Annotated in this window: 56 protein-coding genes and 1 pseudogene (1 of these 57 cut by a window edge); 20 read left to right on the top strand and 37 right to left on the bottom strand. The window is 74.1% G+C overall.

The window, feature by feature from the left end:
- Positions 1-1221 carry the 5' portion of a succinic semialdehyde dehydrogenase gene (locus CGE01nite_RS04640; RefSeq protein WP_141369249.1) on the bottom strand. Its footprint begins 435 nt before the window's first position, so the window shows 1221 of its 1656 coding nt (coding positions 1-1221); it begins with the start codon at positions 1219-1221; its stop codon lies off the left edge, out of view.
- A gap of 268 nt (positions 1222-1489) precedes the next feature.
- On the opposite strand from CGE01nite_RS04640, the gene CGE01nite_RS04635 reads away from it, so the two are divergent.
- From CGE01nite_RS04635 to CGE01nite_RS04615, 5 genes are all read left to right on the top strand, one after another.
- Positions 1490-2584, top strand: coding sequence for an iron-siderophore ABC transporter substrate-binding protein (locus CGE01nite_RS04635; RefSeq protein ID WP_141369247.1), 1095 nt, complete (start codon positions 1490-1492; stop codon positions 2582-2584).
- Between the two features lie 93 nt (positions 2585-2677).
- Positions 2678-3637, top strand: a complete 960-nt coding sequence (locus tag CGE01nite_RS04630; protein ID WP_229747367.1) for a FecCD family ABC transporter permease — start codon at positions 2678-2680, stop codon at positions 3635-3637.
- Positions 3634-4692 (top strand): FecCD family ABC transporter permease, encoded by a 1059-nt coding sequence (locus CGE01nite_RS04625; protein WP_048343535.1) that lies wholly within the window; start codon positions 3634-3636, stop codon positions 4690-4692. The genes CGE01nite_RS04630 and CGE01nite_RS04625 overlap by 4 nt, the downstream gene beginning before the upstream one ends.
- Positions 4693-4775: 83 nt before the next feature.
- A complete protein-coding gene (locus tag CGE01nite_RS04620; protein WP_141369288.1) occupies positions 4776-5540 on the top strand; it encodes an ABC transporter ATP-binding protein in 765 nt (254 codons plus the stop codon).
- Between the two features lie 101 nt (positions 5541-5641).
- The gene (locus CGE01nite_RS04615) at positions 5642-6169 is read left to right on the top strand and encodes a PH domain-containing protein (protein ID WP_141369243.1); all 528 of its coding nucleotides are present in this window, start codon (positions 5642-5644) and stop codon (positions 6167-6169) included.
- A gap of 16 nt (positions 6170-6185) precedes the next feature.
- Here CGE01nite_RS04615 and CGE01nite_RS04610 read toward each other — a convergent pair whose 3' ends face one another.
- Positions 6186-7310: a GuaB3 family IMP dehydrogenase-related protein gene (locus CGE01nite_RS04610; RefSeq protein WP_048343533.1), complete on the bottom strand. Its 1125-nt coding sequence runs from the start codon at positions 7308-7310 to the stop codon at positions 6186-6188.
- A 159-nt stretch (positions 7311-7469) separates the two neighbouring features.
- Between CGE01nite_RS04610 and CGE01nite_RS04605 the strand changes: the two genes are divergently transcribed.
- Positions 7470-8219 (top strand): exonuclease domain-containing protein, encoded by a 750-nt coding sequence (locus tag CGE01nite_RS04605; protein ID WP_082156423.1) that lies wholly within the window; start codon positions 7470-7472, stop codon positions 8217-8219.
- 118 nt (positions 8220-8337) lie between these two features.
- Here CGE01nite_RS04605 and CGE01nite_RS04600 read toward each other — a convergent pair whose 3' ends face one another.
- The 4 genes from CGE01nite_RS04600 to CGE01nite_RS04585 form a co-directional block, all read right to left on the bottom strand.
- Entirely contained in the window at positions 8338-9615 is a 1278-nt protein-coding gene (locus tag CGE01nite_RS04600; protein ID WP_141369241.1) for a CE1 family esterase, read from the bottom strand.
- Positions 9616-9860: 245 nt separating this feature from the next.
- Positions 9861-11378 carry an IMP dehydrogenase gene (guaB, locus tag CGE01nite_RS04595; RefSeq protein ID WP_048343531.1) on the bottom strand — a complete coding sequence of 506 codons (1518 nt, stop codon included), beginning with the start codon at positions 11376-11378 and terminating at the stop codon, positions 9861-9863.
- Between the two features lie 131 nt (positions 11379-11509).
- Positions 11510-12127 (bottom strand): LuxR C-terminal-related transcriptional regulator, encoded by a 618-nt coding sequence (locus CGE01nite_RS04590; protein WP_255318476.1) that lies wholly within the window; start codon positions 12125-12127, stop codon positions 11510-11512.
- Positions 12128-12383: 256 nt separating this feature from the next.
- The gene (locus CGE01nite_RS04585; RefSeq protein ID WP_141369239.1) at positions 12384-13385 is read right to left on the bottom strand and encodes a MerR family transcriptional regulator; all 1002 of its coding nucleotides are present in this window, start codon (positions 13383-13385) and stop codon (positions 12384-12386) included.
- Positions 13386-13648: 263 nt separating this feature from the next.
- On the opposite strand from CGE01nite_RS04585, the gene CGE01nite_RS04580 reads away from it, so the two are divergent.
- Positions 13649-13954, top strand: coding sequence for a WhiB family transcriptional regulator (locus CGE01nite_RS04580; protein ID WP_141369237.1), 306 nt, complete (start codon positions 13649-13651; stop codon positions 13952-13954).
- A 132-nt stretch (positions 13955-14086) separates the two neighbouring features.
- Here the strand turns inward: CGE01nite_RS04580 and groES are convergent, their stop codons facing one another.
- Positions 14087-14383, bottom strand: coding sequence for a co-chaperone GroES (gene groES / locus CGE01nite_RS04575; RefSeq protein WP_048341739.1), 297 nt, complete (start codon positions 14381-14383; stop codon positions 14087-14089).
- A 270-nt stretch (positions 14384-14653) separates the two neighbouring features.
- Between groES and CGE01nite_RS04570 the strand changes: the two are divergent.
- Both CGE01nite_RS04570 and CGE01nite_RS04565 read left to right on the top strand, forming a co-directional pair.
- Positions 14654-15869: pseudogene (locus tag CGE01nite_RS04570) on the top strand (class I SAM-dependent methyltransferase).
- The gene (locus CGE01nite_RS04565) at positions 15869-17005 is read left to right on the top strand and encodes a glutamate--cysteine ligase (RefSeq protein ID WP_048341741.1); all 1137 of its coding nucleotides are present in this window, start codon (positions 15869-15871) and stop codon (positions 17003-17005) included. Before CGE01nite_RS04570 ends, CGE01nite_RS04565 begins: the two are co-directional and overlap by 1 nt.
- A gap of 14 nt (positions 17006-17019) precedes the next feature.
- Here CGE01nite_RS04565 and CGE01nite_RS04560 read toward each other — a convergent pair whose 3' ends face one another.
- From CGE01nite_RS04560 to CGE01nite_RS04535, 6 genes are all read right to left on the bottom strand, one after another.
- On the bottom strand, positions 17020-17364 hold the full coding sequence (locus CGE01nite_RS04560) for a hypothetical protein (RefSeq protein WP_141369235.1): 345 nt from the start codon (positions 17362-17364) through the stop codon (positions 17020-17022).
- Positions 17365-17499: 135 nt separating this feature from the next.
- Entirely contained in the window at positions 17500-18090 is a 591-nt protein-coding gene (locus CGE01nite_RS04555) for a hypothetical protein (protein ID WP_048341743.1), read from the bottom strand.
- Between the two features lie 46 nt (positions 18091-18136).
- Positions 18137-18367: a DUF4287 domain-containing protein gene (locus tag CGE01nite_RS04550; protein ID WP_048341744.1), complete on the bottom strand. Its 231-nt coding sequence runs from the start codon at positions 18365-18367 to the stop codon at positions 18137-18139.
- Positions 18360-18848: an SRPBCC family protein gene (locus CGE01nite_RS04545; RefSeq protein ID WP_141369233.1), complete on the bottom strand. Its 489-nt coding sequence runs from the start codon at positions 18846-18848 to the stop codon at positions 18360-18362. The genes CGE01nite_RS04550 and CGE01nite_RS04545 overlap by 8 nt, the downstream gene beginning before the upstream one ends.
- Positions 18845-19231 (bottom strand): ArsR/SmtB family transcription factor, encoded by a 387-nt coding sequence (locus tag CGE01nite_RS04540; protein ID WP_048341746.1) that lies wholly within the window; start codon positions 19229-19231, stop codon positions 18845-18847. The genes CGE01nite_RS04545 and CGE01nite_RS04540 overlap by 4 nt, the downstream gene beginning before the upstream one ends.
- Positions 19232-19291: 60 nt before the next feature.
- The gene (locus tag CGE01nite_RS04535) at positions 19292-19912 is read right to left on the bottom strand and encodes an FMN-binding negative transcriptional regulator (protein ID WP_141369231.1); all 621 of its coding nucleotides are present in this window, start codon (positions 19910-19912) and stop codon (positions 19292-19294) included.
- A gap of 39 nt (positions 19913-19951) precedes the next feature.
- Here CGE01nite_RS04535 and CGE01nite_RS04530 point away from each other — a divergent pair, with 39 nt between their 5' ends.
- Entirely contained in the window at positions 19952-20632 is a 681-nt protein-coding gene (locus CGE01nite_RS04530; RefSeq protein ID WP_141369229.1) for an HAD family hydrolase, read from the top strand.
- A gap of 76 nt (positions 20633-20708) precedes the next feature.
- Here the strand turns inward: CGE01nite_RS04530 and CGE01nite_RS04525 are convergent, their stop codons facing one another.
- The 7 genes from CGE01nite_RS04525 to tsaD form a co-directional block, all read right to left on the bottom strand.
- Complete coding sequence (locus CGE01nite_RS04525; protein WP_141369227.1) at positions 20709-21530, bottom strand: hypothetical protein; 822 nt, start codon at positions 21528-21530, stop codon at positions 20709-20711.
- A gap of 5 nt (positions 21531-21535) precedes the next feature.
- Positions 21536-21931 (bottom strand): hypothetical protein, encoded by a 396-nt coding sequence (locus CGE01nite_RS04520; RefSeq protein WP_141369224.1) that lies wholly within the window; start codon positions 21929-21931, stop codon positions 21536-21538.
- A 137-nt stretch (positions 21932-22068) separates the two neighbouring features.
- Positions 22069-22728, bottom strand: a complete 660-nt coding sequence (locus CGE01nite_RS04515; RefSeq protein WP_218022596.1) for an ATP-binding cassette domain-containing protein — start codon at positions 22726-22728, stop codon at positions 22069-22071.
- Entirely contained in the window at positions 22725-23546 is an 822-nt protein-coding gene (locus CGE01nite_RS04510) for an ABC transporter permease (RefSeq protein ID WP_141369222.1), read from the bottom strand. The genes CGE01nite_RS04515 and CGE01nite_RS04510 overlap by 4 nt, the downstream gene beginning before the upstream one ends.
- A gap of 19 nt (positions 23547-23565) precedes the next feature.
- The gene (locus CGE01nite_RS04505; protein WP_141369220.1) at positions 23566-24630 is read right to left on the bottom strand and encodes an ABC transporter substrate-binding protein; all 1065 of its coding nucleotides are present in this window, start codon (positions 24628-24630) and stop codon (positions 23566-23568) included.
- 20 nt (positions 24631-24650) lie between these two features.
- A complete protein-coding gene (locus CGE01nite_RS04500) occupies positions 24651-27890 on the bottom strand; it encodes a [FeFe] hydrogenase, group A (RefSeq protein ID WP_229747365.1) in 3240 nt (1079 codons plus the stop codon).
- A gap of 164 nt (positions 27891-28054) precedes the next feature.
- The gene (tsaD, locus tag CGE01nite_RS04495) at positions 28055-29101 is read right to left on the bottom strand and encodes a tRNA (adenosine(37)-N6)-threonylcarbamoyltransferase complex transferase subunit TsaD (protein ID WP_048341757.1); all 1047 of its coding nucleotides are present in this window, start codon (positions 29099-29101) and stop codon (positions 28055-28057) included.
- Between the two features lie 115 nt (positions 29102-29216).
- Here tsaD and CGE01nite_RS04490 point away from each other — a divergent pair, with 115 nt between their 5' ends.
- Positions 29217-29858 carry a malonic semialdehyde reductase gene (locus CGE01nite_RS04490; protein ID WP_141369218.1) on the top strand — a complete coding sequence of 214 codons (642 nt, stop codon included), beginning with the start codon at positions 29217-29219 and terminating at the stop codon, positions 29856-29858.
- A 65-nt stretch (positions 29859-29923) separates the two neighbouring features.
- Here CGE01nite_RS04490 and CGE01nite_RS04485 read toward each other — a convergent pair whose 3' ends face one another.
- The 7 genes from CGE01nite_RS04485 to CGE01nite_RS04455 form a co-directional block, all read right to left on the bottom strand.
- The gene (locus tag CGE01nite_RS04485; RefSeq protein WP_141369216.1) at positions 29924-30802 is read right to left on the bottom strand and encodes a sulfurtransferase; all 879 of its coding nucleotides are present in this window, start codon (positions 30800-30802) and stop codon (positions 29924-29926) included.
- Positions 30799-31302 (bottom strand): ribosomal protein S18-alanine N-acetyltransferase, encoded by a 504-nt coding sequence (rimI, locus tag CGE01nite_RS04480; protein WP_141369214.1) that lies wholly within the window; start codon positions 31300-31302, stop codon positions 30799-30801. Before rimI ends, CGE01nite_RS04485 begins: the two co-directional genes overlap by 4 nt.
- Positions 31299-31985, bottom strand: a complete 687-nt coding sequence (tsaB, locus tag CGE01nite_RS04475) for a tRNA (adenosine(37)-N6)-threonylcarbamoyltransferase complex dimerization subunit type 1 TsaB (RefSeq protein WP_141369212.1) — start codon at positions 31983-31985, stop codon at positions 31299-31301. Before tsaB ends, rimI begins: the two co-directional genes overlap by 4 nt.
- 5 nt (positions 31986-31990) lie before the next feature.
- The gene (tsaE, locus tag CGE01nite_RS04470) at positions 31991-32566 is read right to left on the bottom strand and encodes a tRNA (adenosine(37)-N6)-threonylcarbamoyltransferase complex ATPase subunit type 1 TsaE (protein ID WP_141369210.1); all 576 of its coding nucleotides are present in this window, start codon (positions 32564-32566) and stop codon (positions 31991-31993) included.
- On the bottom strand, positions 32563-33753 hold the full coding sequence (gene alr / locus CGE01nite_RS04465) for an alanine racemase (protein ID WP_141369208.1): 1191 nt from the start codon (positions 33751-33753) through the stop codon (positions 32563-32565). The genes tsaE and alr overlap by 4 nt, the downstream gene beginning before the upstream one ends.
- Before the next feature lie 74 nt (positions 33754-33827).
- The gene (locus CGE01nite_RS04460) at positions 33828-34517 is read right to left on the bottom strand and encodes a nucleoside/nucleotide kinase family protein (protein ID WP_218022595.1); all 690 of its coding nucleotides are present in this window, start codon (positions 34515-34517) and stop codon (positions 33828-33830) included.
- Complete coding sequence (locus CGE01nite_RS04455; protein WP_229747364.1) at positions 34514-36016, bottom strand: NAD(P)H-hydrate epimerase; 1503 nt, start codon at positions 36014-36016, stop codon at positions 34514-34516. Before CGE01nite_RS04455 ends, CGE01nite_RS04460 begins: the two co-directional genes overlap by 4 nt.
- A gap of 120 nt (positions 36017-36136) precedes the next feature.
- Between CGE01nite_RS04455 and CGE01nite_RS04450 the strand changes: the two genes are divergently transcribed.
- The 6 genes from CGE01nite_RS04450 to CGE01nite_RS16900 all read left to right on the top strand — a co-directional run bounded on the left by CGE01nite_RS04450 (position 36137) and on the right by CGE01nite_RS16900 (position 43602).
- On the top strand, positions 36137-36568 hold the full coding sequence (locus tag CGE01nite_RS04450; protein WP_141369204.1) for a hypothetical protein: 432 nt from the start codon (positions 36137-36139) through the stop codon (positions 36566-36568).
- Positions 36569-36627: 59 nt separating this feature from the next.
- Complete coding sequence (locus CGE01nite_RS04445) at positions 36628-37614, top strand: LLM class F420-dependent oxidoreductase (RefSeq protein WP_048343743.1); 987 nt, start codon at positions 36628-36630, stop codon at positions 37612-37614.
- A gap of 44 nt (positions 37615-37658) precedes the next feature.
- Positions 37659-38072, top strand: coding sequence for an HNH endonuclease (locus CGE01nite_RS04440; protein WP_307722628.1), 414 nt, complete (start codon positions 37659-37661; stop codon positions 38070-38072).
- Between the two features lie 9 nt (positions 38073-38081).
- Positions 38082-40280, top strand: a complete 2199-nt coding sequence (locus CGE01nite_RS04435) for a DEAD/DEAH box helicase (protein WP_218022594.1) — start codon at positions 38082-38084, stop codon at positions 40278-40280.
- A 240-nt stretch (positions 40281-40520) separates the two neighbouring features.
- Positions 40521-41885, top strand: coding sequence for a hypothetical protein (locus CGE01nite_RS04430; protein WP_141369202.1), 1365 nt, complete (start codon positions 40521-40523; stop codon positions 41883-41885).
- Between the two features lie 262 nt (positions 41886-42147).
- Positions 42148-43602: a hypothetical protein gene (locus CGE01nite_RS16900; RefSeq protein WP_170210893.1), complete on the top strand. Its 1455-nt coding sequence runs from the start codon at positions 42148-42150 to the stop codon at positions 43600-43602.
- A gap of 55 nt (positions 43603-43657) precedes the next feature.
- On the opposite strand, the gene CGE01nite_RS04425 is transcribed toward CGE01nite_RS16900, so the two are convergent.
- From CGE01nite_RS04425 to glmS, 3 genes are read right to left on the bottom strand one after another with little or no spacing between them, the layout of a single operon-like run.
- Positions 43658-44011, bottom strand: coding sequence for a holo-ACP synthase (locus CGE01nite_RS04425; protein WP_048343745.1), 354 nt, complete (start codon positions 44009-44011; stop codon positions 43658-43660).
- A complete protein-coding gene (locus CGE01nite_RS04420; RefSeq protein WP_229747363.1) occupies positions 44008-44400 on the bottom strand; it encodes a nucleoside triphosphate pyrophosphohydrolase family protein in 393 nt (130 codons plus the stop codon). The genes CGE01nite_RS04425 and CGE01nite_RS04420 overlap by 4 nt, the downstream gene beginning before the upstream one ends.
- Positions 44401-44403: 3 nt before the next feature.
- Positions 44404-46260 carry a glutamine--fructose-6-phosphate transaminase (isomerizing) gene (gene glmS / locus CGE01nite_RS04415; RefSeq protein ID WP_048343747.1) on the bottom strand — a complete coding sequence of 619 codons (1857 nt, stop codon included), beginning with the start codon at positions 46258-46260 and terminating at the stop codon, positions 44404-44406.
- Positions 46261-46366: 106 nt separating this feature from the next.
- On the opposite strand from glmS, the gene coaA reads away from it, so the two are divergent.
- Complete coding sequence (coaA, locus tag CGE01nite_RS04410; protein ID WP_229747362.1) at positions 46367-47332, top strand: type I pantothenate kinase; 966 nt, start codon at positions 46367-46369, stop codon at positions 47330-47332.
- Between the two features lie 11 nt (positions 47333-47343).
- Here coaA and CGE01nite_RS04405 read toward each other — a convergent pair whose 3' ends face one another.
- From CGE01nite_RS04405 to CGE01nite_RS04380, 6 genes are all read right to left on the bottom strand, one after another.
- On the bottom strand, positions 47344-48075 hold the full coding sequence (locus CGE01nite_RS04405; protein ID WP_082156456.1) for a DedA family protein: 732 nt from the start codon (positions 48073-48075) through the stop codon (positions 47344-47346).
- A gap of 211 nt (positions 48076-48286) precedes the next feature.
- Positions 48287-48937 carry a peptide deformylase gene (locus CGE01nite_RS04400; RefSeq protein WP_053071729.1) on the bottom strand — a complete coding sequence of 217 codons (651 nt, stop codon included), beginning with the start codon at positions 48935-48937 and terminating at the stop codon, positions 48287-48289.
- Entirely contained in the window at positions 48934-50280 is a 1347-nt protein-coding gene (glmM, locus tag CGE01nite_RS04395) for a phosphoglucosamine mutase (RefSeq protein ID WP_048343748.1), read from the bottom strand. The genes CGE01nite_RS04400 and glmM overlap by 4 nt, the downstream gene beginning before the upstream one ends.
- 166 nt (positions 50281-50446) lie before the next feature.
- Positions 50447-50932, bottom strand: a complete 486-nt coding sequence (gene rpsI, locus CGE01nite_RS04390; protein ID WP_048343749.1) for a 30S ribosomal protein S9 — start codon at positions 50930-50932, stop codon at positions 50447-50449.
- Between the two features lie 33 nt (positions 50933-50965).
- Entirely contained in the window at positions 50966-51415 is a 450-nt protein-coding gene (rplM, locus tag CGE01nite_RS04385; protein WP_048343750.1) for a 50S ribosomal protein L13, read from the bottom strand.
- A 224-nt stretch (positions 51416-51639) separates the two neighbouring features.
- Complete coding sequence (locus CGE01nite_RS04380; RefSeq protein WP_307722627.1) at positions 51640-52602, bottom strand: LysR family transcriptional regulator ArgP; 963 nt, start codon at positions 52600-52602, stop codon at positions 51640-51642.
- Positions 52603-52673: 71 nt separating this feature from the next.
- On the opposite strand from CGE01nite_RS04380, the gene CGE01nite_RS04375 reads away from it, so the two are divergent.
- Positions 52674-53270 (top strand): LysE/ArgO family amino acid transporter, encoded by a 597-nt coding sequence (locus tag CGE01nite_RS04375; protein ID WP_048342768.1) that lies wholly within the window; start codon positions 52674-52676, stop codon positions 53268-53270.
- Between the two features lie 15 nt (positions 53271-53285).
- Here CGE01nite_RS04375 and CGE01nite_RS04370 read toward each other — a convergent pair whose 3' ends face one another.
- On the bottom strand, positions 53286-54968 hold the full coding sequence (locus tag CGE01nite_RS04370) for an ABC-F family ATP-binding cassette domain-containing protein (RefSeq protein ID WP_141369198.1): 1683 nt from the start codon (positions 54966-54968) through the stop codon (positions 53286-53288).
- A gap of 86 nt (positions 54969-55054) precedes the next feature.
- On the opposite strand from CGE01nite_RS04370, the gene CGE01nite_RS04365 reads away from it, so the two are divergent.
- Positions 55055-55489, top strand: coding sequence for a DUF5709 domain-containing protein (locus CGE01nite_RS04365; protein ID WP_048342766.1), 435 nt, complete (start codon positions 55055-55057; stop codon positions 55487-55489).
- The last annotated feature ends 64 nt before the right edge of the window (positions 55490-55553 follow it).

The raw sequence follows: 55553 nt of genomic DNA, 5'->3' as shown, positions 1-55553 counted from the left end.
CAGGCGCGCGTGCGGCGAGACGTCGACGAGCACCGTGGGCTCGTAGAACCACGGCCCGAGGTCGCTGCGGTGCACGCCACCGGCGAGCACGCGCGCGCCGAGCCCGAGCGCGTCCTCGACGTGCTCGACGACCGTCGCGAGCTGCGCGGCCGACGTGAGCGAGCCGACGTCGCTGCGGTAGTCCAGGCCCGTGCCGAGGCGCAGCTCGCGCGTCCGGCGGGCGAGCTCGTGCGCGAACTCGTCGAACACGTCGCGGTGCACGTAGATCCGCTCGATGCTCACGCACACCTGACCCGCGCCGACGAAGCACGCGCGCACGGCGCCCTCGGCGGCGACGTCGACGTCCACGTCGTCCGCGACGTACATCGCGTTCTTGCCGCCGAGCTCGAGCGTCGCCGGCACGAGCCGTTCGCCCGCACCGGCTGCCACGACCCGACCCGTGCGGGTCGACCCCGTGAAGCTCACGTGGTCGCTGTGCTCGATCACCGCGGCGCCGATGGTGGGCCCGTCGCCGACGACGACCTGCAGCACGCCGGCGGGCAGGCCCGCGTCCTCGAGCAGCTCGGCCGCCCACAGCGCGGTGAGCGCGGTCTGGGGGTCCGGGCGCAGCAGGACCGCGTTGCCCGCGACCAGCGCCGGCAGCACGTCGCCGAGCGTGAGGGTCAGCGGGAAGTTCCAGGGCGCGATGATGCCGACGACCCCGGCGGGGTGCCGCAGCACGCGCGTGCTCGTCAGCCCGGGGACCGTCCCCAGCACGCGCCGGGGCGCCAAGTACCGCCGCGCGCGCGCCGCGTAGTGCCGCGAGACGAGCGCGATGTCCGCGACCTCCTCGAACGCCGAGACGCGCGCCTTGCCGGTCTCGAGCTGGATGAGGTCGAGCACGTCGCTCTGCCGCTCGAGGACGAGGTCGTGCACCGCGGAGAGCACCGCGGCACGCTCGCGCACGCTGCGCGCCGCCCACAGCCGCTGCGCGGCGCGTGCCGAGCGGGCCGCGCGTGCGACGTCGTCGGGCGTCGAGAGCGGCACCGCGGCGATCGGGGCGCCCGTGAACGGGGCGTGCGACGTGTGGGTCGCTGCGCCCGGCGAGGAGACCACGCGGCGCAGGAGCGTCGCGATGTCCTCCGGCTCGAGCACGTAGGTGGCGAGCGGGTCGGTCTCGGGGTCGAACAGCTCGGCCGAACCCGGCTGCCGCTCGTGCTGACCGTCGTGTTCCTGCGACATGCTCGCCAGCGTACGCGCGGGCGCTGGCGACACCTGCGCACGCGCCGCGCCCCGATCGGGCGACATCGCGCCGGCCGGTGCACCCGGGAGCACCGAGCCGCCGCGAGTCCGCCGGATGTGACGTGGACGACGTTGGCGCACCCCCGCGGCAGGACTAAGGTGAGGCTCGCCTAATCGAGACCGCGCGGACGACACACGGATCGCCGGCCCGACAGGCAGGGCCCTGCGAGGCCCATGACACGAGCAGCTTCCCACCGTGAGGATCCTCATGAGCTCCGCTCTCCCGCGCGCCGGCCGGCGCGCCCTGCGTCCCCTGCAGCTCGCCGCCGTCGCGGCCGCCGCCGCGCTGGCGCTCGCCGCGTGCTCGTCGTCGGGCGACGCGACCGGTGACAGCACCGCCGACGCCACCGCGCAGTCGACCGACGCCCCCGCACCGGACCTCTTCCCGGTCACGATCCCGAACACGTTCGGCGCCACGACGATCGACTCGAAGCCCAAGCGGGTCGCCACCGTCAACTGGGGCAACCACGACGTGCCGATCGCGCTCGGCATCGTGCCCGTGGGCATCCAGAAGTCGACGTACGGCGACGACGACAGCGACGGCGTGCTGCCGTGGACGTTCGAGGGGCTCGAGGCGATCGGCGGCACGGGCGACACGCTGCCCGAGCTGTTCGACGAGACCGACGGCATCCCGTTCGAGTCCGTCGCGAACACCGCGCCGGACGTGGTCCTGGCCGCGTACTCGGGTCTCACCGAGGAGGACTGGAACACGCTGCAGGGCATCGCTCCGACCGTGTCCTACCCGGTGGCCGCGTGGGGCACGAACTGGAAGGACATGGCCCTCATCGACGGCCAGGCGCTCGGTCTCGGCGAGCAGGCGCAGGCCCTGGTCGACGACGTCGAGGCGAAGATCGCCGACGGGCTCGCCGCGCGTCCCGACATCGAGGGCAAGACGTTCGCGTACGCGTGGATCGACCCGGCGAACCCGAGCACGATCTCGGTCTACACGCCGCTCGACGCGCGCGTGCAGCTCGTCAACGACCTCGGCATGACCGACGCGCCCTCGATCGTCGAGCTCGCGGGCGACTCCCAGGAGTTCTTCCTCAGCGTGTCCGCCGAGCAGGCCGACACCCTCGCCGACGTCGACGTCCTCGTCGTCTACGGCGACGACACGACGCTCGCCACGCTGCAGGCCGACCCGCTGCTGAACAAGATCCCGGCCGTCGCGCGCGGCTCGGTCGCGGTGGTCCCGGACGCCACGCCGCTCGCCGCGGCCACGTCCGGGCCGACCGTCCTGTCCGTGCCGTGGGCGCTCGACGACTACCTCGACCTGTTCGAGGCGGCGGCGAAGAAGGTCGGATGACCCTCGCGCCGTCCGCAGCGACCCCGACCCTCCCCGCACCGGGGCGGGTCGGGGTCGCTGCACCGTCGGCGCACGATCGGCCTCGTCGTCTGCGTGCTCGCGGTCGCCGTGGCGGTCGTGTGCTCGCTCGCATTCGGCTCGCGCGTCGTCGGCTGGTCCGACGTGGTCGCGGGCGTGCTGCACGCGGACACCGACGACATCGCGCAGGCCGCCGTGCAGTCGCGCGTGCCGCGCACGGTCCTCGGTCTGCTCGTCGGCGCAGCCCTGGGGCTCGCCGGTGCGGTGATGCAAGGCCTGACCCGCAACCCGCTGGCGGATCCCGGGCTGCTCGGCGTGAGCTCCGGCGCGTCGCTGTTCGTGGTGCTCGGCATCGCGTGGTTCGGGATGTCGCAGCTCACGCAGTACGTCTGGGTCGCGTTCCTGGGCGCCGCGCTCGCGTCGCTGCTCGTGTACGGGATCGGCTCGATGGGGCGCGAGGGCGCGACCCCGCTCAAGCTCGCGCTGGCCGGCGCAGCGACGAGCGCCGCGCTCGTCTCGATGGTCTCGATAGTGCTGCTGACGCGCACCGACGTGCTCGACACGTTCCGGTTCTGGCAGGTGGGGTCGATCGGGCGCGCGTCGTTCGGCGAGATCGGGCAGGTCGTGCCGTTCCTCGTCGTCGGCGCCGTGCTCGCGGTCGGGTGCGCGCGCGGCATGGACGCGATCGCACTCGGCGACGACGTCGCCACCGGGCTCGGCCAGCGGCTCGGGCTGGTGCGCGCCGTCGGCGCCGCGTCCGCCGTCCTGCTGTGCGGTGCGGCCGTCGCGATCGCCGGTCCGATCGGCTTCGTCGGCCTGGTCATGCCGCACCTCGCCCGGCGCTACACCGGCCCGAGCCACCGCTGGCTGCTCCCCTACTCGGCCGCGCTGGGTGCCGCGCTCCTGCTCGCCGCGGACGTCGTCGGCCGGGTCGTCGCACGCCCCCAGGAGATCGAGGTCGGCATCGTGACCGCCGTGCTCGGCGCGCCGGTCTTCATCGCGATCATCCGTCGCCAGAAGGTGCGTGACCTGTGACCGCCGTGCTCGACCGTCCCGACGTGCCGCTCGCCGGCGGGGTCGTCGCCGCGGGCCGCCGCGCCCGCGCGCGGCGCCGGCGCACGGTCGTCGCGGTGCTCGTGGGCGCGCTGCTCGCGGTCGCGGTCGTGACGCTGTGCATCGGCGAGCGGTCGTACAGCCCGCTCGAGGTGCTGCGCGTCCTGCTGGGCGAGCAGGTCCCGGGCGCGAGCTTCACCATCGAGTCGCTGCGCCTGCCGCGCCTGCTCACGGGGCTGCTCGTCGGCCTCGGCTTCGGCATGGGCGGGGTCGTGTTCCAGACGATGCTGCGCAACCCGCTCGCGAGCCCCGACATCATCGGCATCAGCGCCGGGTCGAGCGCCGCCGCGGTCCTCGCGATCACGGTGCTCGGGCTCAGCGGGGCGGTGCTGGCGGGTGTCGCCGTCGTCGCGGGCGTCGCCGTGGCCGGAGCGATCTACGCGCTGTCGTGGCGGCGCGGCGTGCAGGGCGCGCGCCTCATCCTCATCGGCATCGCAGTGGGCGCGATGCTCGACTCGGTGATCAGCTACGCCATGACCCGCGCGGGCGTGTACGACGCGAACGAGGCGCTGCGCTGGCTCACGGGCAGCCTCAACTCCGCGTTCTGGCCCGGGGTGGGCCCGCTCGCGCTCGCGATGGCGGTGCTGGTCCCGACGCTGCTCGTCCTGTCGCGTCGCCTGACCGCGCTGCAGCTCGGCGACGACGCCGCGGCAGCGCTCGGCGTCCGCCCCGACCGCGCCCGGCTGGCGCTGCTGGTCGTCGCGGTCGCGATGGTCGCGGTCGCCACGGCCGCCGCCGGGCCGATCGCGTTCGTCGCGTTCCTGTCCGGCCCGATCGCGCACCGCCTCGTGCGCGGCACGGGCTCGTTGCTCGTCCCGGCCGCACTCGTCGGCGCGCTGCTCGTCCTGGTCGGGGACTTCACGGGCCAGCACCTGCTCGTCGCACGGTTCCCCGTGGGCGTCGTGACGGGCGTCCTGGGTGCGCCTTACCTGCTCTGGCTGCTGGCCAGGACCAACCGTTCGGGAGGAAGCCTGTGACCGGCCCGTCGCAGAACACCGTGCACACGCTCGCCGTCGAGGCGGCCACGATCGGGTACGAGGACCGCGTCGTCGTGCACGACATGACGCTCGAGATCCCCTCGGGGAAGATCACGACGATCGTCGGCGCCAACGCGTGCGGCAAGTCCACGCTGCTGCGCGCCATGGCCCGACTCCTCAAGGTCAAGGCGGGCCGCGTGCTGCTCGACGGCCGGCCGATCGACGCGATCGGCTCGCGCGAGGTCGCCACCGTGCTCGGCCTGCTCCCCCAGACGCCCGTGAGCCCCGAGGGCATCGCGGTCGCGGACCTCGTGGGGCGCGGGCGCTACCCGCACCAGGGCTGGTTCCGCCGCTGGACGGAGCAGGACGAGGTCGCGGTGCAGACCGCGCTCGCCGCGACCGACATCCTCGACCTCGCCGACCGGCCCGTCGACGAGCTCTCCGGCGGGCAGCGCCAGCGCGTGTGGATCGCGATGGCCCTCGCGCAGGAGACCGACGTGCTCCTGCTCGACGAGCCGACGACGTTCCTGGACGTCGCGCACCAGGTCGAGGTCCTCGACCTGCTCACCGACCTCAACCGCTCGCGCGGCACGACGATCGTCATGGTGCTGCACGACCTCAACCTCGCCGCGCGGTACACCGACCACCTCGTCGCGCTGCGCGAGGGGCGCCTGGTCGCCCAGGGCCCACCGGCCGACGTGGTGACGCCCGAGCTCGTCGCCGATGTGTTCGGGATGACCGCGCAGGTCATCGCGGACCCGGTCTCCGGCACGCCGCTCGTCGTGCCCGTCGGACGGCACCACGCGACCGACGGCTCGCCGCGTCGGTTGCGCGAGATCACTGTCTGACCTGCTCGTTCACCCGTTCGCGCCCGTCAGGTCGGCACCCGGCCCACGCCCCGCCCGCGGCGTGGGATGCTGCGCACGACGACGACGCGCGAGGAGGACCCGTGGCATACCCGATGGACGTGCTGACCGACGACGAGGTGGTCGTGGTGCACAAGCACCCGCACATCAAGGCGCTCATCGGGCCGGGTCTGGTGCTCCTCGTCGTGACCGCGCTCGCCGCCTGGGGGCTGCTCTGGTCGACCGGCGACACCGTGGCCGACTCGACCGCGACGGTCGTCGGCGTCGCGGCGGGCGTGGTGTGGCTCGCAGCCTTCGCCTGGTTCGTCGTGAAGTTCGTCAGCTGGCGCACGACGCACTTCGTCATCACCGACAAGCGCGTGATGTTCCGCCAGGGCGTGATCACGCGCTCGGGCATCGACATCCCGGTGCTGCGCATCAACAGCGTGCAGTTCCGGCACGGGCTGATCGACCGGATCCTGCGGACGGGGACGCTGATCGTCGAGTCCGCCTCCGACGACCCGCTCGAGTTCGACGACATCCCGCGCGTCGAGCAGGTCCACGCCCTGCTCTACGCGCGGCTCGACGACCGCCTCGACGACGACGACGACCGCGGGCCTGCGCCCCGCTGACCCGTCGCGCGCCGGGTCAGCGCGGCTGGTACGGCGAGAGCACGACCTCGACGCGCTGGAACTCCTTGAGGTCGGAGTAGCCCGTCGTCGCCATCGCGCGGCGCAGCGCGCCGATCACGTTGAGCGTCCCGTCGGCGGTGTGACCCGGGCCGAACAGGATCTGCTCGAGCGTGCCGGAGGTGCCGACCTCGACCCGCTCGCCGCGCGGCAGGTGCGAGTGGTGCGCCTCGGGACCCCAGTGGAACCCGCGGCCCGGCGCCTCGTTCGCACGCGCGAGCGCGGCCCCGAGCATCACCGCGTCCGCGCCGCACGCGATCGCCTTGACGAGGTCGCCCGAGCGGCCGACGCCGCCGTCCGCGATGACGTGCACGTAGCGGCCACCCGACTCGTCGAGGTAGTCGCGGCGTGCGGCCGCGACGTCCGCGACGGCCGTCGCCATCGGCGCGTGGATGCCCAGCGAGACGCGCGTCGTGTGCGCGGCGCCACCGCCGAACCCGACGAGCACGCCCGCCGCACCCGTACGCATGAGGTGCAGCGCCGCGGTGTACGTGGACGCGCCGCCGACGATCACGGGCACGTCGAGCTCGTAGATGAAGCGCTTGAGGTTGAGCGGCTCGGCGTTGCCCGAGACGTGCTCGGCGGACACCGTGGTGCCGCGGATGACGAACAGGTCGACGCCCGCGTCGACCACGGTGCGCCAGTGCTCCTGCGTGCGCTGCGGGGACAGCGCACCCGCGACCGTCACGCCGGCGGCGCGGATCTCCTTGAGCCGGGCCGTGATGAGCTCGGGCTGGATCGGGGCGGAGTAGATCTCCTGCATGCGCGCGGTCGCGCGGGCCGGATCGAGCGCGGCGATCTCGGTGAGGTACGGCGTGGGGTCGTCGTAGCGCGTCCACAGGCCCTCGAGGTCGAGCACGCCCAGTCCGCCGAGGTTCCCGAGCGCGACCGCGGTGGCCGGGCTCATCACCGAGTCCATGGGTGCGGCGACGACCGGGAGGTCGAAGTGGTAGGCGTCGATCTGCCAGCCGACGGACACGTCCTGCGGGTCACGCGTGCGCCGCGAGGGCACCACCGCGATGTCGTCGAAGGAGTAGGCGCGCCTTCCGCGCTTGCCGCGGCCGATCTCGATCTCGTTGCTCACCCGACGAGCCTACCGGCGCGGGCTCACGGGTCGCGTCGCGCGTTCGCGATCCGGGTGGGCCGTGTGGCGTGAGGTCACGGCGTGCGGCACTGCCGATGTCCGGCAGGTCCGGCGGTGTCGGTGCCCGGCCGTGTGGGTGCGCGATGGGATGCTGCGCCGATGGACGGCACCACGAGAGGGTCCCCGCTCGCGAGACTGCACCAGGTCTCCCTGCTGGGGTTCGACACCGAGACCACGGGCATCGACGTCCGGCGGGACCGGGTGGTGAGCGCGGCGCTCGTGCGGCGCGACACCACCGGGAGCCACGTGCGCACGTGGCTGATCGACCCGGGCGTCGAGATCCCCGAGGCGGCGGGCTCCATCCACGGCCTGACGACCGCGCACGTGCGCACGCACGGCACGGCCCCAGGACCCGCGCTCGACGAGATCGCCGGCGAGATCGCCGCCGCGCTCCTGAGCGGCTCGGCGCTCGTGGCCTACAACGCCGACTTCGACCTCGCGGTCCTCGACGCCGAGCTCGAGCGCCACGGTCTGCCCACGCTGCCGGAGCGCCTCGGCGGACCGGTCCGCCCCGTGCTGGACCCGATGGTCCTCGACCGCATGGCGGACCCCGCGCGCGAGGGCGGGCGCCGGCTCGTGGACCTGTGCGAGCACCACGACGTGGTCACCGGGCTGCTGCACACCGCCGACGCCGACGCGCTCGCGACGCTCGACGTCCTCGAGCGCGTGATCGCCTCGTCGCCCGCGTTGGCCGCCGCCGACCCGCAGGACCTGCACGACCGGCAGCACGTCGCCGTCGCGGCCTGGCGCGCCGCCTACCACGCCCGGAAGGCCGCGGAGGCTGCGCAGTCCGTGCTCGACGCACTCATGGTGGTCCCCGCTCCGGCGGCGGCACTCACCGCACCCTGACGGGGCGCCACACTGCCTGACTCGTCCGGGTCGTCGTCCGGGTCGGCACGGGCCGTCGTCCGCGCCGACCCGGACGCGGACGACGACCCCGTGCGGTGCCGACGTCAGCCTGCGCCGGTCACCGTCCCGCGCACGCCACTGCCGGCGTGCTCGGGGAGCCCGTGCCGATGAACCCGAGGGTCGTCGCACCTGCCGGTGCGAGCGAGCCGTTCCACGCTGCGTTCGCCGCCGTCACGCGTGACCCGCTCACGCTCGAGGTGCCACCCCACAGCTGGGACAGGCCCTGCCCGGCGGCCAGGTCCCACGTGACCGTCCAGCCGCTCAGCGCGGCGGACCCCGCCGTGACCGTGACCTCCCCCTGGAAACCTCCGGGCCAGGAGTTGATCGTGCGGTACGTCGCCGTGCACCCGGCGCCCGCGGGTGGCGGCGTCGTGGCCGTGGCCGACGGGCTCGGCGTCGGGGTCGGGGTGGGAGTCGGAGTGGGGGTCGGCGTGGGCGTCGGGGTCGGCGTGGGCGTCGGTGTCGTCGTCGTCGACCTCAGCGCCGTGAAGAAGCTCCACACCTCGCCCGGGACCCAGGACTGTCCCTGGTTGCGGTCCCGCGCGGCCCACGCGTGCCCGCCGTCGAACGCGAGCCAGACGACGGGGAAGCCGTCGCGGCACGAGTACGCGGTGCGCGTGTGCGTGCCGCTGCCGGGTGACGGCTCGGGCGCGGACTGTGCCTGGCAGCCGTTGTTGCGCAGCGCGCGGTCACGCAGCGACCGGCCCATCGAGATGTTGAGCACGTCGTCGCTCACCCCGTGCGACCCGAGGAACGCGATCGGCTGCGTCCCGCCCGCGCACCCGCTGAGCTCGGCGCCGTTGAGGATCGCCACGCCGCGGAACACGTCCGCACGCGCGCACGCGATCGCGTTGCTCATGCCACCGCCGTAGCTGAAGCCGAGCGCGAACCGCTGGGTCGTGTCGACGCACAACGTCGACTCGACCCGCTTGAGCACGTCGTCGATGAACGTCAGGTCACGGCCGTTGGAGTTGGGCCAGGCGTTGTCGATGCCCTGGGGCGCCACGAAGATCGTGCTGTCGCCGGCGAGCGGCTTGAGCCCGTAGTAGTTCTCGTTGACGACGTCGTTCGACGTCCCGTGCCACCAGTGCAGCCCGACGACGAGCCGGTACGGGCGGTTGCGGTCGTACCCGGAGGGGACGTCGAGCCGGAACGAACGGGTGGTCCCCCCGCTCGTGATCGAGTGCTGACCCGTGGAGAGCGTGGGCGACGTGCCGCACCCGCTCGTGGTCGCGGCGCTTACCGGCGCCGCTGCTGTCAGGGACCCGAGCAGCAGGGCGAACGTCGCCAGCAGCGCCGCCCCCACTCGTCGTCCGGGTGATCGTCCAACGCGCATGGCTGCTCCTTCGGTCGCGCACGCGCCGCACCGCTGCGTGCGAGGGACTGCCGCTCGATCTGGCCGGTGAGCGCTCACATGGCGCCTACCGGTCAGGCGACTTCGAGGTGGAGAACGTTATCGAGGAGGCCGACGCCCGGCCCATGGCTGAATCGTTCAGGGAGCGCGTCCCGCGTGACACCGAGAAGTGCCGACGGCGACCGCCCCACAGGGGACGGTCGCCGTCGGACGTGGTGCGGGAGGACTCAGCGACGCGACGAGTAGTTCGGCGCCTCGACGGTCATCTGGATGTCGTGCGGGTGGGACTCCTTGAGCCCCGCAGCCGTGATCCGCACGAACTTCCCGCGCTGCTGGAGCTGCGGGATCGTGTGCGCACCGACGTAGAACATCGACTGGTGCAGGCCACCGATGAGCTGGTGCGCGACCGCCGCGAGCGGGCCGCGGTAGGGCACCTGCCCCTCGATGCCCTCGGGCACGATCTTCTCGTCGGACGACACGTCCGCCTGGAAGTACCGGTCCTTCGAGTACGAGATGCGACCGCGCGAGGCCATCGCACCCAGCGAGCCCATGCCGCGGTAGTGCTTGAACTGCTTGCCGTTGACGAACACGAGGTCGCCGGGCGACTCCTCGCAGCCCGCGAGCAAGGAGCCGAGCATCACGGTGTCGGCACCCGCGACGAGCGCCTTGGCGATGTCGCCCGAGTACTGCAGGCCGCCGTCGCCGATCACCGGAACGCCAGCCGGCTTGCACGCGAGGGACGCGTCGTAGATCGCGGTCACCTGCGGCACGCCCACACCCGCGACCACGCGCGTCGTGCAGATCGACCCCGGACCCACCCCGACCTTGACCGCGTCCACACCGGCGTCGACGAGCGCCTGAGCACCCTCGCGCGTCGCGACGTTGCCGCCGATGACCTGCACGTGCCGGGTCAGCGGGTCGGACTTGAGACGGCGCACCATGTCGAGCATCAGGCGGGCGTGGCCGTTGGCGGTGTCGACGACGAGCACGTCGACACCCGCCTCGGTGAGCGCGGTCGCGCGCTCCCAGGCGTCCCCGAAGAACCCGATCGCGGCGCCGACGACGAGCCGGCCCTCGCCGTCCTTGGTCGACAGCGGGTACTGCTCGGACTTCACGAAGTCCTTGACGGTGATGAGGCCGCGCAGCACACCCGCGGCGTCGACGAGCGGCAGCTTCTCGATCTTGTGCTTGGCGAGCAGCGCGGCGGCGTCGTCCCGGTCGATCCCGACGGGCGCGGTCACGAGCGGCATGGGCGTCATGACCTCGCGCACGCGGCGAGTCTCGAACTCGCCCATCGGCACGAAGCGCAGGTCGCGGTTGGTGATGATGCCCAGCAGGCGCCGCTCGTCGTCGACGACCGGCAGGCCGGACACGCGGTACATGCCGCACAGCGCGTCGAGCTCGGCGAGCGTCGCGTCCGGACCCACGGTGACGGGGTCGGTGACCATGCCGGACTCGGAGCGCTTCACGCGGTCCACCTGGTGGGCCTGGTCCGCGATCGACAGGTTCCGGTGCAGGATGCCGATGCCGCCCTGCCGGGCCATCGCGATCGCCATGCGCGACTCGGTGACCGTGTCCATCGCCGCCGAGAGCAGCGGCACGCGCACACTGATCTCGCGGGTGAGCCGGGAGGTCGTGTCGACCTCGCTCGGGATGACGTCGGTCTCCCCGGGGAGCAGGAGGACGTCGTCGTACGTGAGGCCGATCCGCGAGAAGGGGTCGGCCGGCGAGTCGGGTCCCGTCATCGGATCAGGATACGTCCGTGCGGGCGATGGTCGGCGGTCCCGTCCAGGCCCCGGGACGCGCGCGGCGAGCGCCCGGGCTGACACTCGGACCCGGTGCCGGACCGGCTCGAACGACGCTCGTCAGGAGTGGGTCAGCGGATCAGCCCGCCGCGCAGCCCGATGGCCACCGCCTGGGCACGGTCGTTGGCGCCGAGCTTGCGGAACAGGCGCCGCGCGTGCGTCTTGACCGTGTCCTCCGAGAGGAACAGCTCGGCGCCGATCTGCGCGTTCGACCGGCCGTTGCTCATCCCCACCAGGACCTCGATCTCACGCTTCGTGAGCGTGACGGCGGGACGTGCGGGCTCCTCGGGCACCTCACTGACGTCGGCCTGCGTGCCCGACGACGGCAGCGACGGACGGGGCACGTCGACGACCGCGCGCTGCGCACCGGCGAGCACGGGGCTCGCCAGGACGTGCGCGGCGACGGCCGAGAGCTCGGCGCGGCCGACGTCGGGCGCGAGGAAGCCCCGGGCCCCGAGCGCGAGCGCCCGGTCGAGCGCGGCCGAGTCGTCAGGCTGCGCGAGCAGGACCACGGCGACACCGGGCGCGACGGCGCGCAGACGGCGGATGGCCTCCCCCGCTCCGGGCGCCGGGATGTGCGCGTCGAGCAGCACGACCGTCGGCGGGACGCGGCGCGCGTGCGCGAGCAGCTCGTCGACCGTCGCCGCCGCACGCACAGGGCTGAGCGTCGGCACTCCGATCGACGTCACGACCAGTCGCTCGCGTACTGCGGTCGAGGCGTGACAGACGACCACCCCTGCCATCGCGTCCTCCTTCTGCGGGTGTTCCCCCTCGGGCCTTCGTTGTGCTATCGGCCACTCGGAAGTGCGACGTTAGCGGCTCCCAAGCGCGAGCGGGCGCCGACGCACGGGCGCTTCGTGGCCCGGTGCGGCCCTCTGGGCGAATTGAGCCGGTCGGACACCGGCGCAATTCCCCCTGCCCGGCCGCCGCCGAACGGCCCAGACTTCACCCGTTCGGCGGACTTGCCGCGACCGCCAGCACCTCGTGCAGGAGCCCGCGGAACGTGCGCGAGCGCGCCACCGACGAGCCCGCGGGCACGGCCGGCGCCCCGTCCGGCAGCATGACGAACTGCGCGAGGGTCGGGTGTGCGCGCGCGATCTCGGCGACCGGCGACAGGTCCACCTCGGCGCGGCGCGAGACGGTCACGACCGCCGACGGCCGCGTCATCACGACGAGCTCGAGCGCGTGGTGCACGCTCGTCGGCCCGCCCACCGCGCGCGCGTCGATCCCCGCCGCGACGAGCGCCGCGGTCAGCGCGTGGACGAGCAGGGGCCGCTCCTGCCCCCCGGGCACGAGGACGAGGACGACTCCGCGGTCGCGCGGCGCGGGCGGCAGCCACGCGCGCAGCGCCTCGACCGCCGCGGCGCGCACGGTGAGCGCGGCGTCCGCGCCGGGCCGGTCGACGACCGTGCGCCGCCCGAGCTCGGTGAGCGCAGGCTCGAGCAGGTCGGTCCACCACCGCTCGAGCTCGACGGTCCCGGCGCCGGGCGGGATCGTCACGATGTCCCGGCAGGCCGCGGCGTCGCCCGCGAGCGCGGCGTCGACGAGCGCGGTCGGGGTGACGACGGCGCGCGACGCGCCCGCGAGGGTCCCCGTCGGTCGGGCCGCGAGGCTCCCTCCGGACCCTCCCTCGGGCACCTCGACGTCCGCGACGCTCGCGAGCCGTGCCGCATCACCGGGCGCGACACCGTCGAGCGTGAGCCGCCGCATGACCAGGAGGCGCTCGACGTCGGCCGCCGAGTAGCGCCGGTGCGAGCCGGCCGACCGTTCGGACGGCCCGAGCCCGTACCGGCGGTCCCACGTCCGCAGCGTCGCGGGCGCGACGCCGAGGCGCGCGGCGACCGCCGCCACCGTGAGCGGCGCGGCGTGGTGCGCAGGGGCACCGACCCGTCGGCCACCGTCGTCGCGCTCGGGTCCGGCCGAGCCGTCGTCGGGCGACAAGGTCATGGCGCGATTCTGCCAGGCCGTCCGGCCCAGAATCGCGCCCGGCAACCCATTGCGCGTCACCCGATCGTGTCAAAACGGCACAGACGCGCACACAGAACCGCGCCGCGACCTGTTATCGAACGAGTCTTGACCGGATTGTGGCGCGGTTGTAGCGTTCCGGTCACACGCCGTGACGACGTGGCACGACGACCTTGACAGCAGCAGTGAAGCCAGGACGAACCGATCGCCCGGATCCGCAGCCGGACGATCGACGAGGAGGACGCATGGCCGAGATCTCGCGCTTGCCCGGACCCGTGATGGACCTGTGGGAGTGGCAGTTCGAAGGCGCCTGCCGCGACGCAGACCAGGACCTCTTCTTCCACCCCGAAGGCAAGCGTGGATCCGCTCGCCGACGTCGCGCCGAGGCCGCCAAGGCCGTGTGCGCCACGTGCCCCGTGCTCGACCAGTGCCGCGAGCAGTCCCTCGCGGTGCGCGAGCCCTACGGCGTCTGGGGCGGCCTGTCCGAGGACGAGCGCGCCGCGCTGCTCGCCCAGCGGGGCCGCACCGTCGTCGCCCGCACCACCGCCTGAACCCCCGTCTGACCCGCGCCGGCTGAGCGCCCGCGGCCCCGAGCTCCGGACCCACCGGGGAACGTCGAAGGCCCCCGTCCATCAGGACGGGGGCCTTCGCGTCGCCTGACCCGCGGACGGGTCAGTGCAGGATCACTTGACGACGACCGCCAGGATGTCGCGCGCCGAGAGGATCAGGTACTCCTCGCCGGAGTACTTGACCTCGGTGCCGCCGTACTTCGAGTAGATGACCTTGTCACCGACAGCGACGTCGAGCGGGACGCGGTTGCCCTTGTCGTCGATCCGACCCGGACCGATCGCGAGGACCTCGCCCTCCTGGGGCTTCTCCTTGGCGGAGTCCGGGATGACCAGACCCGAGGCCGTCGTCGTCTCCGCCTCCAGGGGCTTCACGACGATCCGGTCCTCGAGCGGCTTGATGGAGACCGACACTGCGGACCTCCCCTTCGCGTGTGTTGAGTGGTTCAGTGGGTCGCGCCCAGCCACCGTCGTCGCGGGTGCCGGAGACCTGGCGCGTTGGCACACTCATACCGAGAGTGCCAGTTCCTCACTCTAGGAACCGCTTGGCACTCGGTCAAGGCGAGTGCTAACCCCAGCGCCGACGGGCCGGGCGCACGCCTGGAAGCAGGAGTGGAAGCACACGCCGGCCCGACGCGCGGAGCGGGTCCCGCGCAACGCCCGCAGGGTGCAAGGATCGCCGACATGGATGCCGACGGCCTCAGCCGGCTGCTCACCCCCGACGGGTGGGCGCTGCTGTCCGCCCTGCCCCCGGTACGACGAGCGGCTCGCGATGCCGCTGGGCGAGCGGCTGCGCGCCGAGGGCCTGCACCCCTCCCTCGTCGCGGCCGCGCTCACGCAGTCGCGCCTGCGCGGCAAGGCGCACGCCAAGCTCGGCGACTTCGCCGACGGCATGCTGTTCACCGCGGCGGGCCTCGAGCAGGCGACCCGGCTCGAGGTCGGGGCGCACCACGCGCGCCGCTACCGCGACGCGGGCCTCACGCACGTCGCGGACCTCACGTGCGGGATCGGCGCGGACGCGCTCGCGTTCGCAGGGGTCGGCCTGCGCGTGACGGCCGCCGAGCTCGACGAGATGACCGCAGCCATCGCGACGGTGAACCTGCGGCACTTCCCCGAGGTCGAGGTCCGGCACACCGACGGGCTGAGCCTGGACCTGACGGGCGTCGACGGCGTGTACGCCGACCCCGCTCGTCGCACGGGCGGCGGTTCGCGCGTGCACGACCCCGCCTCCTACTCCCCGCCGCTGGACGCTGTTCTCGCGGTCCGCGAGCGCGTCCCCGCCCTCGGCCTCAAGCTCGGCCCCGGCATCGCGCACCGCGACCTGCCGGACGACGCGCGCGCCCAGTGGGTGTCCGTCGACGGCGACGTCGTCGAGCTCGGCCTGTGGTTCGGCCCGCTCGCTCCCGAGGGTCCGGGCCGCTCGGCGCTCGTCCTGCGGGGCGGGCAGCCGCACGTGCTCGCTCCCGTCGAGGTCGCGCACGCGCATGTCGGGGCGATCGGCGCGTACCTGTACGAGCCCGACGGCGCGGTCATCCGCGCGGGGCTCGTCGGCGACGTCGCGCTCGACGTGCGCGGCCGGCTCGTCGACCCCACGATCGCCTACGTGACGTCCGACGAGCTGCAGGCGACCCCGTTCGCGACGGCCTACCGCGTCCTGGACCGGATGCCGTTCGGGCTCAAGCGCCTGCGCACCTACCTGCGCGAGCGTGGCGTCGGCCGCCTGACGATCAAGAAGCGCGGCACGGCGGTCGTGCCCGAGCAGCTGCGCCGGCAGCTCGACCTGCGGGGCGACGCGACCGCGACGATCGTGCTCACGCGCGTCGCGGGGCACCAGAGCGTCCTCGTCGTGGAGCCCGTCGGTGACGAGCTCGCGGGCACGAGCGCGCCGGGAGGCTCCTGATGGCCGCGCCCGTGCACCTGCCGTTCGCGAGCAGCGAACGCTCGACGGTCGGGCTCGAGTGGGAGGTCGCCCTCGTCGACGCCGACTCGGGGGACCTGCGCCAGGCCGCGCAGGCGATCTTCGACACCGTCGGCACCGATCATCCGAACATCACCCAGGAGCTGCTGCGCAACACGGTCGAGGTCTCGTCCGGCAAGTGCCGCACCGTGGGTGAGGCGGGCGCCGACCTGCGTCGTGCGCTCGACGAGGTCGCCGCGGCGGCCGCTCCCCTGCGGATCGACCTCATGGGCGGCGGCACGCACCCCTTCGCGCACTGGGCCACGCAGAAGGTCAGCGACAAGCAGCGGTACGCGACGCTCATCGACCGCACACAGTGGTGGGGCCGGCAGATGCTCATCTACGGCGTGCACGTGCACGTCGGCATCGAGGACCGGGCCAAGGTGCTGCCGATCTCGCGCGCGATGCTCACGGTGTTCGCGCACATCCAGTCGCTGTCCGCGTCGTCCCCGTTCTGGGGCGGCAAGGACACCGGCTACGCCTCCAACCGCGCGCTGCTGTTCCAGCAGCTGCCGACGGCCGGGCTGCCGTACCAGTTCGACGAGTGGTCCCAGCTCGAGCAGTACGTCGGGGACATGCTGCACACCGGCGTGATCGACCAGTTCAACGAGGTCCGCTGGGACGTGCGCCCCGCGCCGCGGTTCGGGACGCTCGAGATGCGCATCGCCGACGGCGCGACGAACCTGCTCGAGGTCACCGCGATCGGCGCGCTCACGCACTGCTTCGTCGAGCACTTCTCGTCGTTGATCGACGCAGGCGAGCCGCTGCCGTCGATGCCCACGTGGTTCGTGCAGGAGAACAAGTGGCGCTCGGCGCGCTACGGCATGGACGCGATCATCATCACGAACGCGGCGGGCGACGAGGAGCTCGTCACGGACTCGGTCGCGCACTGGCTGACCGTGCTCGCGCCGGTCGCCGAACGCCTGGGGTGCTCCGAGGAGCTCGAGCAGGTCCGCGTGATCCTGCGTCGCGGCGCGTCCTACCAGCGGCAGCGGGCCGTCGCGCGCCGCAACGCGGGAGAGCTCGACGCGGTCGTCGCCTCCCTCGTCGCCGAGCTGCGCGCAGGCAAGCCGCTGTAGGCCGCTGGACGCCGCTAGTACCGGCTCGCGAGCGGGGCGATCCAGCGCCAGGTGTCCAGCATCGCGTCGGCGACCAGCGCCACCTCGGCGTGCCGCGACGGCGGCGCGACGACGCCGACGACGTAGGCCCAGCCGTCCCGGTCGATGTGGGTGTCCGCGAACATCGTCCCTCCCCCGTCGAGGAGCACCGTCAGTCGCCACCCGGTCCCGGCTGCGGTCTCGTCGCGCTCGACCGGACCCAGCCACGTCCAGCTCGGTGGGGTCTGCGTGCGCAGCGCGTCCGGACGACGCGCTGCCTCGAGGATCGGACGACCGTCCTGGAGGGCGCCCACGGCACCCAGCGACATGATCGTGATCACCGCTCGCCCTCGGAGCGGCACGGTGGCACTGCGTATCCCGTGGGGATCCAGGAGCCCGGCCCGGCACTGCGCCCCGGGCCGATCTGGAGTCTCGCAGCCCCTGCCCCCGACGACGACGCGCGTCGTCGGCTGCGGTCAGCTCGCTGGGCGGCGGGCCGGGACCTGGTCGTGCCAGCGCCAGCTCGTGAGCACACGCTCCGCGGCGGCGAGGAGCGGCTCGTGGTCCGAGCCGCCGACCAGGCGGACGACGAACGCCCATCCGCCGTGGTCCACGTGCAGGTCGGTCACGGTCGTCGCGAGCGCCGTGCGCACCGTGCGGCGCCACATCGGTCCGGCTGCGGTCACGACCTGCTCCACGACGGCGGGACCGGCCCCGTCCGGCTCACCCCACGGGTCGCGGGCCGACGAGCGGGCGCGATCCTCCGCGACCGGCAGGCCGCCCGGAGCCTGCAGCGGGTCCTGCGAAAGTTGGAGCGGTCCCAGTGCCTCGATGGTGAGCGCTCCCCCACCGAGGTCGGCGGCGAGCATCCGCGCGCCTTCGACGACCGTGTCCACGTCCGGCACCAGCAGGTCGAGGCCGGGCCGCCCGTCACGCGCGCTCAGCGTCGCGCGACGAGCGGGCGACCCGCCTGTCGTCGCCCGTCGCCCTCGCGGCCCGATCGCGCTGGCGAGGCACCACACGGCGAACGCGGCGAACGGCACGGCCAGCAGCAGATCGAGACCCATGCCCTCCTGATCGTCAGGGCGGGCGCGATTCCGAGGGAACCAGGGGTCAGGACCGGGCGGCGCGGACGTACGCGACGACCGCGTTGGCGTGGCCGTGGCCCAGCCCGTGCTCGGTCTTGAGCCAGGTGACGGTCTCCAGGTGCTTCTCGTCGGCCGGGCGGGCGGCGACGAGCGTGAGCCACTCGTCGATCGGCCGCCCGTAGGTCTTCTCGATCGACGGGAAGTACGACGCCGGGCCCGTCACCTTCGGGGGCGCGCCGTCGGCCGCGTCAGCCATCGGCCAGGATCGCGTCGATCTGGCCGAGCGCGAGCGTCATGCCCTCGAGCATGCCCATCCCGACGAGCTGCTCGAGCGCCTCCAGCGTCGGGAACTGGGACGTGATCGTCATGCGCGTCCCGGTGGGGATCGCCTCGAGCGTCACGTGCCCACGCGTGACCGGCATGTCGTCGGTCGGCTCTCCCGCGTCGTCGGCGAAGCCGTCGTCGAACGCGAGCGAGTGCGGCTCGTCGGTCGCGGTCACGTGCCACCAGCCGTGCGCCTTCGTCCCGTCCGGACCGGTCATGTAGTACGACGTGCGGCCCCCGGGACGCAGGTCGTGGTCGACGAACGTCGCCGGCCACTCGGGCGGCCCCCACCAGCGCTCGAGCTGGCGCGGGTCGGCCCACACCTGCCACACCCGCTCGGGCGCGGCGGCGAGCTCGCTGACGATCACGAGGCGCAGCGCCTCGGTGTCCTTGGTCGTGCTGACGACGGTCATCGGTGACTCCCTGTCTGCTCGTCCTGCGGGTCCCTCGGGTCGTCCGGTCCGGCGTCCTGCGCCAGGAGGTCGACGATGCGGTCGACGCGTCCGCGCCAGATCGACTCGTAGGCGTCGAGGAGCCGGGTCGCCGCCCGGATCGTCTCGACGTCTCCGCCGACCATCTGCTCACGTCCTCGCCGCTGCTTGTGCACGAGCGCTGCCCGCTCGAGCACGGCCACGTGCTTCTGGACCGCTGCGAAGCTCATGTCGTACCGCCGCGCGAGCGCGGAGACCGACTGCGCCTCGCGGAGCACCTGGGCGACGATGTCGCGCCGGGTGGCGTCCGCGAGGGCGCCGAACAGGCGATCGACCTCGTCCTGGTCGAGCGGCGCACGATCCATTTCTACAACCATGTGGTTGTACGTTAGACGCGTCCGGGGCCCGGCACAACCCCTGACGGGTCAGGACCGGGCAGCGACCATCGCGTCGGCGACCGCCGCGGTCCCAGAGCCGCCGTCCTGTCGGAGGCCGGCGACGACCCCCGCCCGGTCGGCGTCCGACCGGTTCTGGCTCAGCTTCGCCTTGCCCTCGACCCGCTCGACCACCAGCTCGATCCCGACGATCGCGCGCAGCTGCTTGGTCACGAAGGCCTCCGGCGCGTCCGTCACGGCCCACGGCTGCGCGCGGTGGGCCTCGTGCGCGTCGGTCAGCCGCGTCAGCAGGTCGCGCAGCCAGTCCGGGTCGTCGTGCACCGTGACACGGCCCCTCAGGTGCACCGCGGAGTAGTTCCACGTGGGCACGACCCGGCCGTGCTCCGTCTTGGAGGCGTACCAGGACGGCGAGACGTACGCCTGCGGTCCCTCGACGATCGCGAGGCCCGGCATCCCCGGCTCGATCGACCGCCACTGCGGGTTCCCGCGCGCCATGTGCGCGACGAGCCGGTCGTCGTGCCACAGCACGGGCAAGAGCGTGGCGAGCGGGAAGCCGTCCGGTCCGACCGTCACGAGCTCGGCCGAGCCGACCTCCCGCACCAGCGCACGCGCGTCGTCGTCGGTGATCGCGTTGAACACGGGGACGTACATGCGGCGAGGCTAGTCGGCGCTGTCGCTATGTTTTCCGGCGTGACGATCAGGGGGCTGCTGCTCGACTTCTACGGGACGGTCGTGCACGACGACGACGAGCCGTTCGCCGCGGTGTGCTCCGACGTCGCCGCCGCGACCGGGCTCCGCCGCCACGAGGTCTCGACCGCGTGGTCGCAGGAGTACGAGCGGGTGGCCGACGAGGCGCACGGCGACGCGTTCCGCCGCCTGCGCGACCTCGCACGGGACTCGCTCGCTCGCACGCTCCCCCCGCGCGAGCACGGGCTCGACCTCGACGCGCTGCTCGACCCCCTGTACGCGCAGTGGACCGCCCCGCAGGCCTACCCCGACGCGCTCGAGCTCCTGGCCGACCCTCCCGTCCCGGTGTGCCTCGTCTCGGACGTCGACGACGACGTCCTGCTCGCCGCGCTCGCCCACCTTCGGCTCGACGTGCCACTGCGGGTCACGAGCGAGCAGTCGCGCGCCTACAAGCCCGCGGCGCCGTCGTTCGAGCACGCGCTCGGGCTCCTCGGGCTCGGCCCCGACGAGGTCGTGCACGTCGGCGACTCGCTCACGAGCGACGTCGCGGGCGCACACAGCGTGGGGATCCGCAGCGTGTGGGTGGACCGGACGGGTCGCGACGCGCCGAGTGGCGACCACGCACCGACGTGGACGGTCCGCGACCTGCGCCCTCTGCGCGACCTGGTCCGCGCTCAGACCTGACGACGCCTGTCCGCGACCCCCGACACAGCCTGGACCGACGGCGCAGCGGGGCCTCACGACTCGAGCAGGTCGACCCTCACGTCGTGCGCACGACGGGAAGGCCGGGAGCGAGCGGCGGGACCCGGTCGAGTGGGACCGGCCGCTCGACCGGGTCGGTCCGGCACACCGGCGCGGGCGGCTCCATCCCGAACGTCGGCGGCGGGTCGACGGGCTCGGGACCGGACGGCGCAGGCGGCGGCAGCACGGGCGGCTGCCGGACGCGAGGGTGCGGGACGGGCGGGTGCGGGGCGGGCCCGGGCGTCGGTACACCAGGCACGACCGGCAAGGGCGACTCACCGCCGGGTCGACCGTCGCGGGGGCCGTCGGGCGCGGCGCCGCGCGGGGACCCCGCGGCCCTCGGTGCGACCGCGCGGACACGGTCGGCGGCGTCGTCCATCGCAGCGCCGACGGTCACGAGCGCGATGGTCGCGACGCGCTCGCGCTCGGCAGCACGCGCCGCCACGATCGACGAGGTGCCGGGGCCCGCGCCCGACTCGATCAGCGCCTGACGCGCCGCGGCGGTCAGCTCGCCCGCAGGCAGGGTCTCGTATTCGGTGCGGGCACGTGCGAGGGCTCCCGCAGCGCGCGTCGCAGCCGCACCGAGCGCGTCCGCGGTGTCGGCGGCGCCGAGCACGCTCGTCGCCAGGCTCGCGACGCCGTCCCGCGCCGCCTGCGCGGACATGCCGCCGATGCCGAGGTCGCCCGCGAGCCGCTTGAGCGTCGCCCCGAGCTCCTCGAGGGCCGTGGCCACTCCCCCGAGCTGCCCCGCGTCCGCGTGCGCCTGCGCCGGCGCACCCTCGAGCGCACAGGCGAGCTCGCGGGCCGCCGGCCCGTCGGACGACTGCGCAGGACGGTTCACGCCCGTCACGACAGCCCACCCACGGACGCCGTCGCGGCGCCCGGGTACACCCGGAGCACCGGGCGCGTGTCGCGCACCGACGATCCGGACGTGCCCGCGGCGAGGCGCTGGAGCTCGGCGAAGATCGTCTCGTCGATCCCCACGAGCGCGCGCACCGAGCCGGTCAGCGCGCTCCGCGCGTCGACGGCGGCGGTCCGCGCGGCGGCGACCCGGTCCGCGAGCGTGTCGACCCCCTCGCCGTACGTCGTGGCGAACCGCTCGGCCGCGGGCAGCGTCGACCACGTCGCCGCGCTCTGGTCCGCCGCCACCGCCCGCGTCTGCGCCACGAGCTCGTCGAGCCGGTCGACCATCCGGTCGAGGGTGCGCACGCTGCGTGCCACCGTCTCCGAGTCGATCTCCACCCGCATACGTCCCCCTGCCGGATCGGTCCGGGGCGTCACGCTAGCTGCGTCAGGACGCGCATGTGCGGGCACTCCCCTCGATCTGTGGACAACCGGGGACCGGCACCCGCAGCACGCGCGGAGCACGCCGAGGGTGACTAGGCATCGTCCTGATCGCTCACCGTGCGCGGCGGGTCGAGTCGCACGAGCGTCGCACCGAGGGCCGCGGCCTCGGTGGGGTCGTGGGTCACCACGAGCGCGGTGCGCCCGGCCAGCCGGTCGCGGGTCCAGGCCAGCACCGCGTCGCGGCTCGCGGCGTCGATCCCGACGAACGGCTCGTCGAGCACGACGAGGTCGGCTGGTGGCAGCAGCGCGCGGACGAGCGCGACCCGTCGTCGCTGCCCACCCGACAGCGTGCGCACCGGCACGTGCCACGCGGCCTCGTCGAGCCCGACCGCGCGCAGCCCGTCCTCGACCCCGGCCTCGGCGGCGCGTGGCAGGACGAGCCGCACGTTCGCCGCGGCGGACAGGTGCGCGCACAGCCGGTCCTCCTGGAACGCGGCGGCCCGCGTGCACTCGTGCAGGCCGGCCACGCGGCCCGACGAGGGCCGCACGAGCCCGAGGAGCACACGCACGGTCGTCGTCTTCCCGACGCCGTTGGGGCCCGTCAGCGCGGTCGTCGTGCCGGTGGGCAGCTCGAGCGAGACCCGGTCCAGGACCACGTTCTCGCCGTAGCGCACGGTGACGTCGTGCAGCGCGATGACGTCGTGCAGCGCCATGTCGTCGTGCAGCGCCATGTCGTCGCGCGGTTCGGTCATCGGGCACCACCCGCCGGGTCGATGAGCGGCGGCGCGGGCTCGCCCGCGAGCCGTCGCCGCGCGCGCTCCAGCAGCGCGAGCACCACGCGCTCGGTCAGCGCGGCCAGCACGACGACCACGACCGTCCACGCGAACAGGTCGGCCGTCGCCAGGAACAGCTTCGCCTGGTACATCTGCTCGCCGATCGTGCCCGCGGGCAGCCCGATCACCTCGGCCGCGATCCCGCTCTTCCACGCGAGCCCGACGCCGGTCCGGCAGCCCGCGACGAAGTACGGCAGCACGCCGGGCACGTCCACCGCGAGCACGCGCCGCGGCCACGGCACGGCGAAGACGCGGGTCATCTCCAGCAGTCGGCGGTCGCGGTTCCGGATCCCCTCGAGCACGTTCGTGTACATGATCGGCAGCGCCATGAGGAAGGCGACGACGGCCGCGAGCCGCGACGAGTCGGTCCAGAGCAGCAGCAGGATGATGAACGCGACCACGGGCGTCGCGCGGATCGTGGAGATCAGGGGTGCCAGCATCGCGTCGGCCCACGACGAGGCCGCCGACGCCGCCGCGAGGAGCACCCCCGCCACGGCCGCGGCCGTGAAGCCCAGGACGACGCCGGCGAGCGTCCGGGCGACCGTGGCCCAGAAGGTCCCGGTCGGTACGAGCTCGACGAGCCGCACCGCCACGTCCCACGGCCCGACGAGCAGGATCGGCTGGCCGAGCGCCACAGCCCCCACCTGCCACACCACGAGCCAGCAGGCGACGGCGACGAGGAACCGCCCGCGACGGACGGGTGCCCGGGCGCCGACCACCTCGCTCGCGTCGGTCACGACGGCACCCGACCGCCCGCTAGCCCGCGTCCGCGAGGTAGAAGTCGTCGCCGGGCATCGCCCCGCCCACGGACTTCGGCTGCGCGTCGTGCAGGACCTGCAGGTACCCCTCGAGCGCGGGCCGCAGCGCGTCGCCGGTGAGGAACACGAGGTGGCTCGCCGGGATCGCCGCCTGGGCGACGGGCACGGCCTTGACGAGGCCTGCCGCGACCACGAGCTCGGCGGCCTCGGCCGGCGAGTCGTTCACGAAGGTCACGGACGCCTCGTCGTCGGCGAGGAAGTCCGCGAGCGCCTGCGGGTGCTCGTCGGCGAACGCGGTGCGCACCACGGTGACCCCGGTGACGAGCTGCGACGCGTTGCCGAGGTCCGACCACGCCCGCGTGAGGTCCACCGCGACGCGCACGCCGGGGTTCCCGGCGATGACCGCCGTGGCGTACGGCTGCGGCAGCACTCCGACCGCGCCGGGGGTCGCCGCGAGCAGCGCCGCGACCTCGGTGGCCTCCGACTTGAACTCGACCGTCACGTCGGTGCCGGGTGTCAGCCCCGACTGGCGCAGCAGGTGCTCGAGCACGTACTGCGGGCTCGCCCCCTTGCCGGTCGAGTACACGGTCCGCCCGCGCAGGTCCGCGAGCGACTGGACGCTCGTGCCGTTCTCGAGCACCGAGAGCACGCCCAGGGTGTTGACGGTGAGCGCCTGCACCGCAGGGCCCGCGTCCGTGCGGGTCTGCTGGTAGACGACCGCGGCCAGGTTGGCGGGCAGCAGCGCGACGTCCACCTCGCCCTTGACGAGCAGCGGCACGACCTCGTCGGGCGTGCCGTACGTCGTCACCTCGTAGTCCTGCCGGCCCGTCCCCGCATCGGCGGCCTGCATGAGCCCGACGAGCCCCATCGTCGTCGGACCGGCCAGTGCGGCGATCCGCACGGTGACCCGCTCGGCCGACGCGGTCGGCGTCGGGGTGCTCGTCGCGGCGCTCGTCGTGGCCGGCGTGCCGCCCCCCGCGGGCTGCGCCGTCGACGACGCGGCGCACCCGGTCGTCAGCGCCACCGCGAGCATCGCGCCGAGCAGTCTCGCGGTGAGCCTCATGACGGTCTCCTCGGTGCGGTTCAGCCGCGGAACGGCGCGTAGGTGGTGTGCAGGAGCTCGTGCGCGAGCGGTGACGCGGGCGCGCCGTAGAACTCGTCGTAGAGCCGCAGGATGTCCGGGTTCTCCTGGGACTTGCGCAGCGTCGAGAGCTGGTCGATCTCGACCAGCACCTGCTGACGGCCGGGCGTCTCGTCGGCGCACTTCGGCACCGGGTGGCCGGCGCCGCTCACGCAGCCGCCCGGGCAGGCCATGATCTCGACGAGGTCGTACCCGACGTCCTCGCCCGCGATGACCCGCTTGATGAGCGGCTCGGCGTTGCCCAGGCCCGAGATCACGGCGACCCGCACGTCCACGCCGCCGGCGCTGACGGTCGCCTCCTTGATCCCCTCGAGCCCGCGCAGCTCGTGGAAGTCCAGGTGCTCGACGAGGGGCTCGCCCGTGAGCTGCTCGACCGCCATGCGCATCGCGGCCTCGGCGACGCCGCCCGACGCGCCGAACAGCACGCCGGCGCCGGAGACGCGCGAGTAGGGCTCGTCGAACTCGCCGGGCTCCACGTCGGCCGCCTCGAGGCGCAGCATCTGCATCATCTCGAGGAACTCGGTCGTCGTGAGCACGGCGTCGACGTCCCGCACGCCGTCGGGCGCGAACTCGGGCCGCGCGGCCTCGTACTTCTTGGCGATGCACGGCACGATCGACACCACGTACAGGTCGTCGAGCGTGATCCCCGCCTGCGCGGCGAAGTGGTGCTTCACGGTCGTGCCCATCATCTGCTGCGGGCTCTTGCAGCTCGACAGGTGGTCGATGAGCTCGGGGTAGCGCCGTTCGACGAGGTTGACCCAGCCCGGGCAGCACGACGTGAACTGCGGCAGGACGCCGCCGCGGCCCACCCGGTCGAGGAACTCGGTGGTCTCCTCGAGGATCGTCAGGTCCGCCGCGAACGAGAAGTCGAACACCTTGTCGAAGCCGACCTTGCGCATCATCCCGGCGATGAACGCGCTCGCCTCGGCGGGCTCGATCCCGTACTCCGCGGCGATGACCGACCGCACGGCCGGGGCGACGAAGCCGACGACGACCTTGCTCGGGTCGTTGATCGCGGTGAACACGTCGCCGCGCTCGCGCACGTAGTCCAGCGCGCCGCACGGGCACGCGCGCACGCACTGGCCGCACGAGACGCAGTCGGTCTCCGACAGCGGCAGCCCGTTGTGCGTGCCGACGACGAGCCGGCCCTCGTGGTACTGGAACGCCAGCACGCCCGGGCCCTCGAGCTCCGCGCACGCCTTGACGCACAGACCGCACGCGATGCACTTGTTGTTGTCCCGGACGATGAACGGGTGGTCCGCGACGACGGGCTCGTACGGCCGCACGTGCAGCGGGGCCGCGAACACCACGCCGTGCGCGGTCGCCTCGTCGCGGAGCTGGCAGCAGTCCTGCTTCGCGCAGCCGCACTCCAGGCACCGCGCCGCCTCGGTGCGTGCCTGCTCCTCGGTGAGCCCGGTCTCGACCTCGGCGAAGCCCGCGAGGCGCTCGGCCACGGGCAGTGCGGGCATGGTCGCGCGCGGCACGCGCACGACCTCCTCGAACTCGTGCCGCGGCAGGTCCTCGAGCGTGCCGCGCGAGCACGAGTAGTCCTCGTGCCCGGGACGCACGTAGCCGCGCAGGACGAAGTCCGACATCGCCGCGGCGGCGCGCCGGCCGGCCGCGACCGCCTGGATCACCGTGGCGGGACCGGTGACGCAGTCGCCGCCCGCGAAGATCTTCGCCTCGGACGACTGCATGGTGCGGCCGTCGACCTCGACGTCGCCCCACTGGTTGAGCCGCACGGGCAGGTCGGCGTACGCGGCCTCCTCGGCGCCGTGCGCGGGCCGGCCGCGCACCCACGTGCTGATGTGCACCGGCATCTCGTAGTAGAGGAACGCCGTGTCCGTGCTCTGCCCGATCGCGCCGATGATCGTGTCGGCCTCGATCTCGAACTCGCTGCCCTCGACGGGCACGGGGCGACGACGCCCGGTGCGGTCGGCCTCACCGAGCTCCATCCGCAGGCACGTCAGGCGCTTGGCGCCCGTCTCGTCGGCGGTGATCCGCTCGGGTGCGGTGAGGTAGAGCATCTCGACGCCCTCGGCGACGGCCTCCTCGACCTCGAACGGCTCGGCGGGCATCTCCTCGCGCGTGCGCCGGTAGACGAGCTGCACGTGCGTCGCGCCCGTGCGCAGCGCGGTGCGTGCGCAGTCGATCGCGGTGTTGCCGCCGCCGATGACGACCGTTCGGCCGAGCGGGATCTCGTCGCCCTTCGCGACGCGCTCGAGGTACTGGATGCCCAGCCACACGCCCTCGAGGTTCTCGCCGTCGATGCGCAGCGGGGTCGCGCGCCACGAGCCGATCGCGAGGTAGACCGCGTCGAAGTCGCGGCGCAGGTCCTCCAGGCTCAGGTGCGTGCCGAGCGCCTTGCCGGTCACCACCTGGACGCCGAGCGCGCGGATGATGTCGATCTCGTGGCTCAGCGTGGCCTTCGGGAGCCGGTACTCGGGGATGCCGTACCGCATCATCCCGCCCGCGTGCTCCTGCTTCTCGAACACCGTGACGGCGTGCCCGGCGAGTGCGCTGTAGTACGCGGCGGACAGCCCCGACGGGCCGGCGCCGACGACGGCGATCCGCTTGCCGGTCGACGGTGCGGTGCGCGGGATCCACGGCGTCGGTCGCGCCATGTCCCAGTCGGTCGCGAAGCGCTTGACGTAGTTGATGGCCACGGGCTCGTCGACGAGGTTGCGGCGGCATGCCGACTCGCACAGGTGCGGGCACACCCGCCCGCACACCGACGGGAACGGGTTGCGGTCCTTGATGACCCGGACCGCGGCCTCGTAGTTCCCGTCCGCGACGTGCTGCAGGTAGGTCTGGACGTCGACGTTCGCGGGGCACGTCTGCACGCACGGCGCGACGCAGTCCGCGTTGTGGTCGGTCAGCAGCTGCTCGAGCCGCACCTTGCGGTACTCCTCGAGCCGGGGCGACCGCGTGGTGACGACCATCCCCGCGGACAGCGGCGTCAGGCACGCCTTGACGTCACGCGCGTCGGGGCCCACCTCGACCATGCACAGGCCGCAGCTCGCGTTCGAGCGTTCCATGCGCACGTCGTGGCACAGCGACGGGATCGAGACGCCCTCGGCCGCGAGAGCCTGCAGGATCGTCAGGCCGGCGTCGACCTCCAGCTCCACGCCGTCCACCGTGACGGTGACGCGCTCACGCTCGGACCGGTCGTGCACGCTCACGTGCGCCCTCCTCGTCGAGAGACCGGTGCGCGGGCGCCGTCGCCCCCGCACCGCGCGACGCGGGACACCACGTCGCACCCACGGCCCACGCTAGGAACGCGCGACGACGACCGCGCGTGACTTCCGACCTAACTTCGCCGCGACGACGCGGCAGGTCAGGAGCGTCAGACGAGCACCTGGGTCAGCGGCATCGAGGAGTCGACGGGGATCTCGAGCGACGACGGACGCATCCCCCGGCGCACCACAGCCGAGCCGAGCGCCGCGATCATCGCGCCGTTGTCGGTGCAGAACCGGATCGGCGGGATGCGCAGCTCGATGCCTGCTTCGGCGCACCGCGCCGCCGCCAGCTCCCGCAGCTGGGAGTTGGCGGAGAAGCCGCCGCCGACGACGAGCGTGCGCACGTCGTGCGCGCGGCACGCCGCGATGGTCTTGGCCGTCAGCACGTCGGCGACCGCCGCGGCGAACGACGCCGAGACGTCGGCCAGGGGCAGCTCCTCGCCCGCGTCCTGGCGCGCCTCGACCCACCGGGCGACCGCGGTCTTGAGCCCCGAGAACGAGAAGTCGGCCGCGTGCTTCGCCTGGTCCTTGGCGGCGGTCAGCCCGCGCGGGAAGCGGATCGCCTCGGGGTTGCCCTCGCGCGCCAGCCGGTCGATGTGCGGGCCGCCCGGGTAGGGCAGGCCGAGCAGGCGGCCGACCTTGTCGAACGCCTCGCCCGCGGCGTCGTCGAGCGTCGAGCCGAGCTCGGTCACGTGCACCGTGTCGTCGAGCAGGAGCAGGGACGAGTGCCCGCCGGAGACGACGAGCGCCATGACCCGCTCGGGGAACGGCCCGTCGACGAGCTCGTCGACCACCGCGTGACCGATCACGTGGTTGACGCCGTACAGCGGCTTGTCGAGGCCGATCGCGAGCGCCTTGGCGGCGGACGCCCCGACGGTCAGCGGCCCGACGAGCCCGGGGCCTGCGGTCACGGCGATCGCGTCGACCTCGTCGAGCGTCACCTCGGCCGTCGCCAGCGCGCGCTCGATCGTCGGGACCATGGCCTCGAGGTGGGCACGGGACGCGATCTCGGGGATGATCCCGCCGAACCGCGCGTGCTCGTCGACGGACGACGCGACGGCGTCGACGAGGAGGTCGTACCCGCGCACGAGCGCGACCCCGGTCTCGTCGCACGAGGTCTCGATCCCCAGGACCAGCGGCTCGCTGACAGGCATGGCGACCACTGTAGGTCCCCGCGCGACGGCGTCCGAACCGGGGCACGGAGGCCGTGTGGCGAGCCTCACTCCCCTCGCGGGAAGCGCCCGAGTTACTTCACGCTTCAACTGAACTATGACGACTGACAGCGCGACGATCGACTCCCTCGACTTCCCGACGCCCGCGTACGCGGTCGCCGACGAGGTCGCCGACCTCCTGTTCCGCGAGGCGCGCACAATCGGCGCCTTCACCGACCAGCCCGTCTCCGACGACGAGCTCGCGGCGGTCTACGACCTGCTCAAGTGGGGCCCGACGGCCATGAACACCTCGCCGCTGCGCCTGCTCGTCGTGCGCTCCGACGAGGGCAAGGCGCGCCTCGCCGCGCACGCCGCCGAGGGCAACCGCGACCGCATCCTCGCGGCACCGCTGACGCTCGTCGTCGCCGCCGACCCGGCCTTCCACCGCCTCCTGCCCGTCCTCGCCCCGCACCGCGCGTCGATGGTCGACGCGCTCGAGGCCCAGCCCGAGCAGCGCGCGGGGATGGCCCGCCAGAACACGCTCATCCAGACCGGCTACCTGATCACCGCGCTGCGCGCGACGGGGCTCGACGCCGGTCCCATCGGCGGCGTGGACACCACCGGGATCGACGCCGAGTTCTTCGCCGAGTCGGGCTGGCAGTCGCAGCTCGTCGTGCTCGTGGGCCACCGGGACGGCGTCGGCACGCCCCACCCGCGCGCCGCGCGCCTGGCGTGGTCCGACGTCTCCGCGACGGTCTGACACCCCTCGCAGCAGCCTGACCGACGGACGCGCACGTCCCCTGCGGGGCGTGCGCGTCCGTCGTCTCAGCGCCCGGTGGCCACCGGACGCGTCTCGTCGTTCGACCACTGCGACCACGAGCCCGGGTACAGCGCTGCCTCCACGCCGATCGACGCGAGCGCCGCGACCTCGTGCGCGGCCGTGACCCCCGAGCCGCAGTACACCGCGACGGGCGCACCCGCGGCGGCGCCGAGGGCCCGGAACCGCTCGCGCAGCCGGTCGGCGGGCAGGAACGCGCCGTCCTCGGTGAGGTTCTCGCCCGTGGGGGCACTCACCGCGCCGGGGATGTGACCCGCCTGCGGGTCGACCGGCTCGACCTCGCCCGCGTACCGCTCGCCCGCGCGCGCGTCCAGCAGCGCGCCGTCCTGGCCCCACCGCGCCGCGGCGTCCGCGTCGATCGTCGGCAGCGCGCCCGCGGTGAGCACCACGTCGCCCGGCTCGGGCGCGACCTCACCGGACTCGAGGGAGAGCCCCGCCGCGGTCCAGGCGGCCAGCCCGCCGTCGAGCAGGCGCACGTCGGGCACGCCCGCCCAGCGCAGCAGCCACCAGGCGCGCGCGGCCGACGTCCCGCCGCTCGCGTCGTACGCGACCACGGCGACACCCTCGCGCACGCCCCAGCGCCGCGCCGAGGCCTCGAGCGCGGCCACGTCCGGCAGCGGGTGGCGGCCGTGCGCGGCGCTCGGCGGCGCCGCGAGCTCGGCGTCGAGGTCCACGTACACGGCCCCGGGCAGGTGTCCGGCGAGGTACTGCTCGTGCCCGTCGGTGCGTCCGAGCGCCCAGCGGACGTCGAGCAGCACGGGCGGCTCGTCGCCCGCGAGCGCGGCCGCCAGGGTCAGGGCGTCCACGAGCACTGCGGCCCGCGTCGCGTCGTCGGCCTCGTTCGTCGGGCCCGTCGTCTCCGTCATGTCCGCTCCCCCGTCCCGTGCGTCGCGGCCAGGTCGAGCCGCATGGTCCACGCGTCCTTGTTCTCGGGCTGGTAGTACCCCCGGCGCATGCCGAGCTTCTCGAAACCCACCGCCTCGTACAGCCGCAGTGCGGGCTCGTTGTCGACGCGCACCTCGAGCAGCACGGACGGCGCGCCGAGCTCGCGCGCACGCGCCACGAGCGCGTCGAGCAGCGCGCGTCCCACTCCCGTGCCCTGGTGGGCGGTTGCCGTGCCGATCGTCATCACCTGCGCGTCGACCCCGTCGAACCACAGCCCCGCGTACCCGACGAGCGGGCCCGCGCCGTACTGCGCACCGACGTACCACCGTCCGGGCCCGACGACCTCCTGCGCGAGCGAGTCGGTGGACCACGCGGCCGCGCCGAACAGCTGCTTCTCGAGGACGTCGAGCGCGGGCACGTCGTCGGGCGTCAGGGGCCGCAGCCGTAGCGGCGCTCGTCCCGAGCCCCGTGCCGAGCTCATCCGAGCACGCGCTTGGCCCCGGCCGACGGCACGGCGTCCGGGCGGCGCAGGTAGAGCGGGTCGGTGGGCTGTGCGAGCCCCGCGGCACGACGCGCCAGCGCGAGCGGCACGAGCTCGGCCGCGTCGAGGTCGTCGGTCGCGTCCACGTGCGTGAGGTGCGCGAACGCCTCCGGGTAGAGCGCCGCACCGGCGCCCGTGACCCACCCGCCCGCGAGCGCGGGCTCGTCGGCGATCTCGGCCGCGGGTCCCACGCGAGGCGCGACGACGACGTCCGGCGTGCCCGCCTCGTCGCGGCGGTACGCGGCCCAGTACACCTCGCGCCGGCGCGCGTCGGTCGCGACGACGAGCGGCGCACCCGCGGGCACGAACCGCAGCGCAGCGACGGCGATCGCGTCCAGGCTCGGGACGCCGAGCGCGTCGATGCCCAGCGCGAGCGCGAGCGTGCGCGCGGTCACGAGGCCGACCCGCAGCCCGGTGAACGGTGCGGGGCCTGTGCCGACGACCACGGCCGACAGGTCCAGCCGGTCGACGCCCGCGTCCGCGAGCGCCTCGGTGACCAGCGGCGCGAGCAGCTCGGCGTGGTGCCGGGGCAGGTCGGCGCGGCGACGGGACAGGGCGTGGCCGTCGTCGTCGGTCACCGCGACCGCGACGGACGACGACGTGTCGAGAGCGAGCAGAGGCACGGCGCTCAGCCTGCCACGGGTGCGGTCGGGTCCGCCGCGCCGGCCCCGGGCGCGAGCGCGTCCGCCAGCGGCACGTCCGCCCACCGGTCGCCGACGGCGCGCACGGTCACGACGCGTTCGCCGCCCCCGCCGTCGTCCTCGTCGTCCACGGGCTCTCCGGACGCCGCACCTCGCGGGCGGGTCAGCGCGACCTCGAGCCGGTCCGCGGCGAGCGACTCGACCCAGCCCGCGCCCCACTCCACGACCGTCACGGCCTCCTCGAGGCTCGAGTCCAGGTCGAGCGCCTCGACCTCGTCGAGCGAGCCCAGCCGATAGGCGTCCACGTGCACGAGGTCGGGTCCGCGCGTGCCGTCGGGCCGCGGCAGCGACGGGTGCTCGCGCGCGATGATGAACGTCGGCGACGCGACCTGCCCGCGCACGCCCAGGCCGGCTCCGATGCCCTGCGTCAGCGTGGTCTTGCCCGCGCCGAGGTCGCCCGTGAGGATCACGAGGTCGCCCGCACGCAGGTGCGCGGCGAGCGCGCGGCCGAACGCGCGCGTGGCCTCGGCGTCGGGCAGCGTCACGACGAGCTGCGCGCTCATCGGGCCGCCGCCGTCCCGGCGGGCGCGCCGGTCTGCGGGTCCAGCCCGACGTACTCGCGCGGGACGGACCGCGACAGGCGCGTGACGATCTCGTAGGAGATCGTGCCGGCCGCGCGTGCCCAGTCCTGCGCGGTCGGGCCACCGTCGGCCCCCGTGCCGTACAGCTCGACGCGGTCGCCGGCCTGCTCGCCCGCCTCGGGGCCGAGGTCGACGACGAGCTGGTCCATGCACACGCGACCCGCGACGCCGAGCGTGCGCTCGCCCACGCGGACCGGACCGCCCAGGCGGTCCGGCGTGCCCGACGCGTGCCGCGGGATGCCGTCGCCGTACCCCAGCGGCACCACCCCGAGGACGGTGTCGACCGGTGTGACGTACTGGTGCGCGTAGGACACGCCGTGGCCCGCGGGCACGCGCTTGACGGTGGCGAGCTCGGCCTCGAGCGTCATCACCGGCACGAGGCCGAAGTCGGCGGGCTCGCCGAGCTGCGGCACGGGCGACAGCCCGTACACCGCGATGCCGGGGCGCACGAGGTCGTAGTGCACCTGCGGCGAGGTCAGCGTCGCCGCGGAGTTGGCGAGGTGACGCACCTCGAGGCGGGCGCCTGCGGACTCGGCGAGCCGGACCGCGTCGGCGAACACCTCGTGCTGCGCGCGCACCGTCGCGTGGTCGGGCTCGTCGGCGAACGCGAGGTGCGACCAGATCCCGACGAGCGCGACCGCGCCCTCGGCCTGCACGCGCAGCGCGCCCGGCAGCACGTCGGCCAGGTCGACCGGCGTCAGCCCGTTGCGCCCCAGACCCGTGTCGACCTTGAGGTGCACGCGCGCCGTGCGCCCGACGGCGCGCGCGGCGGCGACGACCTCGGTGAGCGCCGACGCCGACGACACCGCGACGTCCACGTCGGCCTCGATCGCGCGGGCGATCGGGGCACCCGGCGCGTACAGCCAGGTCAGGACGCGCGGCTCGGTGATCCCCGCGGCACGCAGCGCGAGCGCCTCGTCCATCTGCGCGGTGCCGAGCCACGTCGCACCCCCCGCGAGCGCCGCGCGTGCCGACGGCAGCAGCCCGTGGCCGTACGCGTCGGCCTTGACGACGGCCATGAGCTGCGCGGTGGGCGCGTGCGCGCGCAGCGAGCGCACGTTGGACGCGAGGGCGGACAGGTCGACGACGGCTCGGGCGGGAAAGCTCACGCGCCCATCCTCGCACCGCGTCCACCCGTCCGGCCGCGGGACCCGGGTGGGCGGGTGGACGCGGGTGAGCGCCGTCAGGCCGGCCGGACGACGAGGGTCGCGCGCGGGCGCGTGGTGGCGACCAGCGCCGCGTTGCGCTCGTCCGGGCCGTGCGACCACGCGTGCGCGGCCTGCGGCGACTTGCCGTACTGCTCGTGCCGCGCGACGAGCCGCGCGAGCCGGACATCGTCCGCGGGCGCGAGGTACCAGGACTCGTCGAGCAGGCCGGCCACGGGCGCGAACCCGTGGTCGTCGAGCAGCAGGTAGTTGCCCTCGGTCACCACGAGCGGCACGTCGGAGGGGACCGCGATCGCCCCGGCGACGCCGTTGCGCAGGTCACGGCGGTACTCGGGCGCGTACACGACCTCCCCGGGCTGCGGGTCGCGCAGCCGGCGCAGCAGCGCGACGAACCCCGCGGCGTCGAACGTGTCGGGAGCGCCCTTGCGGTCGGCGCGGCCGAGCCGCTCGAGCTCGCTCTGCGCCAGGTGGAACCCGTCCATCGGCACGACGACGGCGCGGTCACCGAACGCCGCGCGCACCTGGCGCCCCAGCGTCGTCTTGCCCGCACCGGGCGGCCCGACGAGCCCGAGGACCCGCCGCCCGCCGCGCGCCAGCAGCGCCTCGACGCGGTCCACGAGCGCTGGATCGAGCGCTGCATCGCGCGAGGCGTCGAGCGGAGCGCCGAGGGCGGGGCTCGCCGCGGCGGCGTCGTCCGTCGCGGTCACGCGTCCGCCAGCAGGGCGCGGACGGTCTCCGGCAGCGCGAGCGCGACCCCGCGCGCGGTCACCGGCCCGCCGGGGTTGCTCACGTCGGCCGCGCGGCCGTGCACGAGCGCGGCAGCGGCCGCGACGGCGGCCGTGAGCGTCGGGTCCTCGACCACGTCGTCGGCACGGCCCGCGAGCATCGCCCCCAGCAGCCCCGCGAGCACGTCCCCGGCACCCGCGGTCGCGAGCCACGCCGGGGCAGCCGCCTGCGCGTACACCGCACCGCCCGCCCCGACGACGAGCGTCACGTGCCCCTTGAGCAGCACCGTCGCGCCCGTGAGCTCGTGTGCGAGGCGTGCCGAGCGCAGCGGGTGGTGCTCGACCTCGGCGCGCGTGACGCGGTGGCCACGGTCGGACAGCAGCCGCGCGAGCTCGCCGGCGTGCGGGGTCAGCACGACGTGCGTCGGCACGTGCTCGGGCAGCAGCTCGAGCGCGCCGGCGTCCACGACCGCGGGCTCGCCACGGTGCAGCACGCCCTCGAAGGCGTGCTCGATGCGACGTCGCTGCGCGGCGTCGTCGGGCGAGACCCCCGGGCCGAATACCCATGCCTGCACCCGTCCGGGCCCGACGACCACCTCGGGACGCCGCGCGACCACGAGGTCGCCCACGTCCCCGAGGTACCGCACCATGCCGACCCCGGCGAGCACCGCGGCCGACGTCGCGAGCACGGCCGCGCCCGGGTAGCGCCGCGCACCGGCGACGACGCCGACGACACCGCGCGTGTACTTGTGCGCGTCCGGGCCCGGCACGGGCCACAGCGCGGCCGCGTCGCGATCCTCGAGCCGCACGACTGCGGGCTCGTCGGGCAGCGCGAGCCCGAGGTCCACCACCTCGAGCACGCCCGTGAGGTGCGCGGCGGGCGGCAGGACAAGGCCGGGCTTGGAGCCGCCGAACGTCACCGTGCGGTCCGCGCGCAGCACCGGGCCGGACACGCTCCCGTCGTCCACGCCGATGCCCGAGGGCGTGTCCACGGCGACGACCACGGGCGCGCCCTCGTCGCGCGACGCGTCGAGCCGCTCGACGAGCGCGCCGGCGCCGCCGGTCAGCCCACCCGCCCGTGCGCCGATCCCCAGGATCCCGTCGACGAGCACGTCGGCACCTCGCGCGCGGTCGACGGCGATGTCGACGTCGTCGACCACGAGCACGCGTCCGCCCGCGGCGAGCAGCGCCGCGCGACCCTCGTCGTGCACCCGGTCCGCCAGGGCGAGCGCGAGGACGTCCACGCCACGGCGGCGCAGCACGGCGCCCGCGTGCAGCGCGTCCCCGCCGTTGTTCCCCGGCCCGACGAGCAGCACGACGACCCCGCCGACGACCCGCCCGCGCCGCGCGCGCAGCTCACGCGCCACGGCCCCGGCGAGCGCGAACGCGGCACGCTCCATCAGGGGCACGCCCGCGGCCAGGAGCGGCTCCTCGGCGGCGCGGACCTGCGCGGACGTCCAGGACAGCAGCACGGGGTCCATCCTCGCGCCGACACCCGCGCTCCACCACCTCCGCGGGGACGGCGCGTGCTCGCGGAGGTGCCCGTCCCGCTCGTCGGGCGCTCCGGCGGGTGCCGAGCACCCGCCCGTACGGTGGTCGACATGCCTGCGTCGTCCGTGCTCGCACTCGTCTGCGTGGGGTGCGTCGCGCTCACCGTCGTCCTCGCCGTCGTCGGGTTCCGCGCGCTCTCGGTGGCGCGCCGCGTGCCGCGCGTGCGGGTCCCCGCCCGCGAGCTCTCGAGCACCTACGTGGGGCCGGGCACGTTCGTCGACGTGGAGTACCCCGACCCGCACGGACGCCCGCTGCGCGCGCACCTGTTCGTCTGGCTCGTGCGGGCGCCCGGCGTGCCGTACACGTTCGACGGCACCGTCTGGGTGGACCCCGCGAACCCGGCCGACGCCACGCCCCGCCGGCAGGGCCGCACGACGCGCGCGACGCTGGTGCTGATCGTCGCGGCGGTCACCGCGGCCGCCGCCCTCGGCACGGGGGTCGCCGCGCTCGTCGTGCGACTGGGCGAGTCGCTCCCCGCCTGACCTTCTCGCGACCTGCTCGCGGCCTGCCCTGCTCGCGGCCCGGCGGTAACGTGCGGCACATGCGATTCGGACTCTTCATCCCGCAGGGCTGGCGCCAGGACCTCACGGGCATCGACGCGCGCGACCACTGGGCGGTGATGAGCGGGCTCGCCCGGCACGCCGACGAGGGCGACGCGTTCGAGTCGATCTGGGTCTACGACCACTTCCACGCTGTGCCCGAGCCCAACGGCGAGGCGACGCACGAGGCGTGGAGCCTCATCAACGCGTTCGCGGCGAGCACGTCGCGTGTGCGGCTCGGGCAGATGTGCACGTGCATGGCGTACCGCAACCCCGCCTACCTCGCCAAGGTCGCGACGACCGCGGACGTGATCTCGGGCGGACGCGTCGAGATGGGCATCGGCGCGGGCTGGTACGAGCACGAGTGGCGCGCGTACGGCTACGGCTTCCCGCGCGCCGGCGAGCGGATCGCGATGCTCGACGAGGGCGTGCAGATCTTCAAGCAGCTCTGGACCAACGGCGTCGCGACGTTCGACGGTGCGCACTACCAGGTGGCGGGCGCGCAGCTCTCGCCGCTCCCGCTGCAGGTCGACGGTCCGCCGCTGTGGATCGCGGGCGGCGGCGAGAAGAAGACGCTGCGGATCGCGGCCGAGCACGCGCAGTACACGAACTTCGACGGCTCACCCGAGGGCTTCGCGCACAAGTCGGCGGTGCTCGCGGAGCACTGCGCCGCGATCGGGCGCGACGTCGCCGAGATCACGCGGTCGGCCAACTACAACGTGGTGATCGGCGAGACGCAGGCCGATGTGGACGACAAGTTCGCGTGGATCGAGGAGCACCTGTCCTTGACCGTGCCCGACAAGGCCGCGAGCACGGCCGAGGACCTGCGCCGCGGCCCGCTCGTCGGCACGCCCGAGCAGATCGTCGCCACGCTCCAGGAGCTGCGCGGTCTCGGCCTCGGGTACGCGATCACGTACTTCGCCGACGCGGCCTACGACCGTTCGAGCATCGAGCTCTTCGAGTCGCAGGTGGTCCCCGAGCTGCGCTGACGCGCCTGCGCGGGGTCCGCGCCCCGGGCGGCTAGCCTGCCCGCGTGAAGAAGGTGCGCAGCCGGGCCGCCGCGGCGAGGTACGCCCGGCGGCGCAGCTCGCGCATGGCGCGCGCGGACAACGACCTGACCGCCGAGCAGTGGGGCGCGCTGCGCGCCGCGTGGTCGGGCTGCGCGTACTGCGGCGCGCAGGACGTGCCGCTGCAGAAGGACTGCGTCCTGCCGCTGTCCCGAGGCGGGCGCTACACGCTCGACAACGTGGTGCCCGCGTGCCGCTCGTGCAACGCGAGCAAGTGCAACCAGGAGGTCACGCACTGGCTGCGGGTCAAGCGCCTCGACGAGGCGGCGTTCCTGCTGCGCCACCAGGCCATCAGCGTCGAGCTCGTCCGCGCCGAGCAGGACCGTGCCGAGCCGGTTCCCCACCTCGTGCCGGACGCCGACGAGGCACCGGGCGGCTAGGTTCGGGCCGTGATCACGCAGGACGAGGCGCGCGGCGAGGTCGGTCGACCGCGTCGGGCGGGCCGCGCCGACGTGATCGCGCTGCTCGGGGACGCACGGGCGCAGGCCGCCTGGGCGGCGGCGCTCGTCGCCGACGTCGACGGTGCGCGCTCGGCCGTGGTGAGCGCGTTCGAGGCGATGCGGGCACGTCTTGCCGAGACCGACCTCGCGCGGGTGCCCGTCGATCGCGTGCGCGACGTGACCGAGGGGCGGCTCTCGCTCGACGGCCTCGCCGCGCACGGGGTGCGCACCATCGCGGACGTGCTGCGCGCAGGCACGCACGGCCTGCAGGCGGCGCCGGGGATCGGCCCGCAGTCCGCCGCTCGGATCGTCGCCGCGGCCGAGCAGATCGCGCGCGCCGCGCGCGAGAGCGTCCAGCTGCGCATCGAGGTCGATCCGTCCGACCGGCTCGCGACCGAGCTGCTGCGTGCCGTGCGCACGTGGGAGGCCGTCGTCGGGGACGACGAGACGCTCGTCCCCCAGCTCCGCCGCCTGGTCGACGACGTGTCGCGCGCGAGCCTCACGGCGGCGCCCGCGGCCGCGGGACCGCTGCGGCGCCTGTTCATCGGCGGCACGCGCAAGGCCGCAGCCGACGAGGCGGTCGCGCACCTGACCGACCTCGTGGCGTGGGCGCGGTCCGCCGACGTCGCCCGCGCCGCCACGCGCATCTCCGAGACCGTCCGCCACGTCGTGCCGACGACCGCGGCGTGGGCCGACTTCGAACGGCGCTCGGCGACGTACTACGCGCTGCTCGCCCCGCTGGTCGACCTCCGCGAGGACGTCGCCGCGGCCACCGGGTTCCTACCCGGCGAGATCGTCGGCCGCATCGGGGCGCAGCACCTCGACGAGTCGTTGCTGCGCGCGTCCCTGCGCGGCTACCAGGCGTTCGGCGCGCGGTTCGCGCTCGTGCAGCGGCGCGTGATCATCGGCGACGAGATGGGGCTCGGCAAGACGGTGCAGGCGATCGCCGCGATGGCGCACCTCGTCGCGGGCGGCGCGACGCACGTGCTCGTCGTCGCCCCCGCGTCCGTGGTGCACACCTGGGTGCGCGAGCTCGCGACGCACAGCGCGCTTCCCGCGCTGCTGCTGCACGGCGACGCGCGCGACGAGGCGGCGGCGCACTGGGTGGCGCACGGCGGCGTCGCGGTCACCACGTTCAGCACGCTGCGGCGCCTCGCCCTCGACGACGCGAGCCCGGCGATGCTCGTCGTCGACGAGGCCCACTTCGTGAAGAACCCCGACGCGAAGCGGAGCCAGGCCGTCGCCCGGGTCGCCGCGCGCTCGGACCGCGTCCTGTTCCTCACCGGGACGCCGATGGAGAACACCGTGGAGGAGTTCTGCGCGCTCGTGCGCCACCTGCGGCCCGAGCTCGCCGACGCGATCGACCCGGGCGCGGGCGCCGCCGGCGCGGACGCGTTCCGCTCGGCGGTCGCACCCGTGTACCTGCGGCGCAACCTCGACGACGTGCTCGCCGAGCTCCCGCCCCTCGTCCAGGTCGACGAGTGGGAGGAGTTCGGTGCGGTCGACGGCGCCGCCTACCGCGCGGCGGTCGAGGCCGGCAGCTTCCCGGCGATGCGTCGCGCCGCGTTCGTCTCGACCGACCCGCGCGAGAGCGCCAAGCTCGAGCGGCTGCTCGAGATCTGCGCCGAGGCCGGGGCGAACGGTCACAAGGTCGTCGTGTTCTCGTGGTTCCGCGAGGTCCTCGACGTCGTGCACGCCGCGCTGTCACCGACGACCGCGGTGCTCGGGCCGCTGACCGGCTCCACGTCCGCGGCCGCGCGGCTGCGCCTCGTCGACGAGTTCACCGCCGCGCCCGGCCCGGCCGTGCTCGTCGCCCAGGTCCGTGCCGGTGGCGTCGGCCTCAACATCCAGGCCGCCTCGGTCGTCGTGCTGTGCGAGCCGCAGGTCTCCCCCGCGCTCGAGGCCCAGGCGATCGCGCGGGCTCACCGCATGGGCCAGGTCCGCACCGTCCGGGTGCACCGGCTGATCGTCGAGGACTCGGTCGACCAACGGCTCCTGGAGACGCTCGAGACCAAGCGCGGAGTCTTCGACGCGTACGTGCGCGAGTCCGCGCTGACCGACGCGGCCGCGGCCGCGATCGACGTCTCGGCGCCGCACCTGGCCCGCGCGATCGTCGCCGACGAGCAGGCCAGGCTCGCCGGCGCGTAGGACCTTCGGGCTCCCCCGTGCGGGTGACGTCCGGGCGCCTGCGGCCGACGCAACGGACATCCGGGGCAACTCGCGCGCGCCGTACGGGTGACGGTGAACGTGCAGGTCAGCGAAGTGCGCCATCCTCACGCCGGGCCGATGCGCCCGACGAGCCCCCGCGGCTGAGGACTCGCAGGGCCCCCATCCCAGCACCCGGGGGCCAGTCCCCTCGCCCGATCACCACGCGACCGAAGGACACCCATGACGATCACGAAGACGCGCTCCCGCGCGCTCCTCGCACTCGCGACGAGCGGGACGCTGCTCGCGGCGACCCTCGTCGCCGCCGCGCCCGCGAGCGCCGCGTCGGCCACCATCAGCGGCCGGGTCACCGTGCCGTCCGGCGCCTACCTCGACGCGATCGCGGTCGTCGCCTGGGAGCGGACGGCGACGTTCGACGACGTGACGGACACCGCTTCGCTCGACAGCACCGGTTCCTTCACGCTCGACGAGCTCGAGGCGGGCACGTCCTACCAGCTCAGCGTCATCGACTACTCAGGGAAGACCGGCGCGGGCTACTACACGCGCGACAAGCTGGTGCCCGCCGCCGCCGACGCGACGCTGGTCAAGGCCGGGAGCACCGGGATCACCATCCGGACGCGCGCGTCCGCGCCCGCCACCGACATCGGCATCGTGCTCCCCGCGGACGGGACCTACCCCACGTGGAACCCCGCGGGCTTCTACGTCCTCGAGCCGGGCAACGGCCGCATCACCGGCTTCGTCGGGAACGCGGGCTCCGGAGACGCGCGAGCCATGCGCGCGGGCCCGACCGCGAGCCCCCTGCGGGGCTCGTTCGCAGCCCTCGCGGACGGCGAGGTCACGCGCATGGACATGCCAACGGCCGGGCTCGTCTCGGGCGTGGACTACACGCTGGCAGCAGTCGCCGTGCCGAGCGAGGCGACGCCGGACTTCGAGGACAACCTCTACTTCTACGGCGGCGTGAACCGCTCCGTCACCCGGTCGCTGTCGTCGGCGGCGACGTTCACCGGCGGCACGACGAAGGTCGACTGGCACGTCCTGGGCGCCACCGCGAAGACCGCTCCGACCGTCACCGGCACCGCGAAGGTCGGCAAGACCCTCACCGCGAAGGCCGGCACGTTCTCGCTTGCCGGCACGGTGTCCTACCAGTGGCTGCGCAACGGCAAGGCCATCTCCGGCGCGACGGCCTCGACGTACACGCTGCGCGGCAGTGACCACGGCGCGAGGGTGTCCGTGCGCACCACGCTCAAGCCGACCATCAAGGGTTACGGCTACGGCGTGAAGTCGTCCGCGCAGACCGCCAAGGTCGCCCTGGGCGCTGCGCCGAAGGCCACCGCCGCGCCCAAGGTCAGCGGCACCGCCCAGGCCGGCAAGAAGCTCACCGCCTCCCGCGGCAGCTGGAACCTCACGGGGCTGACCTACTCCTACCGCTGGCTGCGCGACGGCAAGGACATCACCGGCGCGACGAAGTCGACGTACGCGCTGACCAAGGCCGACGCCGGCAAGAAGATCTCCGTGCGCGTCACCGCCAAGCGGACCGGCTACGCCACCGGCACCGCACGCTCGGCCAGCACCGCCACCGTCAAGTAGCACCACCACCGTCGTCCAGCACCACCACGAGGGCCCCGCCCGCCTCGGGACGGGGCCTTCGTGCTGCCCGCGACGACGCGCCGTTGCTGGCGTCGTCACCCGAAGCGGGACCCGGCACGGGCAGGTCACGCGGGCAGACCGGGAGCACTCGGGCGGGCGCAGGGTCCGTTCGGGTGACAGCGGCACGAGGTCGTCCGCGGGATGCGGGACCCTCGCGTACGGGCCGCGTCACCGTGCCGCGCCCGGCGACCGGAGGACGCCCATGCACCAGATCTCGAACCCTGCCCGTCCGCGCGTGCTCGTCGCGCTCCTGGCGCTCGTCGCCGCCCTCGGCGCCATGCTCGCGGGCGCGACGCCCGCCGCGGCGGCCGGGACGACCTCGACCTCCACGACGTCCACGGCGGCCACCACGACGAGCATCAGCGGCACCCTGTCGGCCCCGACGGGCACGGACACCGAGCTCACGCTGGTGATGGCGTGGGCGCCCGGCGCGACGGGCGAGGACGCGTCGGCCTTCGCCTTCCCCGAGCCCGACGGCTCCTTCAGCCTCACCGGGCTCAAGGCGGGACGGTCGTACCAGATCAGCGTCCTGGACGTCCTCGGTGTCATGGGCGGGGGCTACTACACGCCCGGCGCACTCGTGGCGCGTGCCGCCGACGCCACGCTCGTGAGGGCCGGGACCACGGGGCTCGCTGTCACCGCGCACGCCTCGGCGAAGGCCACCGACGTGACGGTCGTGCTTCCATCCGACGGCAAGGAGCCTCGTTGGTCGCCGGCCGGCTTCTTCGTCGTCGAGCCCGGGAACGGTCGGCTCATGGGTATCGCGGGCAACGCGCTCCTCGCCGACCTGATCGGCCCGGGCGACGGCACGCTCCCGTTCGGCGAGCAGCTCGCCTCGGCGGCGGCCACCGCCGGCGCCGCAGCCCAGGCGCGTGCCACGCGCGCCGCCACGACCGCGTCGGGCGAGGCCGTCCAGCTCACGCTCCCGACGCAGGGCTTGCTCGCGGGCGCACGCTACACGGTCGCGATCCCGGTGGACACGGGCGACGACACGGTGCACTTCGAGGACGCGTACTACTACGGCGGCAAGAACCGCGCGCTGACCCGTTCGCTGACGACCGCCTCGTCGTTCGCCGGCGGCGCGTCCCGGGTCGACGTCCACGTCCTGGGTGCACAGCCCCGGACCGTCCCGACCGTGACCGGCCGGGCCCAGGTCGGCGCGGCCCTCACGGCGAAGGCCGGCACGTGGTCCGTCAAGGGCAAGGTCAGCTTCCAGTGGCTCCGCGACGGCGCGCCGATCTCCGGCGCGACCGCGTCGACCTACCGGCTGCGGGCCGCCGACCGCGGCGCTGCCATCTCCGTGCGCACCCGGCTGCGTCCGTACGTCGACGGGTACGGGCACGGCGTGCGGACGTCCGTGCCGACGAACACCGTCCGGCGCGGCTCAGCGCCGACCGTCACGGGCGCTCCGACGATCACCGGGGTCGCCGCGGTCGGGCGGACGCTCACCGCGTCGCCCGGGACCTGGTCGCGCTCCGGTCTGCGGTACGCGTTCCAGTGGCAGCGTGACGGTGCGGCGATCCCCGGCGCGACCGCCTCGACCTACGTCCTGACCAGCGCGGACGCGGGCAGGACGATCCGCGTCAAGGTCACGGCTTCGAAGACCGGCTACCACAACGGGACCGCGTACTCCGCGACGAGGACGATCCGCCGCTAGCGGCAGCCCGACCGCACGCGAGGGCCTCGTCCCGCCGGGGGGCGGGGCCTTCGCGTCAGTCGCGCTCGGCGACGACGACCGCGGACGCGATGCCCGCGTCGTGCGAGATCGACAGGTGGAACCGTGCGATGCCGAGCTCGGACGCCCGGGCGAGCACCGTACCGGTGACCTCGACGACCGGCTGGGCCCCGGCGACGCGCCGGACGGTCGCGTCCTGCCACGACATGCCCGGAGGCGCGCCGAGGGCCTTGGCGATGGCTTCCTTCGCGGCGAACCGCGCGGCGAGCGACGCTGCGGGCAGCTCGCGCTCGTCGGGCGTGAACAGTCGTTCCCGCAGGGCGGGGACGCGCTCGAGCGTGGCGACGAACCGCGCGATGTCGACCACGTCGATCCCGACGCCCGCGATCACGTGCCCTGCCCCGGCACGCCCGGGCTCGTCAGGCCCAGTCCCGTCACGCCCTGATCCGGCGCCGGCAGCCGGTCCTGCTCCTCGACCAGGTGCTTCCACCGCAGCCACTTGCGCTCGACGGCCTCGTCGAGGTCCACGCCGAGGCGGTGCGCAACGATCATGAGCATGCCGAGCACGTCCGCGACCTCGTCGCGCAGCGCGTCCGCGAGGTCGGCGGGCTCGCCCTGGTGGCGTGAGCGCCCCGTGGCCGCGAGGTAGGCGCGCGTCAGCTCGCCGACCTCCTCGCCCAGCTTGAGCACCGCCCAGTCGTCGGTGCGCTCGATCCCGTGCAGCCGCGCGTAGACGCGGCTGATGGTCTCGACCTCACGCTGCGCGTCGGCGAGCTCCACCGGTCACTCGACCGTGACGGACTTCGCGAGGTTGCGCGGCTGGTCGACGTCGAGACCCTTGGCGGTCGCGAGCTCGCACGCGAAGATCTGCAGCGGGACCACCGCGAGCAGCGGGGCGAGCAGCGTGGGCGCCTGCGGGACGTAGAACACCTCGTCGGCGAACGGGCGCACGGCCTCGTCGCCGTCCTCTGCGATCACCAGCGTGCGCGCACCACGGGCCCGGATCTCCTGGATGTTGGAGACGACCTTCGAGTGCAGCGAGTGCCGGCCGCGCGGGGACGGCACGACGACGAACACCGGCTGGCCGGGCTCGATGAGCGCGATCGGGCCGTGCTTGAGCTCCCCCGCCGCGAAGCCCTCGGCGTGGATGTAGGCGAGCTCCTTGAGCTTGAGCGCACCCTCCATCGCGACCGGGAAGCCCACGTGCCGGCCGAGGAACAGCACCGACTGCGTGTCCGCCATCCAGCGCGCGATCTCGCGCACGCGACCGCCACGGTCGAGCACCTGCTGGATCTTGTCGGGGATCGCGCGCAGCTCGTCGAGGATCGACTTGACCTCGTCGGCGTACATGTTGCCGCGCAGCTGCGCGAGGTACAGGCCCAGCAGGTAGGCGGCCGTGATCTGCGCGAGGAACGCCTTGGTCGAGGCGACCGCGATCTCGGGGCCGGCGTGCGTGTAGAGGACCGCGTCGGACTCGCGCGGGATGGTCGAGCCGTGCGTGTTGACGATCGCGAGGACCTTGGCGCCCTGCTCGCGCGCGTGACGCACGGCCATGAGCGTGTCCATGGTCTCGCCCGACTGCGAGACCGCGACGACGAGCGTGCGCTCGTCGACCACCGGGTCGCGGTAGCGGAACTCGTGCGCGAGCTCGACCTCGACCGGGATCCGGCACCAGTGCTCGATCGCGTACTTCGCGACGTGCCCGGCGTAGGCCGCCGTGCCGCACGCGATGACGACGATCTTGTCGACCGCCCGCAGCAGGGACTCGTCGATGCGGACCTCGTCGAGCACGAGGCGGCCGCTGACGTCGGTCCGGCCCAGCAGGGTGTCCGCGACCGCGTGCGGCTGGTCGTGGATCTCCTTGTCCATGAAGGACGCGAAGCCACCCTTCTCGGCGGCGGCGGCGTCCCAGTCGACCGTGTAGCGACGCGCCTGCGCGGCGTTGCCGTCGAAGTCGGTGACCTCGACCGCGTCGGGCGTGATCGTCACGACCTGGTCCTGGCCGAGCTCGAGCGCCTCGCGCGTGTGCGCGATGAAGGCCGCGACGTCCGAGCCCAGGAAGTTCTCCCCCTCGCCCAGTCCGACGACGAGCGGCGAGTCGTGCCGCGCGCCCACTACGGTGTCGGGGTCGTCGGCGTGCACGGCCAGCAGCGTGAACGTGCCCTCGAGCGTGCGCGCGACGTGCGCCATCGCCTGCGTGAGGTCACCGGTCTTGGCGTAGGCGCGGGCGATGAGCTGCGCCGCGACCTCGGTGTCGGTCTCCGAGACGAACTCGACGCCCTCGGCGAGCAGCTCGGCCTTGAGGACCGCGAAGTTCTCGACGATGCCGTTGTGGATGACCGCGAGCCGGCCCGCGACGTGCGGGTGCGCGTTCAGGTCGGTGGGTCCGCCGTGCGTCGCCCAGCGGGTGTGCCCGATCGCCGCGGTGGCGTCGGGCAGCGGGTGGGCGTCGATCTCCTCGACGAGGTTCGCGAGTTTGCCGGCCTTCTTGGCGGTCGCGAGCTCGTGCGAGGGGCCGACGAGGGCGACGCCCGCCGAGTCGTACCCGCGGTACTCGAGACGACGCAGGCCCTCCAGGACCACGTCGAGCGGGCGGGCGCTGGCGACCGGGCTACCGACGTAGCCGACGATTCCACACATGGCGGCGAGTCTACTGGGCATCCCCGGGGCATCGGCCGCGTACCCGACGACTCGGACGTCGTCCGCGTCACGTGCCAGGGGGCTTGCGTCCGGCACAATCGTCTCTGTGCTCCCGTCGTCGTCGACACCGTCCCTGGCACCCTCCACGCCCTACGTCGACCTCGACCGCGAGGCCTGGCGCCGGCTCTCGGCATCGACCCCGCTGCCCCTGACCGACGCCGACGTCGACCGGCTCGCGGGGATCGGCGACCCGATCGACCTCGCCGAGGTCGACGCGATCTACCGCCCGATCTCGCGCCTGCTCGACCTGTACATCGAGGCGACCCGCGGGCTGCACGCGGCGTCCTCGACGTTCCTGCGCGAGGACATCACCCCCACGCCGTTCGTCATCGGTGTCGCGGGATCGGTCGCGGTGGGCAAGTCCACCACCGCGCGCCTGCTGCGCGAGCTGCTCGCGCGCTGGCCCGCGACCCCGCGCGTGCAGCTCATCACGACCGACGGGTTCCTGTACCCGAACGCCGAGCTCGAGCGGCGCGGCCTCATGCAGCGCAAGGGCTTCCCCGAGTCCTACGACCGGCGCGCGCTGCTGCGCTTCGTCTCCAAGGTCAAGGCGGGCCGGCCCGAGGTCAGCGCACCCGTGTACTCGCACCTCACGTACGACATCGTCCCGGGCGAGCAGATCGTGGTGCGGCGGCCCGACGTGCTGATCGTCGAGGGCCTCAACGTGCTGCAGCCCGCACGGTCGTCCGCCGAGGGGGTGTCGAGCCTCGCGGTGAGCGACTTCTTCGACTTCTCGATCTACGTCGACGCCAAGCCGCGCGACGTGCGGCAGTGGTACGTCGACCGGTTCCTGAGCCTGCGGCAGACCGCGTTCGCGGACCCGGCCTCCTACTTCCACCGGTACGCGTCGCTGTCCGACGAGCAGGCGGTGGAGCGCGCCGAGTCGATCTGGGACTCGATCAACTCGCCCAACCTCGAGCAGAACATCCTGCCGACGCGCAGCCGCGCGACGCTCGTGCTCACCAAGGGCTCCGACCACAGCGTGCAGCGCGTGCGCCTGCGCAAGCTGTAGCCCAGGAGCCGTCAGGCCGGAGGGACCCGCGTCCCGGGGTCACGCTCCTGCGTCGGCGTGACCGCCCCGCTCGTCTCGTCGCCCGTCTCGGCGGTGTCCTGGCCCGTCTCGTCGGCAGCCGTGGCCGGCACGGCCTCCGCCGGCGCGCTGCCGCCCATCCAGCGACGCAGCAGCCAGTCGACGAGGATCCCGATGACCACCCCGCCGATGACGCCGACGACGACGCCCCACAGCGGTGAGTGGTCGCGGAACGCGGCACCCGCGCTCACGCCGATCACGGTCGAGTAGCACGCCCACGTGATCGCGGCGATCCCCGCCAGGAGCGTGAACCGGCGCCGCGGGTAGCGCACCGCGCCGGCGGTCATGTTGACCGCGACGCGGCCGATCGGGATGTAGCGGGCCGCGATGATGAACGACGCCCCGCGCCGCTCGAGGGCGCGCTCCGCCCACGCGAGCGCGGCCTGCGCCTTGCCGGAGCGGAACAGGCGCAGCTCGTGCACCTTCACGCGCGAGCCGATCGTGTAGGCGATCTGGTCCCCCGTGAAGGCGCCCGCCGCGGCGACGGGCACCAGGAGCCACAGCGACGGCTCACCGCCGGGGCCGACTGCGAGCGCGGCCAGCGCGATCACCACGGACTCGCTCGGGATCGGCGGGAAGAACCCGTCGATCGCCGCGAACAGGTACATCGCCAGGTACACCCACGGCGAGCCCGCGAGATCGAGCGCCCACTGCTCCAGACCCATCTCGCTCCGTCCGTCCGAGGCTGTCCGCTGACCACGGGCATCGCCCCGTGGTCCACCGTACGGTGCCACGGACCGCGGCGGCACCCGTGACCACCCTGGTCGACCCCCGGTCATCCGCAGGTCACCCCTGGTTCGACCCCGCGGCACCCGCAGGCAGGACGCGGGGGCCCTGATCAGCCCAACGCGCGGCGCGCGGCGCTGGTTCCGGGGCTCAGGAGGGCAGGACGAACCCGAGCGCGGCCGAAGCGGCCTCAGGCCGCGGCTCGGTCGCCCAGCGCAGGCCCACCTCGTCGGCGGCCGCGAGCGAGCGCAGCTCCGCGCGGTCCAGGTAGAGCGTGCCGCGCAGGTGGTCGGTCTCGTGCTGGACGATCCGCGCGGACCAGCCCGTGACGACCTCGTCGAGCGGCGCACCGGTCTCGTCGGCGCCCGTGAGGCGCACCTGACGGTGCCGCGCGACGACAGCCTGGTACGCGGGCACGGACAGGCAGCCCTCGTAGAACGACGCGAGCGCGTCGCCGACCGGCTCGTAGGAGGGGTTGACCAGGACGCGGAACGGCAGCGGCGCCCGTTCGCGGACCTCCGAGACGCGCTCGTCGGCCACCCCGGCGTCCTCGATCACGGCGAGCGCGAGCGGCAGGCCGACCTGCGGCGCCGCGAGCCCTACACCCGGCGCGGCGCGCATCGTGCGGTGCATCAGCGCGACGAGGGCCGCGAGCTCGTCGTCGGCCAGCTGGCCGTCGTACGGGCGCGCGAGCGCCCGGAGCACGGGGTGCCCCGCACGGACGATCGGCGCCGTGCGCTCGCCCGCGCGCTCGATCAGCCGCAGCACCTCGTCGCGGAGCTGGGCGTCGAGCGTCGTCACAGCGCCAACCGGTCCCGCACGACGTCCGCGAGCTCGCCCGCCACCGCGTCGGCGTCGTCCTGCGTCGCCGCCTCGACCATCACGCGCACGAGCGGCTCGGTGCCGCTGGGGCGCAGGAGCACCCGGCCCGTCCGGCCCAGGCGGGCCTCGGCGGCCGCCACGGCCGCCAGCAGCGCCTCGTCGTCGGTGCGGTTCTTGTCCACACCAGGGACGTTGAGGAGCGTCTGCGGCAGGCGCTGGACGATCGACGCGAGCTCGTGCAGCGGCGTGCTCGTCGCCGCGACGCGCGACGCGAGGTGCAGCGCGGTGAGCACGCCGTCGCCGGTGGTCGCGTGCTTCGACATGATGATGTGGCCCGACTGCTCGCCGCCGAGCGTGTACCCGCCGGCGCGCATCGCCTCGAGCACGTAGCGGTCACCGACCGCGGTGTCGAGCGTCGTGATGCCGACCGCGTCCATCGCGAGGCGCAGGCCGAGGTTGCTCATCACCGTGGCGACGAGCGTGTCGCCCGCGAGCTCGCCCTGGTCGCGCAGCGCGACGGCGAGCACGCCCATGATCTGGTCGCCGTCGACGAGCGTGCCGAAGCTGTCGACCGCGAGGCAGCGGTCCGCGTCGCCGTCGAACGCGACACCGAGGTCCGCACCCGAGGCCACGACGAACGCCTGCAGCTGCTCGGGGTGGGTCGAGCCGCACAGCTCGTTGATGTTGCGGCCGTCGGGCGACGCGTTGATCACGACGACGTCCGCGCCGGCTTCGCGCAGCGCGGCCGGGCCGACCTCGCTCGCGGCTCCGTTGGCGCAGTCCACCGCGATCCGCAGGCCCGTCAGCGGCGTGGCGATGCTCCCGACGAGGTGCTGGACGTACGAGTCGCCCGCGCCGCCGGTGTCGACGCGGATGCGGCCCACGGCGGCGCCGAGGGGACGGTCCCAGTCCTCGCCGATGCGCGCCTCGATGGCGGCCTCGAGGTCGTCGTCGAGCTTGTGCCCGCCGCTCGCGAGGAACTTGATGCCGTTGTCCGGCATCGGGTTGTGCGACGCGGAGAGCACCACGCCGATGTCCACGCCAAGGCTCGCCGTGAGGTACGCGACCGCCGGCGTGGGCAGCACGCCCACGTTGTGCACGTCGACGCCCGCGGAGGCGAGCCCCGCGGAGATCGCCGCGGCGAGGAACTCGCCCGACGCCCGCGAGTCGCGTCCCACGACCGCGCGCGGCCGGTGCCCCTCGAACTCGCCCCGCGAGCCGAGCACGTGTGCCGCAGCGACCGCCAGGTCGAGGGCGAGCTCCGCCGTGACGTCACGGTTCGCGAGCCCGCGCACCCCGTCGGTACCGAACAGCTGACCCATGTCAGACCCCTTCGTCGTCGCGCGTGCAACGTTACTGGCCCGTCGGCCCGGTTCCCGGGCGCGGGGGCGGCCGGTCAGGCCGCGGAGCGGACCGCGCGTCGCGGCCCACAGACGCCGATGGCCCCTCCGGTCGGGTGACCGGCGGGGCCATCGGGCACGCGCTGGATCAGCGCTTGGAGTACTGAGGCGCCTTGCGGGCCTTCTTGAGACCGGCCTTCTTGCGCTCGACCACACGCGCGTCACGCGTGAGGAAGCCCGCCTTCTTGAGCGCCGGGCGGTTGTGCTCGGCGTCGATGGCGTTGAGCGCGCGGGCGATGCCCAGGCGCACCGCGCCGGCCTGGCCGGACGTGCCGCCACCCGTCACGCGGACGACGACGTCGAAACGGCCCTCGACGTCGACGACCTTGAGCGGGGAGCTCACGAGCTGCTGGTGCACCTTGTTCGGGAAGTAGTCCTCGAGGGTGCGGCCGTTGATCTTCCACTCGCCGGTGCCGGGCACCAGGCGAACGCGAGCGATCGCCTCCTTGCGGCGGCCGAGGGCCTGCCCGGGGGCGGTGATGCTCTGGCCCCGACCCGTGGGGGCCGAGGTCTCGGAGGTGTAGCTGGTGGGCGTCTCGCCCTCGAGGTCGATGTCGACCGTCGTCTCTGCCACGTGGGTGTCCTGTCGTCTCTACTCGCGCCGGCCTCAGGCCTGCTGCGCGACCTGGGTGATCTCGAACGGCTTCGGCTGCTGCGCCTGGTGCGGGTGCGCCGCACCGGCGTAGACCTTCAGCTTGCCGAGCTGCTGACGGCCGAGCGTGCTCTTGGGGAGCATGCCGCGAACGGCCTTCTCGATCGCGCGCTCGGGGTGCTTGGCCAGGAGCTCCGTGTACGGGGTGGCGCGCAGGCCGCCCGGGTAGCCGGAGTGGCGGTACGCGAGCTTGTTCTCGCGCTTGTTGCCGGTGAGGGCGACCTTCTCCGCGTTGATGACGATGACGAAGTCACCGCCGTCGACGTGGGGCGCGAAGGTGGCCTTGTGCTTGCCGCGGAGGAGCGTGGCCACGTGGGTGGCCAGTCGGCCCAGGACGACATCGGTCGCGTCGATGACGTACCAGTTCCGCTCGATCTCGCCCGGCTTCGGGGTGTACGTACGCACGGTCGTTGCCTTCGTCTCGTGTTGCCGTGTGGCGACCGGGGCTCGGCGCGCGGGCGCGCAGAACCGGTCGATGCTGTCGGTGGCGCATCCGCGGACCGGAGAGTGGGAACGCACCGGGCCTGACCATCGGTCCGCGTGGTGAGAAGCCACGGGCGCACGACAGGGACGCACAACGACTCAACAGACTACCTGCGCCCCTCGGCGGGGGTCAAAACAGGACTTGGTCACACCGGGCGCAGCGCGGCGGTCGCGGCCCGCACGACCCGCGCGGTGAGGTCGTCCAGCGTCGCCGTGCGCAGCGCCCAGTGCTGCCAGTACAGCGGCACGTCCAGGTAGGGCTCGCGGGCGAGCTCGACGAGCGACCCGTCCGCGACGGGCCGCTCCGCTGCGCCCTGCGGCACCATGCCCCAGCCGAGCCCCGCCAGGAGGAGCTCGACGAACGCGCTGTTCGACGGCACGTGGTGCACCGGCGGCGCGACCTGGCGCCCGGCGAGCCGCGCCGCGAACCGGTGCTGCAGCGCGTCGGTGCGGTTGAACGCGATCACCGGTGCCCGCTCGAGCGCGTGCGCGGTCGGGCCGTCGGCGAACCAGCGCTCGTGCACGTCCGGCGCGGCGACCGCGACGTACCGCATCGCCCCGAGCGAGCGGACCCGGCAGCCCTGCACCGCGTGCTCGTCGGCCGTGACCGCCGCCGTCACGGTGCCGTCGCGCAGCAGCTCGGCGGTGCGGTCCTGGTCCTCGCGGCGCAGGTCCACGACCACGTCGTCGGGCAGGCCGACGAGCGCGGCGGGGAACCAGCTCGACAGGGAGTCGGCGTTGACCGCGATCGCGAGGCGGGTCGCAGACGCGGCGCGAGCACCGTCCTCGCCGGCCGAGCGCCCGCCGAGCTGCGCCGCGGCGTCGTGCTCGAGCAGCGCGAGCTGCCCGGCGAGACGGGCGAGCACGGTTCCAGGCTCGGTCGCCCGGCACGGGCGCGCCCGGACGACGAGCACGCGCCCGGCCTGCTGCTCGAGCGCGCGCACGCGCTGGCTGACGGCGGACGGAGTGACGTGCAGCCGGGCCGCCGCCGCCTCGAAGGTGCCCTCGTCGAGCACCGCCGCGAGCGCACGCAGCTGTGCGCGGTCGAAGTTCATGGCGCGGTCGACGTTCATGGCGCGGTCGACGTTCCTGGCGCGGTCGACGTTCATGAAGTGATGCTAATGGTCCTGCAGAAACCTGAGATGGACTGCACCTGGCGAGCGCCCTTAGCGTCCTGCGGGTGATCCCCTCCCTGGCAGCCGGCTTCCTCGCGTGTCTCGGCCTGATCGTCGCGATCGGCGCGCAGAACGCCTTCGTGCTGCGCCAGGGCATCCGCCGCGAGCACGTCGTCCCGGTCGTCGCGCTGTGCACCGTGGGCGACCTGCTGCTGGTGTTCGCCGGGATCGCGGGGCTCGGCCCGCTCGTCGCCGCCCACCCGACGGCGCTGAGCCTGACCCGGTGGCTCGGCGCGGCGTTCCTCGCGTATCTCGCCGTCGTCGCGCTCCGGCGCGCCCGACACCCGGCGCGGCTCGACCCCGCCGCCGAGGGCCCTGCGTCGCGGCGCGCGGTCGTCGTGACGTGCCTGGCCCTGACGTTCCTCAACCCCCACGTGTACCTCGACACGGTCGTGCTGCTGGGGTCGCTCGCACACCAGCAGAGCGCGGTGTGGGCGTTCGGGGCCGGGGCGGTGCTCGCGAGCGCCACCTGGTTCAGCGCGCTGGGCTTCGGGGCGACGCGCTTGGCGCCCCTGTTCGCACGCCCGCGTGCGTGGCAGGTGCTCGACCTCGTCGTCGCGCTCGTCATGGCCGCGCTCGCCGTGACGCTCGTGGTCGCCTGACCACGAGCGCCACGCTCAGCGCACGCGTGCGACGCGCCCCGCGTCCCACACCGGCTCGGGCGTCTCCCGGACCGAGCCGTCGGCGCCGAAGACCAGGAACCGGTCGAACGTGCGCGTGAACCACCGGTCGTGGGTGACCGCGAGCACGGTGCCCTCGAAGGCCGCGAGGCCGTCCTCGAGCGCCTCGGCCGAGTGCAGGTCCAGGTTGTCGGTCGGCTCGTCGAGCAGCAGGAGCGTCGCCCCGCCCAGCTCGAGCAGCAGGATCTGGAACCTCGCCTGCTGCCCGCCCGAGAGCGTCTCGTAGCGCTGCTCGGCCTGCCCCACGAGCTCGTAGCGGTCCAGCGCGCGGCTCGCCTGCTCGCGGCCGAGCCCCGAGCGGTGCCCGTCCCCGCGGTGCAGCACCTCCAGGAGCGTCTGACCCACCAGGTCGAGGTGCGTGCGGTTCTGCGCGAACCACCCCGGGCGCACGCGCGAGCCGAGCACCACCGAGCCCCTGTGGGCGACGGGCGCCACCACGACGTCGTCCGCGGGCTCGTGCTCGGGCCCCGGGTCGGAGCCGCCGGCAGCGAGCAACCGCAGGAAGTGCGACTTGCCCGAGCCATTCGAGCCGAGCACCGCGACGCGCTCGCCGTAGAAGACCTCGAGGTCGAACGGCCGCATCAGCCCGGTGAGCTCGAGGTCCCGCGCGACGACCGCGCGCTTGGCCGTCCGGCCGCCCCGCAGACGCATCTTCACCGACTGCTCCTGGACGCGCACGGCGGGCGGCCCGGCCTCCTCGAACTTGCGCAGGCGGGTCTGCGCGGCCTGGTAGCGCGAGGCCATGCCGTCGTTGAACGTCGCGCGCTGCTTGAGCGTGAGCACGAGGGCCTTGAGCTTGGCGTGGTCCTCCTCCCAGCGGCGCAGCAGCTCGTCGGCCCGGCTGCGCCGGTCCTCACGCGCCTGGTGGTAGGTGCCGAACCCTCCGCCGTGCACCCACACCGAGGCGCCCGCGGGCGACGGCTCGAGCGTGGCGACGTGCGTGGCGACCTTCGCGAGCAGCTCGCGGTCGTGGCTCACGAGCAGCACGGTCTTCGACGACGCGACGAGCTGGTCCTCGAGCCAGCGCTTGGTCGGCACGTCGAGCGCGTTGTCGGGCTCGTCGAGCAGGAGCACCTCGTCGGGGCCACGCAGGAGCGCCTCGAGGACCAGGCGCTTCTGCTCGCCGCCGGACAGCGTGCGCACCTCGCGGTACTGCGCGCGCTCGAACGGGATGGACAGCACCGCGTCGGTGACCTGGTCCCAGCCCGCCTCGGCCTCGTAGCCGCCCACGTCCGCCCAGTCGACGAGGGCCTGGGCGTAGCGCATCTGCGCCGGCTCGTCGTCGACCTCCATCATCGCGAGCTCGGCGGCGGCCAGCTCGGCCGCGGCGTCGGCCACCGCGCGCGGCGCGAGCGAGGCGAGCAGGTCACGCACGCTGCGCTCGTCGTCGATGCGGCCCACGTCCTGGCGCATGACACCCAGGCCGCCGCTGCGCGCCACCGAGCCGGCGTGCGGCTGCTCGTCGTCCGTGACGATCCGCAGCAGCGTGGACTTGCCGACGCCGTTCGGCCCGATCAGCGCGACGCGCGCACCGTCGGCGACGCGGAACGTCACGTCGTCGAGCAGCGGTCGTCCGTCGGGCAGGACGTACCCGACCCCCATCACGTCCAGGTGGCCCATGCAGGCCAGTGTGCGGCGCGCACGACGAGCGGACCAAGGACTTTGCGGGGGTGGCGACCTGCGTCACTCGGTGACATCGTCGTGACATGAGCGACACGCCCGGCACCAGCTTCGACCCGGCCACGGGTTCCGACGGCGACAGCGACCAGCTCTCGCGCGAGGACACCCTGATCGAACGCGGCGTCGACGACCTGCTCGACGAGGGCTACTCCCCGCCCGAGCGCGACAACCGCTCCCACTACGGCGAGACCCCGTGGGAGGAGAAGCACCGCGAGACGATCGACCAGCGCATCACGCAGGAGGAGCCCGAGGTCTGGGAGGCCCCGCCGCGCGTCACGGGCGACCGCGAGCAGGACCGCGCGGGGCGCCTCACGGCCGACGACGACGCGGTCGAGGCGGGCGGCACCGACGCGTTCGCGCGCGACGAGGGTGTCTCGGGCGGGGCCGCGAGCGCCGAGGAGGCCGCGATGCACCTGGTCGACGAGGTCTACGTCGACCAGAGCTACCGCGACGAGGACTGACGGCGCCTCCCCCGCGCTCAGCCGAGCGGCACCACGCGAACCCGCACGCGGAACCCGTTCCCCC

It is taken from the genome of Cellulomonas gelida, assembly GCF_006538725.1.
GTDB lineage: Bacteria > Actinomycetota > Actinomycetes > Actinomycetales > Cellulomonadaceae > Cellulomonas > Cellulomonas gelida.
This window is presented reverse-complemented; position numbering and strand designations above follow the sequence as displayed.

Bases quoted from the DNA above. Each gene is read 5' to 3' on its own strand.
- CGE01nite_RS04635 (WP_141369247.1), top strand. From the start codon at position 1,490: ATGAGCTCCGCTCTCCCGCGCGCCGGCCGGCGCGCCCTGCGTCCCCTG.
- CGE01nite_RS04620 (WP_141369288.1), top strand. From the start codon at position 4,776: ATGACGCTCGAGATCCCCTCGGGGAAGATCACGACGATCGTCGGCGCC.
- CGE01nite_RS04605 (WP_082156423.1), top strand. From the start codon at position 7,470: ATGGACGGCACCACGAGAGGGTCCCCGCTCGCGAGACTGCACCAGGTC.
- CGE01nite_RS04600 (WP_141369241.1), bottom strand. From the start codon at position 9,615: ATGCGCGTTGGACGATCACCCGGACGACGAGTGGGGGCGGCGCTGCTG.
- guaB (WP_048343531.1), bottom strand. From the start codon at position 11,378: ATGACGGGACCCGACTCGCCGGCCGACCCCTTCTCGCGGATCGGCCTC.
- CGE01nite_RS04585 (WP_141369239.1), bottom strand. From the start codon at position 13,385: ATGACCTTGTCGCCCGACGACGGCTCGGCCGGACCCGAGCGCGACGAC.
- CGE01nite_RS04580 (WP_141369237.1), top strand. From the start codon at position 13,649: ATGGCCGAGATCTCGCGCTTGCCCGGACCCGTGATGGACCTGTGGGAG.
- CGE01nite_RS04565 (WP_048341741.1), top strand. From the start codon at position 15,869: ATGGCCGCGCCCGTGCACCTGCCGTTCGCGAGCAGCGAACGCTCGACG.
- CGE01nite_RS04555 (WP_048341743.1), bottom strand. From the start codon at position 18,090: ATGGGTCTCGATCTGCTGCTGGCCGTGCCGTTCGCCGCGTTCGCCGTG.
- CGE01nite_RS04550 (WP_048341744.1), bottom strand. From the start codon at position 18,367: ATGGCTGACGCGGCCGACGGCGCGCCCCCGAAGGTGACGGGCCCGGCG.
- CGE01nite_RS04545 (WP_141369233.1), bottom strand. From the start codon at position 18,848: ATGACCGTCGTCAGCACGACCAAGGACACCGAGGCGCTGCGCCTCGTG.
- CGE01nite_RS04540 (WP_048341746.1), bottom strand. From the start codon at position 19,231: ATGGATCGTGCGCCGCTCGACCAGGACGAGGTCGATCGCCTGTTCGGC.
- CGE01nite_RS04535 (WP_141369231.1), bottom strand. From the start codon at position 19,912: ATGTACGTCCCCGTGTTCAACGCGATCACCGACGACGACGCGCGTGCG.
- CGE01nite_RS04515 (WP_218022596.1), bottom strand. From the start codon at position 22,728: ATGACCGAACCGCGCGACGACATGGCGCTGCACGACGACATGGCGCTG.
- CGE01nite_RS04505 (WP_141369220.1), bottom strand. From the start codon at position 24,630: ATGAGGCTCACCGCGAGACTGCTCGGCGCGATGCTCGCGGTGGCGCTG.
- tsaD (WP_048341757.1), bottom strand. From the start codon at position 29,101: ATGCCTGTCAGCGAGCCGCTGGTCCTGGGGATCGAGACCTCGTGCGAC.
- CGE01nite_RS04490 (WP_141369218.1), top strand. From the start codon at position 29,217: ATGACGACTGACAGCGCGACGATCGACTCCCTCGACTTCCCGACGCCC.
- CGE01nite_RS04485 (WP_141369216.1), bottom strand. From the start codon at position 30,802: ATGACGGAGACGACGGGCCCGACGAACGAGGCCGACGACGCGACGCGG.
- rimI (WP_141369214.1), bottom strand. From the start codon at position 31,302: ATGAGCTCGGCACGGGGCTCGGGACGAGCGCCGCTACGGCTGCGGCCC.
- tsaE (WP_141369210.1), bottom strand. From the start codon at position 32,566: ATGAGCGCGCAGCTCGTCGTGACGCTGCCCGACGCCGAGGCCACGCGC.
- CGE01nite_RS04455 (WP_229747364.1), bottom strand. From the start codon at position 36,016: ATGGACCCCGTGCTGCTGTCCTGGACGTCCGCGCAGGTCCGCGCCGCC.
- CGE01nite_RS04450 (WP_141369204.1), top strand. From the start codon at position 36,137: ATGCCTGCGTCGTCCGTGCTCGCACTCGTCTGCGTGGGGTGCGTCGCG.
- CGE01nite_RS04445 (WP_048343743.1), top strand. From the start codon at position 36,628: ATGCGATTCGGACTCTTCATCCCGCAGGGCTGGCGCCAGGACCTCACG.
- CGE01nite_RS04430 (WP_141369202.1), top strand. From the start codon at position 40,521: ATGACGATCACGAAGACGCGCTCCCGCGCGCTCCTCGCACTCGCGACG.
- CGE01nite_RS16900 (WP_170210893.1), top strand. From the start codon at position 42,148: ATGCACCAGATCTCGAACCCTGCCCGTCCGCGCGTGCTCGTCGCGCTC.
- glmS (WP_048343747.1), bottom strand. From the start codon at position 46,260: ATGTGTGGAATCGTCGGCTACGTCGGTAGCCCGGTCGCCAGCGCCCGC.
- CGE01nite_RS04405 (WP_082156456.1), bottom strand. From the start codon at position 48,075: ATGGGTCTGGAGCAGTGGGCGCTCGATCTCGCGGGCTCGCCGTGGGTG.
- glmM (WP_048343748.1), bottom strand. From the start codon at position 50,280: ATGGGTCAGCTGTTCGGTACCGACGGGGTGCGCGGGCTCGCGAACCGT.
- CGE01nite_RS04380 (WP_307722627.1), bottom strand. From the start codon at position 52,602: ATGAACGTCGACCGCGCCAGGAACGTCGACCGCGCCATGAACGTCGAC.
- CGE01nite_RS04370 (WP_141369198.1), bottom strand. From the start codon at position 54,968: ATGGGCCACCTGGACGTGATGGGGGTCGGGTACGTCCTGCCCGACGGA.
- CGE01nite_RS04365 (WP_048342766.1), top strand. From the start codon at position 55,055: ATGAGCGACACGCCCGGCACCAGCTTCGACCCGGCCACGGGTTCCGAC.